At 34.2% G+C, this 57,671-nt stretch carries 54 protein-coding genes (1 of these 54 running past the window's edge); 33 read left to right on the top strand and 21 right to left on the bottom strand.

Translation table 11 applies throughout. The features are described 5' to 3' along the window. Together ACKI42_RS05630 and ACKI42_RS05625 are read left to right on the top strand one after the other, a co-directional pair. Positions 1-127 carry the 3' portion of a SulP family inorganic anion transporter gene (locus ACKI42_RS05630; protein ID WP_407403323.1) on the top strand. The gene continues 1,469 nt to the left of window position 1, outside the view, so only the last 127 of its 1,596 coding nucleotides appear in the window; its start codon lies off the left edge, out of view; it ends in the stop codon at positions 125-127. 49 nt (positions 128-176) lie between these two features. Beyond that, a complete protein-coding gene (locus ACKI42_RS05625; RefSeq protein ID WP_407403321.1) occupies positions 177-812 on the top strand; it encodes a carbonic anhydrase in 636 nt (211 codons plus the stop codon). Positions 813-865: 53 nt separating this feature from the next. On the opposite strand, the gene pth is transcribed toward ACKI42_RS05625, so the two are convergent. The 3 genes from pth to mfd all read right to left on the bottom strand — a co-directional run bounded on the left by pth (position 866) and on the right by mfd (position 5,948). Continuing rightward, a complete protein-coding gene (gene pth, locus ACKI42_RS05620) occupies positions 866-1,429 on the bottom strand; it encodes an aminoacyl-tRNA hydrolase (RefSeq protein ID WP_407403319.1) in 564 nt (187 codons plus the stop codon). An 87-nt stretch (positions 1,430-1,516) separates the two neighbouring features. Further along, positions 1,517-2,449 (bottom strand): hypothetical protein, encoded by a 933-nt coding sequence (locus ACKI42_RS05615; RefSeq protein ID WP_407403317.1) that lies wholly within the window; start codon positions 2,447-2,449, stop codon positions 1,517-1,519. Between the two features lie 136 nt (positions 2,450-2,585). Continuing rightward, on the bottom strand, positions 2,586-5,948 hold the full coding sequence (gene mfd / locus ACKI42_RS05610; protein WP_407403315.1) for a transcription-repair coupling factor: 3,363 nt from the start codon (positions 5,946-5,948) through the stop codon (positions 2,586-2,588). 246 nt (positions 5,949-6,194) lie between these two features. Between mfd and ACKI42_RS05605 the strand changes: the two genes are divergently transcribed. The 16 genes from ACKI42_RS05605 to ACKI42_RS05530 all read left to right on the top strand — a co-directional run bounded on the left by ACKI42_RS05605 (position 6,195) and on the right by ACKI42_RS05530 (position 25,879). Next, the gene (locus ACKI42_RS05605; RefSeq protein ID WP_407403313.1) at positions 6,195-6,587 is read left to right on the top strand and encodes a hypothetical protein; all 393 of its coding nucleotides are present in this window, start codon (positions 6,195-6,197) and stop codon (positions 6,585-6,587) included. 234 nt (positions 6,588-6,821) lie between these two features. Beyond that, a complete protein-coding gene (locus ACKI42_RS05600) occupies positions 6,822-7,139 on the top strand; it encodes a hypothetical protein (protein WP_407403311.1) in 318 nt (105 codons plus the stop codon). Between the two features lie 116 nt (positions 7,140-7,255). Next, positions 7,256-8,755: a GH3 auxin-responsive promoter family protein gene (locus ACKI42_RS05595; protein ID WP_407403309.1), complete on the top strand. Its 1,500-nt coding sequence runs from the start codon at positions 7,256-7,258 to the stop codon at positions 8,753-8,755. 69 nt (positions 8,756-8,824) lie between these two features. Beyond that, a complete protein-coding gene (locus tag ACKI42_RS05590) occupies positions 8,825-9,187 on the top strand; it encodes a hypothetical protein (protein ID WP_407403307.1) in 363 nt (120 codons plus the stop codon). A gap of 66 nt (positions 9,188-9,253) precedes the next feature. Further along, positions 9,254-10,489, top strand: a complete 1,236-nt coding sequence (locus tag ACKI42_RS05585) for an MFS transporter (RefSeq protein WP_407403305.1) — start codon at positions 9,254-9,256, stop codon at positions 10,487-10,489. An 86-nt stretch (positions 10,490-10,575) separates the two neighbouring features. Further along, the gene (locus ACKI42_RS05580; protein WP_407403303.1) at positions 10,576-12,651 is read left to right on the top strand and encodes a T9SS type B sorting domain-containing protein; all 2,076 of its coding nucleotides are present in this window, start codon (positions 10,576-10,578) and stop codon (positions 12,649-12,651) included. 100 nt (positions 12,652-12,751) lie between these two features. Next, positions 12,752-14,812 carry a gliding motility-associated C-terminal domain-containing protein gene (locus ACKI42_RS05575; protein ID WP_407403301.1) on the top strand — a complete coding sequence of 687 codons (2,061 nt, stop codon included), beginning with the start codon at positions 12,752-12,754 and terminating at the stop codon, positions 14,810-14,812. A gap of 140 nt (positions 14,813-14,952) precedes the next feature. Next, on the top strand, positions 14,953-16,539 hold the full coding sequence (gene dnaB, locus ACKI42_RS05570) for a replicative DNA helicase (RefSeq protein ID WP_407403299.1): 1,587 nt from the start codon (positions 14,953-14,955) through the stop codon (positions 16,537-16,539). 53 nt (positions 16,540-16,592) lie between these two features. After that, positions 16,593-17,069 carry a ribonuclease HI gene (gene rnhA / locus ACKI42_RS05565; protein ID WP_407403297.1) on the top strand — a complete coding sequence of 159 codons (477 nt, stop codon included), beginning with the start codon at positions 16,593-16,595 and terminating at the stop codon, positions 17,067-17,069. Between the two features lie 135 nt (positions 17,070-17,204). After that, entirely contained in the window at positions 17,205-17,834 is a 630-nt protein-coding gene (locus ACKI42_RS05560) for an NAD(P)H-dependent oxidoreductase (RefSeq protein ID WP_407403295.1), read from the top strand. Positions 17,835-17,863: 29 nt separating this feature from the next. Next, positions 17,864-19,435: an L-aspartate oxidase gene (gene nadB / locus ACKI42_RS05555; RefSeq protein ID WP_407403293.1), complete on the top strand. Its 1,572-nt coding sequence runs from the start codon at positions 17,864-17,866 to the stop codon at positions 19,433-19,435. 23 nt (positions 19,436-19,458) lie between these two features. Continuing rightward, complete coding sequence (nadC, locus tag ACKI42_RS05550; RefSeq protein ID WP_407403291.1) at positions 19,459-20,340, top strand: carboxylating nicotinate-nucleotide diphosphorylase; 882 nt, start codon at positions 19,459-19,461, stop codon at positions 20,338-20,340. 324 nt (positions 20,341-20,664) lie between these two features. Further along, entirely contained in the window at positions 20,665-23,280 is a 2,616-nt protein-coding gene (locus ACKI42_RS05545; protein WP_407403289.1) for a TonB-dependent receptor, read from the top strand. Between the two features lie 83 nt (positions 23,281-23,363). Next, positions 23,364-23,798, top strand: coding sequence for a hypothetical protein (locus ACKI42_RS05540; RefSeq protein WP_407403287.1), 435 nt, complete (start codon positions 23,364-23,366; stop codon positions 23,796-23,798). A gap of 43 nt (positions 23,799-23,841) precedes the next feature. Next, positions 23,842-24,834: an aspartate-semialdehyde dehydrogenase gene (locus ACKI42_RS05535; protein WP_407403285.1), complete on the top strand. Its 993-nt coding sequence runs from the start codon at positions 23,842-23,844 to the stop codon at positions 24,832-24,834. A gap of 52 nt (positions 24,835-24,886) precedes the next feature. Further along, positions 24,887-25,879 (top strand): cation diffusion facilitator family transporter, encoded by a 993-nt coding sequence (locus ACKI42_RS05530; protein ID WP_407403283.1) that lies wholly within the window; start codon positions 24,887-24,889, stop codon positions 25,877-25,879. Positions 25,880-25,885: 6 nt separating this feature from the next. Here the strand turns inward: ACKI42_RS05530 and ACKI42_RS05525 are convergent, their stop codons facing one another. Both ACKI42_RS05525 and xrtF read right to left on the bottom strand, forming a co-directional pair. After that, positions 25,886-26,314 carry an exosortase F system-associated membrane protein gene (locus tag ACKI42_RS05525; RefSeq protein ID WP_407403281.1) on the bottom strand — a complete coding sequence of 143 codons (429 nt, stop codon included), beginning with the start codon at positions 26,312-26,314 and terminating at the stop codon, positions 25,886-25,888. After that, a complete protein-coding gene (gene xrtF / locus ACKI42_RS05520) occupies positions 26,311-26,832 on the bottom strand; it encodes an exosortase family protein XrtF (protein WP_407403279.1) in 522 nt (173 codons plus the stop codon). The genes ACKI42_RS05525 and xrtF overlap by 4 nt, the downstream gene beginning before the upstream one ends. 49 nt (positions 26,833-26,881) lie before the next feature. Here xrtF and ACKI42_RS05515 point away from each other — a divergent pair, with 49 nt between their 5' ends. The 5 genes from ACKI42_RS05515 (at position 26,882) to ACKI42_RS05495 (ending at position 30,395) form a co-directional block, all read left to right on the top strand. Continuing rightward, positions 26,882-27,901: a phosphotransferase gene (locus ACKI42_RS05515; protein WP_407403277.1), complete on the top strand. Its 1,020-nt coding sequence runs from the start codon at positions 26,882-26,884 to the stop codon at positions 27,899-27,901. A 24-nt stretch (positions 27,902-27,925) separates the two neighbouring features. Next, positions 27,926-28,333 carry an ATP-binding protein gene (locus ACKI42_RS05510; RefSeq protein ID WP_407403275.1) on the top strand — a complete coding sequence of 136 codons (408 nt, stop codon included), beginning with the start codon at positions 27,926-27,928 and terminating at the stop codon, positions 28,331-28,333. Positions 28,334-28,394: 61 nt separating this feature from the next. Continuing rightward, complete coding sequence (locus ACKI42_RS05505) at positions 28,395-29,108, top strand: NDP-sugar synthase (RefSeq protein WP_407403273.1); 714 nt, start codon at positions 28,395-28,397, stop codon at positions 29,106-29,108. 6 nt (positions 29,109-29,114) lie between these two features. Then, on the top strand, positions 29,115-29,867 hold the full coding sequence (locus ACKI42_RS05500; protein ID WP_407403271.1) for a TIGR00730 family Rossman fold protein: 753 nt from the start codon (positions 29,115-29,117) through the stop codon (positions 29,865-29,867). A 57-nt stretch (positions 29,868-29,924) separates the two neighbouring features. Next, positions 29,925-30,395: a DUF6702 family protein gene (locus tag ACKI42_RS05495; protein ID WP_407403269.1), complete on the top strand. Its 471-nt coding sequence runs from the start codon at positions 29,925-29,927 to the stop codon at positions 30,393-30,395. 146 nt (positions 30,396-30,541) lie between these two features. On the opposite strand, the gene ACKI42_RS05490 is transcribed toward ACKI42_RS05495, so the two are convergent. Continuing rightward, positions 30,542-32,647, bottom strand: a complete 2,106-nt coding sequence (locus ACKI42_RS05490; RefSeq protein ID WP_407403267.1) for a DUF5689 domain-containing protein — start codon at positions 32,645-32,647, stop codon at positions 30,542-30,544. A gap of 13 nt (positions 32,648-32,660) precedes the next feature. Beyond that, a complete protein-coding gene (locus tag ACKI42_RS05485; RefSeq protein WP_407403265.1) occupies positions 32,661-35,405 on the bottom strand; it encodes a hypothetical protein in 2,745 nt (914 codons plus the stop codon). A 212-nt stretch (positions 35,406-35,617) separates the two neighbouring features. Between ACKI42_RS05485 and ACKI42_RS05480 the strand changes: the two genes are divergently transcribed. Next, positions 35,618-36,817, top strand: coding sequence for an endonuclease (locus ACKI42_RS05480; protein ID WP_407403263.1), 1,200 nt, complete (start codon positions 35,618-35,620; stop codon positions 36,815-36,817). A 58-nt stretch (positions 36,818-36,875) separates the two neighbouring features. Here ACKI42_RS05480 and ACKI42_RS05475 read toward each other — a convergent pair whose 3' ends face one another. Next, on the bottom strand, positions 36,876-37,472 hold the full coding sequence (locus tag ACKI42_RS05475; protein WP_407403261.1) for a superoxide dismutase: 597 nt from the start codon (positions 37,470-37,472) through the stop codon (positions 36,876-36,878). 221 nt (positions 37,473-37,693) lie between these two features. Beyond that, positions 37,694-39,592: a transcription termination factor Rho gene (gene rho, locus ACKI42_RS05470; protein ID WP_407403259.1), complete on the bottom strand. Its 1,899-nt coding sequence runs from the start codon at positions 39,590-39,592 to the stop codon at positions 37,694-37,696. 145 nt (positions 39,593-39,737) lie between these two features. Here rho and ACKI42_RS05465 point away from each other — a divergent pair, with 145 nt between their 5' ends. The 3 genes from ACKI42_RS05465 to ACKI42_RS05455 all read left to right on the top strand — a co-directional run bounded on the left by ACKI42_RS05465 (position 39,738) and on the right by ACKI42_RS05455 (position 43,047). Next, a complete protein-coding gene (locus ACKI42_RS05465) occupies positions 39,738-40,127 on the top strand; it encodes a DUF4293 family protein (RefSeq protein WP_407403257.1) in 390 nt (129 codons plus the stop codon). Between the two features lie 105 nt (positions 40,128-40,232). Then, on the top strand, positions 40,233-41,156 hold the full coding sequence (locus tag ACKI42_RS05460) for a M28 family peptidase (RefSeq protein WP_407403255.1): 924 nt from the start codon (positions 40,233-40,235) through the stop codon (positions 41,154-41,156). Between the two features lie 52 nt (positions 41,157-41,208). Next, on the top strand, positions 41,209-43,047 hold the full coding sequence (locus ACKI42_RS05455) for an ABC transporter ATP-binding protein (RefSeq protein ID WP_407403253.1): 1,839 nt from the start codon (positions 41,209-41,211) through the stop codon (positions 43,045-43,047). A 318-nt stretch (positions 43,048-43,365) separates the two neighbouring features. Here ACKI42_RS05455 and ACKI42_RS05450 read toward each other — a convergent pair whose 3' ends face one another. The 5 genes from ACKI42_RS05450 to rsfS form a co-directional block, all read right to left on the bottom strand. Next, positions 43,366-44,019 carry a phosphatidylserine decarboxylase family protein gene (locus ACKI42_RS05450; protein ID WP_407403251.1) on the bottom strand — a complete coding sequence of 218 codons (654 nt, stop codon included), beginning with the start codon at positions 44,017-44,019 and terminating at the stop codon, positions 43,366-43,368. 3 nt (positions 44,020-44,022) lie between these two features. After that, complete coding sequence (locus ACKI42_RS05445; RefSeq protein ID WP_407403249.1) at positions 44,023-44,895, bottom strand: phosphatidate cytidylyltransferase; 873 nt, start codon at positions 44,893-44,895, stop codon at positions 44,023-44,025. Between the two features lie 29 nt (positions 44,896-44,924). Continuing rightward, a complete protein-coding gene (locus ACKI42_RS05440; protein WP_407403247.1) occupies positions 44,925-45,506 on the bottom strand; it encodes an LUD domain-containing protein in 582 nt (193 codons plus the stop codon). A gap of 132 nt (positions 45,507-45,638) precedes the next feature. Continuing rightward, a complete protein-coding gene (ftsH, locus tag ACKI42_RS05435) occupies positions 45,639-47,627 on the bottom strand; it encodes an ATP-dependent zinc metalloprotease FtsH (RefSeq protein ID WP_407403245.1) in 1,989 nt (662 codons plus the stop codon). Positions 47,628-47,646: 19 nt separating this feature from the next. Next, a complete protein-coding gene (gene rsfS, locus ACKI42_RS05430; RefSeq protein ID WP_407403243.1) occupies positions 47,647-48,015 on the bottom strand; it encodes a ribosome silencing factor in 369 nt (122 codons plus the stop codon). An 86-nt stretch (positions 48,016-48,101) separates the two neighbouring features. Here rsfS and ACKI42_RS05425 point away from each other — a divergent pair, with 86 nt between their 5' ends. Next, complete coding sequence (locus ACKI42_RS05425) at positions 48,102-48,815, top strand: biotin--[acetyl-CoA-carboxylase] ligase (protein WP_407403241.1); 714 nt, start codon at positions 48,102-48,104, stop codon at positions 48,813-48,815. Here the strand turns inward: ACKI42_RS05425 and ACKI42_RS05420 are convergent. From ACKI42_RS05420 to ACKI42_RS05405, 4 genes are all read right to left on the bottom strand, one after another. Continuing rightward, positions 48,809-49,921: an LptF/LptG family permease gene (locus ACKI42_RS05420; RefSeq protein WP_407403239.1), complete on the bottom strand. Its 1,113-nt coding sequence runs from the start codon at positions 49,919-49,921 to the stop codon at positions 48,809-48,811. The two genes, ACKI42_RS05425 and ACKI42_RS05420, sit on opposite strands and share 7 nt — an antisense overlap. Before the next feature lie 7 nt (positions 49,922-49,928). Then, positions 49,929-51,059: a tRNA guanosine(34) transglycosylase Tgt gene (tgt, locus tag ACKI42_RS05415; protein WP_407403237.1), complete on the bottom strand. Its 1,131-nt coding sequence runs from the start codon at positions 51,057-51,059 to the stop codon at positions 49,929-49,931. A 79-nt stretch (positions 51,060-51,138) separates the two neighbouring features. Beyond that, entirely contained in the window at positions 51,139-51,507 is a 369-nt protein-coding gene (locus ACKI42_RS05410; protein ID WP_407403235.1) for a DUF4296 domain-containing protein, read from the bottom strand. Continuing rightward, positions 51,504-52,220 carry a polyprenol monophosphomannose synthase gene (locus ACKI42_RS05405; protein WP_407403233.1) on the bottom strand — a complete coding sequence of 239 codons (717 nt, stop codon included), beginning with the start codon at positions 52,218-52,220 and terminating at the stop codon, positions 51,504-51,506. Before ACKI42_RS05405 ends, ACKI42_RS05410 begins: the two co-directional genes overlap by 4 nt. Between ACKI42_RS05405 and ACKI42_RS05400 the strand changes: the two genes are divergently transcribed. The 4 genes from ACKI42_RS05400 (at position 52,201) to ACKI42_RS05385 (ending at position 56,191) form a co-directional block, all read left to right on the top strand. Beyond that, positions 52,201-52,965 carry a DUF4271 domain-containing protein gene (locus ACKI42_RS05400; RefSeq protein ID WP_407403231.1) on the top strand — a complete coding sequence of 255 codons (765 nt, stop codon included), beginning with the start codon at positions 52,201-52,203 and terminating at the stop codon, positions 52,963-52,965. The genes ACKI42_RS05405 and ACKI42_RS05400 overlap by 20 nt on opposite strands. Before the next feature lie 12 nt (positions 52,966-52,977). After that, complete coding sequence (locus ACKI42_RS05395; protein WP_407403229.1) at positions 52,978-53,718, top strand: uroporphyrinogen-III synthase; 741 nt, start codon at positions 52,978-52,980, stop codon at positions 53,716-53,718. 86 nt (positions 53,719-53,804) lie between these two features. Then, a complete protein-coding gene (locus ACKI42_RS05390; RefSeq protein WP_407403227.1) occupies positions 53,805-55,844 on the top strand; it encodes a S9 family peptidase in 2,040 nt (679 codons plus the stop codon). Positions 55,845-55,849: 5 nt separating this feature from the next. Then, complete coding sequence (locus ACKI42_RS05385) at positions 55,850-56,191, top strand: hypothetical protein (protein WP_407403225.1); 342 nt, start codon at positions 55,850-55,852, stop codon at positions 56,189-56,191. 45 nt (positions 56,192-56,236) lie between these two features. Here the strand turns inward: ACKI42_RS05385 and ACKI42_RS05380 are convergent, their stop codons facing one another. The 3 genes from ACKI42_RS05380 to ACKI42_RS05370 are packed head-to-tail and all read right to left on the bottom strand — an operon-like array spanning position 56,237 to position 56,634. Next, entirely contained in the window at positions 56,237-56,314 is a 78-nt protein-coding gene (locus ACKI42_RS05380; RefSeq protein ID WP_407403761.1) for a hypothetical protein, read from the bottom strand. Then, the gene (locus ACKI42_RS05375; protein WP_407403759.1) at positions 56,301-56,474 is read right to left on the bottom strand and encodes a DUF2314 domain-containing protein; all 174 of its coding nucleotides are present in this window, start codon (positions 56,472-56,474) and stop codon (positions 56,301-56,303) included. Before ACKI42_RS05375 ends, ACKI42_RS05380 begins: the two co-directional genes overlap by 14 nt. Next, positions 56,461-56,634: a hypothetical protein gene (locus tag ACKI42_RS05370; protein ID WP_407403223.1), complete on the bottom strand. Its 174-nt coding sequence runs from the start codon at positions 56,632-56,634 to the stop codon at positions 56,461-56,463. Before ACKI42_RS05370 ends, ACKI42_RS05375 begins: the two co-directional genes overlap by 14 nt. A gap of 736 nt (positions 56,635-57,370) precedes the next feature. Here ACKI42_RS05370 and ACKI42_RS05365 point away from each other — a divergent pair. After that, complete coding sequence (locus ACKI42_RS05365; protein WP_407403221.1) at positions 57,371-57,541, top strand: hypothetical protein; 171 nt, start codon at positions 57,371-57,373, stop codon at positions 57,539-57,541. Positions 57,542-57,671 lie beyond the last annotated feature (130 nt).

Genomic DNA, 57,671 nt, shown 5'->3' with positions numbered 1-57,671 from the left:
TTTTGCAAACATTAGAGCAAAAGAAGATGACATCAATGTACAACTACTCGGTTTCAAAACTTCATACAGAGATTACGAAGAAGATGAAGAATCTCACATCGTAGTAGCTCACAGAAGATCAATGTAAATAATTGTTAATTTTAATTTTAAAAAAAAGTTCTTTGAACAATCCATATATGAAAGCACACACTTCAGAAACACAATCTACAATTTCTCCAGCAAAAGCATTAGAATTTTTAAAAGAGGGAAATTCAAGATTTGTAAATAACTTAAAGGTTAATAGAAATCTATTAGAGCAAGTAAACGATACTAGAGCTGGGCAGTGGCCATTTGCAGTAATATTAAGCTGTATTGATAGTAGAACATCTGCAGAACTTATATTCGACCAAGGTTTAGGAGATATATTCAGCGTTAGAATTGCAGGTAACTTCGTGAATCAAGATATCTTAGGATCAATGGAATTTGGATGTAACGTAGCAGGATCCAAATTGGTTGTCGTACTTGGACACAGCAAATGTGGCGCTTTGAAAGGCGGTCTAGACGCTGATAAAATAAAAGGTTTAGGAATGAGCAATTTAAATCATTTAGTGAATCATTTCGAACCAATAATTAACGAAATCATCGAAGAAGGTGAAGATAGATCGTCTAAAAATGCAGATTTATTAGAAAGATTGAATGTTTGTAATGTTCAAAAATCTATCGAGGTGATTCGTGAAGAGAGCGAAACTCTTAGAAACCTAGAAAAAGAAGGAAAAATCAAAATAGTTGGAGCCAATTATAATGTAGATTCTGGCTTGGTAACTTGGTTATAAACCATTATTTACACTACAAAAAAGCGTCACCCTATTGAAAAGGTGACGCTTTTTTATTTTCCATTAAAGGAAGACATTGTATTGCCAATCCCAGCAAAGACAAATGATAGGCAAGATTTGGCGAATTTTTCTATTCTTTCGGGTAGTTTTTCTATTTCTTCTTCTTTCCAAGTTCCTAGTACATAATCTACTTGTCTACCTTCCGAAAACTCGGCAGAGATTCCAAATCTCAATCTGGCATAGTTAGGCGTTTGTAGCATCTCTTGTACACTTTTTAGTCCATTGTGGCCTGCATCAGAACCTTTCATTTTCATTCTTAAAGTACCAAATGGAAGCGCTAAATCATCGGTTACAATAAGTACATTTTCCAAAGGAATATTTTCTTTCTGTATCCAATATTTTACAGCGTTGCCAGAAAGATTCATATAGGTATCTGGTTTCAGTACAAATACTTTTCTCCCTTTATATTTGCCTTCTGCCATCCATCCAAAATTACTTGTGTTGAATGAAACTTCTAGAAGTCCAGCAATTTTATCTGCTACCTTAAAACCTATATTATGACGTGTATTTTCGTATTCGGCTCCTTTATTCCCAAGGCCAACGATAAGATATTTCATGTGAAATTTTTGCAAAATTAAGAGTTATAAAATAAAAATGCTCAATCCGATAAAGAATTGAGCTAAAATATTTTTAGTAATGCAAGATTACATAGGCTTGTAAATATAATTAAGACTATATCCATTCGTCATATAGGTTTGTGCATCATATCTAAAGTTTGAAGAAAATATTACAGGCACAGGCAATGAAGGCATTAGATCTGTAATTGTTTTTCTCTTCGGATTATTAGGCGATAACATCATGCTTTTACTATCATTAGCCATAGTCGATATTAAGTGAGATACTTTATATGCGAATGGTAACAAGGTATAAGGACTTATTTGGTCATCATAGTTCAGAAATTCATAACTGTATTTCATGGTAGGAGTACCATTAGATGTACCATTGATTGGACCATAGAATCTTTGTACTTTGGTCACATTATCACCCACATAAGAATATCCCGATTTAGAATATGCATTGTAAGCAAAAGTAGTTCCTGGTGTATCAACTCCAGTTTTCATTAAGATAGAATCCAATTTATTGGTTGTAGAAGTGTACTTCAAGTCGTACATAGTTTTCATTTTTGAATTGAGAACCGCTGGACCTGGTGTAGTGGATGGTGGTACAGGTGGTGTTCTTACATAAGTAGAACGATTTTCTGTAATACGCGTTAAATTACCCAAATTCCCATAAGTGAATAACTGAGTGTATGAAGTACTATCTGGGCCTAAAGTACCAGTCCCATTATAATCCAAATATCCATTGAAGGTAATTTGGCTTATCTTATCGCCACTCCACATAATGTTGGTGATCGATTTTTTAGCGGTGATTACCTGAGATAACAGCAAACCATTGTAACGGTATTCTGCTACAGTATCAGAATTGCTAACCTCCCTAAATAAAGCTCTTTTCCCGTTGAATCCAGTAGAGTCATTCAAGTCAATCAGTGGGCTTCCTTCCTCATCTAGCATATCTTTACAAGAATGAAAAGATGATAGACCTGCAGCAAGCAAAACAAAGTAGAAAAGTTGTTTCATATTTAGGTGGATTGTTTATATTTCCACAAATATAATTTTTTTTTGAATAAAAATCATATAATTATTTATATTATCACAAAACTAATAATCTATAAGCCATCAAAATAAATAAGTAAGCATTATAGACACAGCGTTTCTACAATCCCAATATAGATTTTAATAAAACATTTACCTCATCTACATTCTGCACCCCATCTTTTCTCATCATCAGCTGATTACCCTCTTTACCCATTTTTTCTTTTAGCTGTGCTTGTGATGGATTTTGAGTAAGATAGGTAATAATATGCCTGAACTGATCGGTCTGATAAAACTTATCCTGAGGATTATTTGGGAAATATCCCAAGAATACACCATTTTTCATCACAATTTTTTCAAAACCAATATCGGATGCCAACCATTTTAGGGCAACACTTTTCAAAAGGTTAATTACTTCTTGTGGCAGTACACCAAAACGATCTAAAAGTTCAGACTCAAACTTCGTTAGATCTTTTTCACTACTGATTTCTGCTAATTTTTGGTACAATAGCAATCTTTCTTCCGTGCTCGAAATATAAGAATCTGGAAGCATCAACTCTAGATCGGTGTCTATATTAACTTCTTTTACCGACTTAAATAATTTCTGACGATCTTCTTCATTTTCAAATAAATCTTCAAACTCTTTATCATCTTTTAGCTCTTCCAAGGCTTCTTGCATCATTTTTTGATACGTTTCGAATCCCATCTCATTGATGAATCCACTTTGCTCTCCTCCTAGTAAATCTCCTGCGCCTCTTATTTCCAAATCTTTCATCGCAATCTGGAAACCACTTCCAAGATCCGAAAATTGCTCTATTGCTTCCAGTCTTTTTCTAGCCTCACTAGAAATCAAATCGAAAGGTGGTGTTATAAGATAACAGAAAGCTTTACGATTGCTACGTCCCACACGACCTCTCATCTGGTGGATATCTGCCATCCCAAATCTTTGTGCATCATTGATGAATATTGTATTGGCATTGGGTACATCTACTCCACTTTCTACAATGGTTGTAGAAACCAAAACATCATATTTCCCATCCATGAAATGCAGCACATTCTGTTCTAGCTGTTTGCCATCCATTTGCCCATGCCCCGTAATTACTCTTGCATCGGGCACCAACCTTTGTATAAGCCCAGCAATATCTTTTAGGTTTTCTACTCTATTATTAATAAAATAAACTTGCCCATCACGCTGCAACTCATAAGAAATAGCATCTCTTATCGTCTCTTCATCAAAGCCTACCATCTGCGTTTCTACAGGTTGTCTATTGGGTGGTGGAGTTTTAATAACAGAAAGATCTCTCGCTGCCATCAAAGAAAACTGTAAAGTTCTCGGTATTGGTGTTGCAGTAAGAGTTAGCGTATCTACATTAGATTTTAAGGTTTTCAATTTATCTTTTACAGCTACACCGAATTTATGTTCTTCATCTATAATTAAAAGTCCTAAATCTTTAAATTTCACTTTTTCTGAAGCCAATTGGTGCGTACCAATTACAATATCCACTTTTCCCGTTTTCAGTCCTTCTATGGTTTCAGCTTTTTGTTTTGCCGTTCGGAATCTATTTAAGTAGGAAATATTTACTGGAAAGTCTTTCAAACGATCTTGGAAACTTCTGAAATGTTGAAATGCCAAAATTGTAGTCGGCACCAATATCGCAACTTGCTTCCCGTCTGTAGCCGCTTTGAAGGCTGCACGTATCGCAACTTCTGTTTTTCCAAAACCTACGTCACCACATACCAAACGATCCATCACGGTATCGGCTTCCATATCTCTCTTTACATCAATAGTGGCTTTTTCTTGGTCGGGTGTATCTTCATACAAGAAACTTGCTTCTAGCTCATTTTGCAAATAGGTATCTGGAGTGTAAGCAAAACCTTTAGCCGTTTTTCTTTCAGCGTATAATTTGATAAGGTCAAAAGCAATTTGTTTTACTTTGGCTTTTGTTTTTTGTTTTAAAGATTTCCAAGCTGGCGAACCCAATTTACTCAAGGTAATTTCTTTACCATCTGGTCCATTATATTTAGAAATCTTATGCAAAGAGTGAATACTTACATAGAGCAAATCTCCATTTTTATAAGTTAGCTTGAAGCATTCTTGTATTTTGCCATCGTTATTCACCTTTACCAATCCCATGAATTTTCCTATTCCGTGATCGATGTGGGCAATATAGTCTCCAATTTTCAGAGACATCAAATCCTTTAGTGTGATTTGTTCAGATTTGGCAAACGTATTTTTGGCTTTATATCTTTGGTATCTATCAAAAATCTGATGATCTGTGTAGACTAATATTTTATGATCGTTATCTACAAAACCTTCATGAAGTTCAGATTTAAAACTTTTAAAAATCAATCTTCTTTCAATATCTTCAAAGATAGATTCTAGCCTTTCTTTTTGTTTATCTGTAGAGAAGGAAATCCAAGTTTCGAAACCATCATTTTGTTTTTCTTCTAAATTTTCAAAAAGCAATTCAAAATTTTTATGAAAAGAAGGTTGTTGCGTCTGGTTGAGCTTCAATTCTTCACTTTCTACATTTTCTACGGCGACACTTCCAAAATCTATCGTTTTATACTTTTTATAATCAAATAAAAATTCTTGATCAGAAATAAATAATTCTTGAGGAGTTCTGTGTGCAATATCTTTATTGAGTTCTGCATATTTCTGTATTGCCTTATCATAGAAAGATTTTATGGTTTTTAGGCCTATAGATGCGTTTTTAGAAACCACAATACTATCTTTCGGAAGTAGTTCTAGCAAAGAAACTTTACTCCCCGAAACCGAAAAGTTCATGTTGGAAACCAGCTTAAAATCTTTTACTTTGTCTAGCGATAATTGCGTTTCTATATCGAAGGTCTTAATGTTTTCTACCTCATTTCCAAAGAATGTTATTCTATAAGGTTTCTCATTAGAGTAAGAAAAAACATCTACTATACCACCTCTCACTGAAAATTCTCCCGGTTCTGATACAAAATCTGTCTGCTGAAATTGGTAATGCGATAATAACTCATCTACAAAATCAAAATCCAACTGATCTCCTACTTTAATATGATGGGAAATTGCCTTGAAATCTTCTTTTTTTAATACTTTTTCAGACAAAGCACCCATATAAGCCACAATTACTTTGGGAGACTTTTCAGAATTTATTTTATTTAAAACATCAGTTCTCAATACCAAATTGGCATTCTGCGTTTTCTCTAGTTGATAAGGTTCTAGATGGGTAGCCGGAAAGTACAAAACTTTATCAGAACCCAATAGATCTTCCATCTCTGTATTTACGTACAAAGCATCTTCTTTCTCATCTACCAAAAGCAATATGCTTTTTTTGTGGGCAAGAAAAAGTTCTGCAGCAAAAATACTCACAGAAGAACCAGCATTACCCTTCACCGAGAGATGCTGATTATTTTCAAACCGAGCAAAAATCTCTTTTCCGAATTCTTTTTTTAGTAGATCTGGTAAGAAACTTTCTTTGATGGTTTTTAAATGCATATAAAAATAGGTATAAACGACAAAATCGATTTCGAGGCTTTCCCGAAATCGTTATTGAATGATAACAAAGGTAATGCTAATTTCTCAGCTCTCAAAGATTTTAATTTAACCAACAAAATCCTCATAATCATTACAGATTCTTAATTATTTATAATTTAATTTAAATATATGTTAAAAAAATTAATAATAAAATTTATAGGCACAATCTTTGCGATTACTTATTTCAATTATTAAATCAAAATTATTATGAAAAATTTAATTAAGGTATTAGGAATTTTTATGCTTGTTGTATTTTCTGCAACAGCAATAATGTCATGTAACAATGACGATGATCCGGCAGATAATGATTTCTTTGCAGGTACATACAATGGAAGCATCAAGTATTTTGATGGGGATACCACAAAAACGGTAGATAATGGTAAAGTATTTGTAACAAAAATTGCCAGCGGAACCAAATATAATTTTGCTTTCTCTGATGGAATTGCTGACCTAAATGGTGTAGAATTTCAAAAAGAAGGTGATAACGTATTGGTAAGTGTAGGATCTTCAGCAACCTCTTATATTAGAATAGACAATAATACATTGAAAATGCTTTATGTAAAAGATGGAAAAACTTGGACAGCTAATTGTACGAGATAATCACACTATTCATATTTTTTTTAAAACCTGTTTCATTATTGATGAAACAGGTTTTTTTATTATAAATTATCCTGTTCAATTCTCAATTTTAAAAACGATTTCGCTAGGGATTTTTTTAATATTTCTTTTAATTTAATTTTAATCTGTAACAAAATTGAGTTAAACTTAATAAAAAACATGATAGTTGAATACTTTTTGTATAATTTTAGTACAACAAACAACAACATATTTCTCATGAAAAAATTTCTTACTGCAATGTCTATCGTATTAGGATTAGGATTTGCAAATGCTCAACAAGCAGCACCTGCAACACAAAAGACTCAGCAGGTAACCTCTACAACAACGAAAACTTCCCCAACTCAGAAAACAACAACTACCCATACCAATACGGCAACAAAAAATGCCAAAACAGGTACAACTAACGCTACTACTACCACTCCAACAAAGGATGTGAAGATGAAAAAAGATGGTACTCCGGATAAAAGATACAGGCAAAACCAAAATTTGAAAAAAGACGGGACGCCAGACAAAAGATATAAAGCTAATAAATAGCAATTCAATTTCTATCATCGATAATTTTTGTATGCCGATGATTTTTTTCATCGGTTTTTTTATGATTCTACACCAAATGATAGAATCATGTCTTTAGTTATTTATAAATTTGAACTATGTTAAACTTTCTCAAGAAAAATATTGCGCTCATCTGGGCAAAAAAACATGTTCAGAAGGCAGAAGAATTTAAAAATAATGCAGAAAAAAACCAAGAAGAGCTATTACTTTCTATGGTAAAAAATGCTGAAAAAACGCTTTTTGGAAGACAACATCAGTTTGAAAATATAAAATCTATAGCCGATTTTCAGAAGAGCGTCCCTATTGCCGACTATGAAAATCTAAAACCTTATATAGAAAAAGTAAAACGCGGACAGCGCAATATTTTGTGGACAGAAACACCAGAATATTTCGCAAAAACTTCGGGTACAACTTCTGGTGCCAAGTATATCCCAATTTCTAAAGAAGGAATGCCATACCAAATTGCGGGTGCACAGAGCGCACTTTTTCATTATATCGCCCAAAAGGGGAATGCCAATTTTGTAAAGGGAAAAATGATATTCTTGCAAGGAAGTCCAGAGCTAGAAGAAGTTTTCGGGATAAAAACAGGGAGATTATCTGGTATTGTAGCACACCACATCCCGAAATATTTGCAAAAAAACAGATTGCCAAGTTGGGAAACTAATATGATGGAAGATTGGGAGGCAAAAGTAGATAAAATTGTAGAGGAAACAGAGAAGCAAAATATGACTCTAATATCTGGGATACCGCCTTGGTTGATTATGTATTTCGAAAAATTAATTGAAAAAAATGGAAAGAAAATAAAAGAGATTTTCCCGAATCTTCAATTGATTGTTACTGGCGGAGTAAACTATGAACCATATCGAGAAAAAATGGAAATGCTGTTGGGAGGAAAAGTAGATATTGTACAAACTTTCCCTGCTTCTGAAGGATTTTTTGCATTTCAAGATGATTATACCAAAGAAGGACTTTTGTTATTGACGAATCATGGCATTTTCTATGAATTTATTCCTTTAGAACAATATGGAAAACCCAATGCACAGCGATTGACCTTAAAAGAGGTACAACTCAATAAAGATTATGCTCTCATACTCTCTACCAATTCTGGACTTTGGGGATATTCTATAGGCGATGTTGTAAGATTTATTGATAAAAAGCCATATCGAATTTTGGTAAGTGGAAGAACCAAACATTTCACATCAGCTTTTGGGGAGCATGTAATCGGTATTGAAGTAGAAGAAGCAATGAAAGCCACATTAGAGAAGTTTCCGGCACAGATTACAGAATTTCATTTAGCTCCACAAGTTAATCCTGAGGAAGGTCTTCCCTACCATGAATGGTTTGTAGAATTTGAAAAGGAACCAGAAAATCTAGGTCATTTCAGAGAAGAACTGGACGATCAGATGAGAAAGAGAAATACATATTATGATGATTTGGTTTCTGGAAATATTCTGCAAAAACTTAAAATAAGTGTTTTACAAAAAAATGCCTTTCATGAGTACGCCAAATCTGAAGGTAAATTGGGAGGTCAAAATAAAATTCCGCGTTTGGCTAATGATACCAAAATTGCAGATCTCCTGAAAGTTTACAAAAAATAATCACTTTTTGTAGATTCTGAAAACATATATTCAAAAAATAGTATAAATTTGGGAAAATAAAAAATAATAATGAGAGCATCTGTACTTTTAAAATCATCTTTGTTAACTTCTTTATTTGTATTGTCGTCATGTGCTACCACAAAATATAGTGAAGATATTTCTAAAAATAACTATTCTAACCTTGAAGCAGGAAGAATGTACACGGTAACCATGAGAGATGGTTCTAAAAGTCAAAAAATGCTTTTCCGTAATATTGATGGCGACAATCTGATTGGTACAGCTGGTAAAAAAGATAGTGCAGAGGTTATCATCCCAAAATCTAATGTAGTTTCTGTAAAAGATAGATCTCGTGCAAGAGTAGCTGGAGGCGCTGTAGTAATAGGCGCAGCAGCTGTAGCAGCTATTGTAATAAGCTCGTCTAGAGCCGACTAATATTATCAATAAAAAAAATACAACTAACAAATAGCCCCGAATTATATTTAGGGCTATTTTTGTGGAATGATTTCTCTATCTCCACTTAAGACTTTACAAAATAAAGAATTCCGAAATCTACTTACTGGTAGATTTTTTATCGTATTGGCATTTAGAATGTTGGCTACACTTCTTGGTTGGTGGGTCTATCAACTGACTAAGGATCCATTCTCCATTGGACTTATTGGGCTTTCAGAGGTTATTCCTGCAGTTTCTTGCGCCTTATACGCAGGACACGTAATTGATACCAACGAGAAAAAGAGACTACTACTTATTTGTAATTATGCGTATGTTTTCTTGATTGGGCTTTTGCTTATCCCCGCATTTTACAATATAGAATTGCATTTTTCTGGGCATCAGATTACCTATTTTATCTATGCTGTCATATTTTTCACGGGTATTGCCAGAGCTTTTATTGGACCTATTGTCCCTTCTATGATCCCAAAAATTGTGGATAAGATAAATCTCCCTAGTGCGATTACACTCAACCAAGCTACATTTCTTACTTCATCTGTTTGTGGTCATGCTATAGGTGGATTTCTGATTGGCTTTTTCGGTGTAAAATATACTTTACTAGTTATCATCTCTTTGATTGTAATTGCTTCCATATTTTTTTGGCAACTGAATGAACAGCATTCTCAGAATAAAAAGGAAAATATGAAAATTATGGAAAGCATGAAGGAAGGCGTTGACTATATCTTAAAAACTAAAGAGATATTAGGAGCCTTGTGTCTAGATATGTTTGCCGTACTTTTTGGAGGTGCCGTTGCACTAATTCCTGTTTTTGCCACGGATATTTTAAAATCTGGAGCTGAAGGTTTTGGATTGCTAAATGCAGCATCAGACATAGGATCTATGATTATTATTGCAACCTTAGCCATGGTACCATTAAGGAAAAACCAAGGCAAAATATTATTGGTTGCTGTGGCAGGATTTGGACTCTGTATTATTGGTTTCGGATTGTCACAATATTATTGGTTATCATTTTTCTTTTTAGTTTTAAGTGGAATGTTGGATGGGATTTCTGTAGTAATAAGAGGAACTATTGTACAACTGAAAACGCCTGATCATATCAGAGGAAGAGTGCTAAGTGTAAATTCTATTTTTATTATGTCTAGTAACGAGATGGGGCAATTCGAAAGTGGTCTGATGGCAAAAATGCTAGGCGTAGTAAGGTCTGTAGTGATTGGAGGTAGTATTACTGTACTTATAGCACTATTGGTTGGTAGTAATAACAAGAAATTGAGGAATATGCAATATTAATTAAAAATCGTTATATTATTTAAATATAATCTTAAATTTTATCGCAAGGTTAATATTATTTTTTCATACTTTTATAAAAAAAAAATATGAAAAAATATTTACTGGTTTTCATACTTTGTCTATCACAAATATTCCTTGCACAATCTAGTTCCGATTGCGGTGCTACAACCGTTCAGGTGTGTGGTAATTCGCCTATATCATTTACCCCTACAGGACCTGGAGATACTTTAGAAACACTAGGTGGATGTCTTAGCGGAGAACATTTTTCTGTATGGTACACCTTTAATATCGCAACTTCTGGTACATTGACTTTTAACATCAATCCCAATGACTTAAGTGATGATTATGATTGGGCAGTGTATGGACCTAATAAAACATGTGCTAACCTAGGATCCCCAATTCGTTGTAACTATTCTGCAGCAGATGGCCCTACAGGACTGAATATGACCTCAACCCTTACATCAGCTACTGCAACCCAAAGTCCGTTTTGTTCTTATATGAATGTAGTTGCAGGAGAAACATACTATCTAATTGTAGATAACTTCTCCTCTTCCGCTAACGGATTTGTACTGACTTGGGGTGGAACAGCACAATTGGTCTCACCTTTTAATTCAGCTTATCAACCTAATCCATTTATTGCTCCAGGTGATCCAGGCCCAACGCCTACTTCACCTAGAGAAGTTATAGTTTGTTCGGATCCAGCAGTCTTTGATTTCAGTACGCTATCTGCTGGTATTATCAACAACAACCCAAATTTCATTGTAAATTATCATTATAATCCTAACGATGCTATTAATGGCAATAATCCTATTAATACACCTATTCCGGTAAATACTACGGACACTTATTATTATGCAATCATGTATAATGATCCCGCAGCACCATCGGGAGCAATCAATAGGTGCAGAATACCTGGTACATTCAAATTTGTGCAACATGCACTCACGGTAAATAACGCCACTCTTACTGCGTGTAATAATAATGATATAGGGACAGCTGTATTCAATCTATCTGATGCCATCGTAACCGCAAATACGAATGTTGTATACAAATACTTCCCAACAATGAATGATGCAATTGCTGGAACTAACGAAATTACAAACCCTTTTCAATACACCTCAGCTGGTGGAACAGTATACGTAAAAGTAACTTCCCAATATGGATGTGTAGATATTGCTGAGATCAAACTTACATTCTACGCTCCTATTGTTGTGACAGATGCCATATTAAGATCTTGTTTTATAGACACAAATCCTTCCACAGGATTATTTGATCTTACTACCGCTAATGTTACTTTGCAAGGAGGTACTACAAAACAATATTTCCCTTCTGAGGCTGATGCTGTAAATAATACCAACGAAATACAAAGTCCTGCAAACCATATTGCTCCTACAGGCGTTGCCTTTGTGAGAGTAAATGATGCAAATGGATGCTTCAATGTAGCTAAAGTCAATTTGTATGTAATACCTCCAATATATAGTACAGTATTGGAAGATAAAATAATATGTATAGAAAACACAACCACACTAGACGCAGGTCCTGGATTTGATGGATATTTGTGGAGCACAGGTGCTACAACACAATCTGTATTTAATATTGGTGTGGGAACGTATTGGGTGCAGCTGAAAAGTGGAAATTGTACCTCTATGCAAAAAGTGACAGTTTATCCATCTGAGCAACCCGTGATCACATATATTGATGTCACTACAAGTACTATTACTGTAAATGTAGTAGGTGGTACACCTTCTTACAAATATTCTTTGGATGATATTGTATGGCAAGATTCTAATGTGTTTAATAATCTTACAAGAGGAGATTACACAGTATATGTAAAAGATGCTTACAATTGTATACCAATCCAGATTGGTATTGCAATCCCTAACTTGGTGAATGTTATTACTCCAAACGGAGATGGCATCAATGATGTAATTAATTATTCATCTTTCGCTAACAGTCACAATTTGATAATGGACATATTTGATCGTTATGGAACCAAGATTCATAGAGCAGACAAATCTAATGGTTATACCTGGGATGGAACGATAGCAGGCAAAAAGGTAGCCACTGGAAATTATTGGTATTCTGTAACTTGGAATGAAAATAATAAAAACAAGACATCCATGAAATATTCTGGATGGATTATGGTTAAAAACAGAGAATAAAGGATCTAAGTTTCAAAAGAAAATCGCTTTATGAAGCGATTTTCTTTATTTTACAATAAATTGTATAATTTTAATTAAATTTGAAGAAAAGTTACCCAATATGAAAAAAATATTACTTTTTTTTACGATAATTTTAGTTCAACTATTTTATTCTCAGTCAGATTGTATATCTGCAGTGCCTGTCTGTGGTAATTCAAGCTTTTCTTATAATTCTGTAAGTAGCGGATCTGAAGCTGAAGATTTAATGGGGTGTCTTTCAAGTGATGAGCACAATTCGGTATGGTATACTTTTACCATTGCAACTTCAGGAACTCTTACCTTTGTCATTAATCCAAATGATTATGCAGATGATTACGATTTTGGGGTATATGGACCCAACCAAACTTGTGGAGCCTTATCTCCACCTATTAGATGTAATTATTCAGGGGTGGATGGGCCAACAGGTTTAGACCTAACACTTACAGGTAACGCCACTAGTGGAACAATGAGTGCTTATTTAGATGTGTTAGCTGGTGAAACCTATTATTTGGTGATTGATAACTTTTTGAGCTCAGGAAACGGATTTTCTCTAAATTGGGGTGGTACTGCTACTCTTACCTCGGCTTTTAACGATCCAGCATTAACGCCATTTCCATTTGTAACTCCTGGTGTTCCTGCAGCAAATCCTTCAGATCCAAAAGAAATACTAAAATGTGCATTACCAACGCAATTTAATTTCACTACACTCTCTGCAGGAATTCTAAATAACAATCCCAACTTTGTAGTTACTTATCATAATACTAATAATGATGCCATTACAGGCAATAATCCACTTACCACAACGACGATTGACGGGACTACAACCTATTATTACAGATTACGTTATCAGGATCCAAATAATGCTACAAACCCTATTAATGGTTGTTTCGAGTTGGGTGAATTTAAATTTAAACAAGGAAATATTGTCGCTTTAGATGATGACCTTACAGAATGTAATAATAATGGTGCAGGTACAGCAACTTACAACCTTACTTCAGCAATAGTATTTGCAGATCCATTGGCTACTAAAAAATACTATCCAACCCTTGCTGATCTTAATGCCAACACTAATCAAATAATGAATCCCACAGCATACGTTTCCGCTGAGAAAACAGTTTACGTTTTGGTAACTTCTGTGGAAGGTTGTACAGATGTTGGAGAAATCTTATTGAAATTTTATCCAAACATTCAAGCTACACCTGCAGCATTAGAATCTTGTTATATAGAATCTGCTGTTACTACAGCTTCTTTTGATCTTACTTCTGCTAATGTGACATCAAATACTGGAATTACAAAAAAATTCTACACCTCTTTAGCTAATGCACAAGCTGGAACCAATGAAATTCTTAATCCTACTGCATATATCACTCCCTCTACCGAAGTATACGTAAGAATCACGAGTGTAGCCAATTGTTATGTGATTACAAAAATTAGCCTTAAAGTTTTGCCACCTGCAAAATCTGGTATTTTAAAAGATAAAACTATTTGTATAGAAGATAGAACTACATTAGATGCAGGTCCTGGATTTGATGGATATGAATGGAGTACTGGTGCTACCACGCAATCTATACAAGGAGTTGGTGTAGGAACTTATTGGGTGATATTAAAAACAGGCAAATGTTTTACAAAACAAGAAGTGAAAGTGCATGCCAACCAACAATTTGTAATTTCCAATATCGATATTAGCAATAATACCATTACCGTAAACGTAAATAGTGGCACGGCTCCTTATCAATATTCGCTAGATGGCATTACGTGGCAAGAATCTAATATATTTTCTAATTTACCAAGAGGTGAAGTGAAAGTGTTTGTAAAAGACAAATTCGATTGTGACCCAATGATGGTAGAAATAACAGTCCCAAATCTCATCAATGCAATAACTCCAAATGGAGACAACATCAATGATGAAATAGATTATTCTGCATTAGCTTACAAAAAAAATCTTGTATTCTCAGTTTACAATAGATACGGAAACAAAGTGCATGAAGCTGATAAACAAAGAAATTATAAATGGGATGGAACCTCTGGCGGTAAAAAACTGAATACTGGTACATATTGGTACACCATCACTTGGATTGAAGACAATAAAGAAAATACGCCTACCAAATATACCGGTTGGATTCTTCTTAAAAATATTGAATAAATATTTTCTAAATACAAATTTCTAAAATCACTTCAGCAATGAAGTGATTTTTTTTACTTTTCAAGTGTAGTCTATAAATCAAAATATTAAGAACTCAATCCAAATTATTTTTCTTAAAAAAAACTATCTTTGCATTCACTATGGCTCAAAAAGAAACTTTATCATCTCTTACTCAAGGAAACTTTGCTAAGGAATTATCTATTGCAGACGGCAAAATGCCTCCCAACGCATTAGATTTTGAACGATTAGTAATTGGTACTTTTTTAATAGACAAAAAAGGACTCGATGAATCTATTGACCTTCTTACGCCAGAAGTTTTCTATGATCCTAGACACCAAGTGATCTTCGAAACTATTTTAAAATTATACGAAGGTAACTTCCCCGTGGATCTGATGACCGTTATACAAGAGCTTAGAAAAGGAGACCGCCTGAATACTGCAGGTGGTGATAGCTACATCATAGAATTGACAATGGGAGTGAGTTCTTCTGCACATATAGAATACCACGTAAGGGTAATTTTAGAAAAATATATTTTAAGAAGCTTAATCAATGTTTCTGCAAATGTTATAGATAACTCTTATAAAGAATCTACAGATGTTTTTGAACTTTTGGACAAAGCCGAACAATCTTTTTTTGAAATCACCAACGGAACCATTAAAAAAGGATTCGACACCGCAAATTCTTTGGTAAAACAGGCTATTGACACCATAAAATCTCTTAAGGATAAAGAAGGAATATCTGGAGTTCCCTCTGGTTTTTCTGGCATTGACAAAGAAACTGGTGGGTGGCAAAATTCGGATCTTATTATTATCGCAGCACGTCCTGCTATGGGTAAAACCGCATTTCTTCTCTCTATGGCTAGAAATATTGCAGTAGGACACAAAATCCCTATGGCATTATTCTCTCTGGAGATGGCTTCTGTACAATTAATTACAAGGATGATTGCGTCCGAAACAGGTATATCATCAGAAAAATTAAGAAAAGGACAAATGAGCGATGAAGAGTGGCAAAGACTATTCTCCAACGTATCCGAACTAGAAAACGCACCACTTTTTATAGATGAAACTCCATCTCTATCAATATTCGATTTCCGTGCAAAATGCCGAAGATTGGTGATGCAACATGGTGTAAAAATCATCATGGTGGATTACCTTCAGTTAATGACTGCGAGTAGTGGCGGTAAAGGAGCTGGAAATCGTGAACAAGAAATTGCCATGATCTCTAGATCCTTGAAGGCTATTGCCAAAGAACTGAATGTTCCTGTAATTGCCCTATCACAGCTTTCTAGAAGTGTGGAAACTCGACCAGGGAAAAGACCTCAACTTTCTGACCTTAGGGAATCTGGAGCTATTGAGCAGGATGCCGATATTGTATCTTTTATCTTCAGACCAGAATATTACAAAATTGCCGTTTGGGATAATGATGAAGAAGGACAAGAGACTTCTACAGAAAACCAAGCAGAGCTTATTATCGCAAAACATAGAAATGGTGCTACGGCAGACGTAAGAATGTCGTTCATGAAGAATATTGCAAAATTTGGCGATCTGGATGTATTTGGAAGTGGATACGGATACCCTTCTGGTAATGCGCAACCACAAGATCAAAGTGGGTTTGATAAAATAAAGACTACTATCCAACCAGGTGCTGCTTTCGATCTTCCAGAAAAATCTAAACTATCCGGATCTTCGATGAATGATCTTGATGATGAAGAAGATTTTCCATTTTAAATAAATAAAAAAGTGTTTTCTTTTTTGATAATTAAATTCATTTTACAATCCACTTGAGAATAGAAATATATACCGATGGTGCATGCAGTGGAAACCCTGGTAAAGGTGGATACGGAATATTGATGCGCGTTCCTGAAAAAAATTACGAAAAAAGATTTTCTAAAGGTTTCAGAAAAACCACCAACAATCGCATGGAACTTTTGGCGGTAATTACGGCGCTAGAGAAACTGAAATCCACAGAAAACGACATCCATGTATTTACCGATAGCAAATATGTGTCCGATTCTATCAATAAAAATTGGATTGCGGGATGGATTAAAAGAGGCTGGAAAAATGTAAAAAATCCTGATCTGTGGAAAAGATTCGTGATGCTATACAATCAGCACAATCCTACGATGTATTGGGTAAAGGGACATGCTGGGCATTTCGAAAATGAAATTTGCGATCAACTTGCGGTAGCAGGCGCCAACTCTGAAATTTTGGAGGTAGATACTTATTTTGAATCATTAGAAAACCAAGGTTTATTCTAGATTCATTCTCCCTTTTTCCGATTGCAATTATTTTCATCGATAATTTTAAAGAAAAACCTTAGCAATTCGGTATTATTCCTACTAATATTTGCTTTAATACTCTTATTATTCATATTCAATTCCTAAATTTGTTTTATGAATCATTTGGAAGCACTTAGCAGAAGATATTCTGTGAAAAAATTTAATCCCGAGAAAATTGTTCCTCAAGAAAAACTACTTCGTATTTTGGAAGCTGGTAAACTTACGGCTAGTTCTCTAGGGTTACAACCTTATGAGATAATTATTGTGGAAAGCCAAGAGATGAAAGAAAAACTTATCCCTGCTTTCTACAATCCTTCCCAAATTTCTACTTGCTCTCACCTTATTGTAATAGTTTCTAAAAAGAAGATAGACGAGCGTTATATTCAAGGTTATTTTTCTCATATTTCTGAGGTAAGAGAGGTGCCAATGGATGATCTTGCACTTTTCAAGAATAGCATTAGCCATCATATCGAACAAAAAAATGAAGACGAAGTTTTCAACTGGGCAGAAAAGCAATCTTATATTGTACTTGCCAATCTGATGTATGCGGCTGCTATAGAGGAAATAGATACTTGCCCTATGGAAGGCTTTAGACAAGATAAAATAGATGAAATTCTAGGTATCGATTTAGAAAAAGAAAAAGTGACTGTTACATTGGCTTTGGGATATAGATCTGAGGATGATGACTTTCAACATTTAAAAAAAATAAGAAAACCCAACGATAAATTGTTTAAATTTATATAAGTAGCCAACAATTACCCTAAAGTAAGTTTATGATAAAAGCGGATGTATTAGTAATTGGTTCCGGAATTTCGGGATTATCTTATGCCATTAAGGTTTCCGAACAATTACCGAATGCCAAAATAATCATCGTTACAAAATCTGATGAAGACGAGAGCAACACCAAGTATGCACAAGGTGGTTTGGCTGTGGTTACAGATTTTAAGAATGATAATTTCGAAAAACATATAGAAGACACCATGCGAGCTGGCGATGGCGAAAACCAACGCGATGTAGTAGAAATGGTAGTAAGGGAGGCTCCGATAAGATTCAACGAAATTGTAGAATGGGGCGCGCAATTCGATATGAAAAACGGCGAATTTGCCTTAGGAAGAGAAGGTGGCCATACAGAAAATCGTATTGTTCATCATAAAGATATTACAGGTTTTGAAATCGAAAGAGCACTTTTACAAACCGTAAAAAACAGCCCTAATATTGAGATCCTAGATCATCATTATGTGATTGATATCATTACGCAACATCACGTACCAGGAAAAGAACTGAATGAAGGCGACATCCATTGTTATGGCGCGTATATTTTGGACGAAAGGTCTAAACTCATAAAAAAAATTACTTCAAAAATTACATTAGTGGCTACAGGAGGCGCAGGACATGTTTATAAAAACACTACCAATCCAACCATCGCAACAGGTGACGGAATTGCTTTCGTAGCTCGTGCAAAAGGAAAAGTGACTAATATGCAATATTATCAGTTTCACCCTACTGCAATGTACAGCAAGCTAGACGGAATGTTGTTTTTAATATCCGAAGCGGTACGTGGTGATGGTGCAAAACTGAGAACCAAAAGAGGTGAAAAATTCATGCATAAGTATGATGAACGCGAAGAATTGGCTTCTAGAGATATTGTAGCAAGAGCCATTGATAGCGAAATGAAAATTACTGGTGATGAATACGCAGGATTGGATTGTCGAGAAATGGACCAAGAAAAATTCTTAGAACATTTTCCAAATATTTATAAAAAATGCAAGAGTGAAGGAATTGATCCATTTACACGATTGATACCTATTGTTCCTGCATGTCATTATCTGATGGGAGGAATTGAAGTAGATAAAGACGGACAATCTTCAATCAACAATCTTTTTGCGGTGGGCGAATGTACCAATTCTGGCTTACATGGTGCCAATAGATTGGCTTCGAATTCTCTTCTAGAAGGTTTGGTTTTCGGACATAATGCAGCCATAAAGACAATGCAGCTTCTTAGAGAAAACAACTTCAATGTAGAAGATCTAAAGGCTGTCCCAGAATGGAATGAAGATGGCATGAAAATCATAGAAGAAATGGTAATCGTCTCCTATCTGAGAAAACAACTTCAAGAAATGATGAGTGACCTTGTAGGTATTGTAAGAAGTAATAGCCGACTGAAAATGGCATTACAAAAGCACCAAGAAATTGCTGCGGCTGTAGATGAAACCTACCGCTACTCTATTATTTCACCACAACTTTCAGAACTTAGAAATTTGACTACTGTTGCCCACCTTATCATCACACAATCTATTGAGATGACCCAAAACAAAGGCGCATTTTACAACAAAGATTTAGCATAAAGCATTATAATTACACAATCAACATGAAAAGACCCAACTACGCGACTGATAAAGTGATCAAACAATTTATAAAAAATGCTTTGGAAGAAGACATCCAAGACGGTGATCACTCTACTCTTTCTACCATACCCAAAAATCTGCAGCAAAGTGCTAAGCTATTGGTAAAACAAGATTGTATTTTGGCAGGTGTAGAACTAGCCGAAATGATTTTTAAAACTTTTGATAAAAACTTAAAAGTAGAAATTTTCATTAAAGATGGAAAAACAGCCAACATTGGAGATGTAGCACTTACTGTAACAGGTAGCGCAAGATCTATCCTTACTACTGAAAGATTGGTACTCAACTGTATGCAAAGAATGAGTGGGATTGCCACCCTTACTCACGAATGGGATTCTAGATTGATTGGTTCTAAAACTAAACTTTTAGATACAAGAAAGACAACGCCTAACTTCAGAGTTTGTGAAAAATGGGCAGTTGCCATTGGTGGTGGCACCAACCACAGATACGGGTTGTATGATATGATTATGCTAAAAGACAATCATATAGATTATAACGGAAGTATTACCAATGCGGTAAGAATGGCTAAAGAATACATCAAAACAACCAAAAAGAAACTTAAAATTGAAGTCGAAACTAGAAATCTAGCAGAGGTAAAAGAAGCTATTGCAGCCAATGTAGATAGGATTATGCTGGACAATATGGATGTTGAAATGATGAGAAAAGCAGTTCAATTGATCAATGGCAGTTGCGAAAGTGAAGCTTCTGGTGGAATTACCAGAGATCAACTAAAAGAAATTGCTACTACGGGCGTAACATATATTTCTGCTGGAGCGCTGACGCATTCGGCTGAAAATATAGATCTTAGCCTGAAGGCGGTAAAACAATTAGAACTATTTAACGAGTAAAATTTATAAATTTTTTGTGTATCAGTGAGGAATTGAAACTGTATTTTTTACTATAATTAAGGTTATTTATTTTAAAAAATTTATAATCGAATACGAAATATACGCTAATTTTATTATTATGCAATTCATAAAAACATCTTATTATCCTTAAAAAATAGATAATATGACATTTTTCACATGAAAATTCAGAAATAATCTAATGTACTCATAATAAATTATTTACAGCTTATTGAGATTGATTAAAAATTAACATTAAGTTAATAATAGTTAAAATAAATTTACCGATTTTTGCACAAAAATTAAATCTAACTATTACTTACGATTATGAAATTAATCAACAAATCGATGCTGACAGTGATTGTATCACTTTCTACTGCTAGTATTTATTATGCTCAACAAACTCAGGACACCTTGAAATCAACAAGGTCTAAAGATATTGAAGAGGTAATATTACAAGGTGTAACAGATATCGCTAAAGATAGAAAAACACCTGTAGCTGCATCAACGATTAAAGCTGCTCAAATTATTGAAAGATTAGGAAACCAAGAATTACCAGAAATCTTGAATACAACTCCATCAGTATATGCTACTAAAAGTGGTGGTGGATTTGGAGATGGAGGTATCACAATGCGTGGTTTCGAATCTAGAAATATTGCTGTAATGGTAAACGGTATGCCAGTGAATGATATGGAAGGAGGCTCAGTTTATTTCTCAAACTGGTCTGGTCTTTCTGATGTTACTAGTACACTACAAGTACAGAGAGGTTTGGGTTCTTCTAAATTGGCAATCGCATCTGTTGGAGGTACGATGAACTTCATAACAAGAACTGCTGATATGAAAAAAGGAGGTGTAGTAAGATTAGGAGTTGGTAACAACGACTATTTAAAGACATCTTTTGCTTATAACACAGGAAAATCTAACGATGGTTGGTCTTCTTCAATTTTAATGAGTAGACAAGCTGGTTCTACTTATATTGAGAACACAGACTTCGAAGCTTATGCATATTATTTTGCATTAGGTTTTGAACCAAATAAAAAACACAATTTTCAATTTACTTTAACTTCTGCTCCACAATGGCACGATCAAAGAAGTTATGCAAGTACAATTAATGATTATATCAAATATAATCCAGATAACGACGGTACTCCAAACAGATCTTACAACTCAGATTTCGGATATTATACAAATAGCGAGGGTAAAAGAGTAGCTCTATCAAATAGAGGTAACTACTACGCTAAGCCTGTAATGATGTTGAACTGGGATTGGACGATGTCTGAAAAATCTAAATTATCTACAGTAATCTATGCTTCTAATGGTAGAGGTGGTGGTACTGGTGATTTAGGAAGAGTGGGTGGTAAAGGGATCAACAACTTTACAAGAGATGCTGGTGGACATTACGACTATGATGCAATCTTTGCTGCCAATGCAGCTGTAAATCTTAACAATCCAGCTACAGCTTCAAACTCTACGTTGGTACAGAGATCTTCTATCAACTCTCACAACTGGTATGGTATTATCGCAAACTTCCAGCATAAAATAAATGATAATTGGAATTTCTCAATAGGAACTGATGATAGATATTATTATGGTTACCACTACCAAGTTATCAATAATCTATATGGTGCTTCGGGATATAAAGATAATAAAAATGTAAATTTAGCTCCTAGAGTCGTTTCTAGAGCTTTCAATTATAAAAACTTATCTTGGAACCCATTCGGTGGTAAAACTGCAGATTTAGAAGACCAAGTAGGTTACAGTAACGATGGAGAAGTATTATGGTACTCTGGTTTCGGACAAATCGAGTATTCTAAAAATAATCTTTCTGCATTTGTACAAGGATCAATCTCTAATCAATCATACCAAAGAATTGATAACTTTGTGAAAAATGATGGATCTACTATTCAACAAGGACAAAATGTGAATACTAAAACTGGTTTCAAAGACCTTTTTGGATACAATGTTAAAGGGGGATTAAACTATAATATCAACGATAACCATAATGTATTTGGTAATATAGGATACTATAGTAAACAACCATTTATGAATTCTGTTTACCCATCTAACCAACAAGTTCTTAATCCAACTCTTACCAACGAGAAAATTTTCTCTGCTGAATTAGGATATGGTTTTAGATCTGCAAAATTCAATGCAAACGTTAACGTTTACAGAACTGAATGGAAAGACAGATGGATGAGAAAATCTCAAGATTTTGATGTTTTAGATCCAACAACGAATATTAGCTCTATAGTAGCAGGATATGCTGAAATTAACGGAATCACCCAGGTACACATGGGGGTTGAGGTAGATGCAAGCTACAAAGCAACTAATTGGTTAGAATTCCAAGGTATGTTATCTTACGGAGACTATAAGTATGAAGGAAATGCTACAGGAGTTACGTTTGATAATAACAATAACCCGATTAATGTTGTAGGAGGAACTAATAGTACTACACTTTATTTAGATGGTGTAAAAGTAGGAGGATCAGGATCTAACTCTATCCCTCAATTTACTGCTTCATTAGGAGCTACACTAAGACCAGTAAAAGATTTATCAATCTATGGTACTTGGAGATATACAGGAGAATTATATTCATCTATTGATCCTACAACTTTCTCTAAAATCGAAAATCAAGAAAGAGGTACTTTACAATTACCAGATTTCAATGTATTTGATTTAGGTATCTCTTATAAAATTAGATTGAACAATCCTTCAAACTATTTCACAATAGGGGCAAATGTATACAACTTGTTTGATACTACCTATATTGCTGATGGTGCCACAAATATCTTCAGTGATGACAAAATTACAACTAATGGTGATCCAGACAAAGGTAAATCTTACTATGAAGCGGGAAGAATGTATGAAGGTGTTGCTACTGCTAACAGAGTTTATTTCGGATTCGGAAGAACTTGGTCAGCTAACTTATCTTTCAATTTCTAAGAATAATAATTCTTATAATGATATTAATCCCGACTCTACGTCGGGATTTTTTTTATCTTTGCAATTAACTTAAAATTATCAGTATGGATTTCAATTTTATGCTTCAAGCACACCGTGGTTTCGCTTATTTAATATTGCTTGCAATTGCAATTTTCGTAGTTGCATTAGTAGTAACCATGTTTGGATATTCAGGAAAAATTTCAAAATTATTGCGAAAATCTACTCTTTTCACCATGATTTTCTTTCATACCCAAGCTGTTATTGGTTTGGTAATGTTATTTTTCTTCTCACCAGGATTCAAAGCAGCTACGGCAGCAGGAACATTAATGAAAGATTCTGTTTCTCGTAATGCTTATGTAGAACATCCTTTTGCAATGATTGTGGCGGCTGTATTGTTAACTATTTTAAATAAAAAATTTAAAACAAACGACAAGTTACAAATGAGCTGGGTAATTATGGCTGTAGTAGCTTTAGCATTAGTACTTTGGGCTTTCCAATGGCATAGGCTTTTTGCTTAAATGAATAACGAATATATATACAAATAAACCCTTTTTTAATACAATGAAAGTAGCTGTGGTAGGATCCACCGGAATGGTGGGGCAAGTGATGCTGAAAGTTTTGGATGAAAGAAATTTCCCAATAACAGAATTAATTTTGGTAGCTTCTGAGAAGTCTATCGGGAAAAAGATAAAGTATAAACAGGTAGACTATACTATTGTAAGTATGGAAGACGCCATTGCAGCCAAACCCGAAATCGCTATTTTCTCTGCTGGAGGAAGTATTTCTTTAGAATATGCACCCAAATTTGCAGAAGTAGGAACTACAGTTATTGATAATTCTTCAGCTTGGAGAATGCATCCAGACAAAAAATTGGTGGTACCAGAAATCAATGCGCAAGTATTGACTAAAGAAGATAAAATTATTGCTAACCCAAATTGTTCTACAATTCAATTGGTAATGGTATTAGGTCCACTTAATCAGAAATACGATCTAAAAAGAGTTGTCATCTCTACTTATCAATCTGTTACAGGTACTGGTAAAGCAGCAGTAGATCAGCTAAACGGTGAGGTAGTAGGTAATGATGATGTGGCAAAGGTATATCCTTACCAAATTTTCAAGAATGCGCTTCCTCATTGTGATGTATTTTCTGATGACGATTATACCAAAGAAGAAATTAAACTAATGAAAGAACCAAAAAAGATTTTGGGTGATGATACATTTAGTTTAACGGCAACTGCGGTAAGAGTTCCTGTACAAGGAGGACACTCTGAAAGCGTAAATATCGAATTTGAAAATGAATTTGATTTGGATGAAGTAAGAAAAATACTCTCTGAAACTCCTGGCGTTGTGGTGATGGATAATGTTGCTAATAACGAATATCCAATGCCATTCTACTCTGAAGGTAAAGATGAGGTTTTTGTAGGACGTATCCGCCGAGACCGATCTCAACCCAATACGCTGAATCTTTGGATAGTAGCAGACAATCTCCGAAAGGGCGCTGCTACAAACGCAGTACAGATCGCAGAATACTTAGTAGAAAATAAATTAGTATAAACTAACAAAAAAGAAAAGAGTCTCCAAAAGAGATTCTTTTTTTTATCAAAGTATGGATACAAAAAACATCGTAAAAGAGAATATCTCGTTTCAAAAATGGATTGCTATTTTTGGAATGTTGCTCTTTATGGCTAAAATTGTCGCTTGGAAACTTACAGATTCAGATGCTGTATTTTCTGATGCGATGGAAAGTATTGTGAATGTTATTAGTGCATTTATGGGATTATATTCATTGTATTTAGCTTCCAAACCTAAAGACGAAGACCATCCTTACGGGCATGGCAAAGTAGAATTCGTAACATCGGGCATAGAAGGAGCGCTTATCGCAATTGCGGGGATTATGATTATCTATGAGGGAATTAATAGTTTGATTATAGGAAAAATATTGAAATCTTTAGATTGGGGGATTGCCATCATTGCAGCAACGGCTATCATCAACTATATTTTAGGATATATTTCAATAAAAAAAGGTAAAAAAGTAAACTCAGTAGTCCTTATATCCTCGGGGAAACATCTTCAATCTGATACTATTACTACGTTAGGCGTAGTGATCAGTTTAGTAATTGTATATTTAACCCACATATTCTGGCTAGATTCGGTCATAGCGCTCCTATTTGGGCTATACATTATATTTGTTGGATACAAAATTATCAGAAAAGCACTTAGCGGAATAATGGATGAACAAGATCCTCAAATTCTAGACAATATTATACGCGTATTAGAAAATAATAGAAAAATAGAGTGGATAGATGTGCATAATATGAAAGTACAACAGTTTGGAGCGTCGCTGCACATTGATGCCCATATCACTCTGCCATGGTATTACAGCCTAAGAGATGCCCACAACGAAATGGAAAATATGATTCTATTACTAGCAAAAAACACAAAAAGAACGATCGAATTCAATTTTCATATGGACGATTGCAAACCAATATCCTGCGAAGTTTGCCAAATATCAGATTGTAAAGTAAGAGAAAGAACCTTTGTAAAAAGGGTTGTATGGACGGCCGAAAACGTGACACATATCAAAAAACACAGTTTATAAAACTACCTACTCTATCATTTTCTTTCGGTAGTAGAAAATCGGAACAATAAGTAGCAATATCAAAGGTTGTATTACAAATCTTCTCATATAAAAAGAAAAAAGGTAGCCAATTTCAAAATTATTATCGATGCAAAATAGATAGATAGGAAATGTAATTGCGAATACAATAAAAATCAATAACGCTCCTTGTTGTGTCCATTGTTTATTTTTAAAGATAAAATGAATGATAACACAAGAGAATATGAGATTCAAAACAAACCTAGATAGATGCCCAAATATGAGTTTTGTCCATTCTACTTGTGGTAGCTTCATATTTTCGTTTGAATCATGAAAATAGGCTAGTAGAGGATCATAGAATAGCTTATCTTCTAGTATTCTTACACTCATCAGCCCTGCGATTCCCAGAATCACCATTATCCAAGAAATTATTTTCATTTTTTCAGGGCAAAAAATTTAATCCAAACCAACCATAATATCACCACAGTACCGTAGATAATTGCAGGAAAAAAATAGTCGTGGGACATCTTACTATATTTAGGATAATCTCTTGTCACTAAATTAAGGCCAGCAATTCTAATCACATTAATAATATAAAGAATTATAAATCCAATAATTCCGAATAGGAAAGTTTTTGCTCCTTTATAAAAAGCAAAAATAAAAGCAAAAAACAAGATAATCACAGAGATTGCATTGCAACCTTCCACCATTCTTGTCACATACTCATTCTTTACAATAAAATAAACCTGCTCATTATTCACATCGTCAAACAATGAAGTAGAAAATCCCAAATGATTCTGAATGAACATAACTTGGTCGGCAACAAGTCTAGAAAAAGGGTCCAAACCTTGCGCTCTAAAGCTATTCAGATAAAACTGATAACCAAGCAGCAACACCAAATAGATGATGATAAATCGTAATAAAATGATTAAAATAGGTTTAAAATCCTTTAGCATTCTACAAAGATAAAAATTAGGGTGTAATTTAGTATATTTGTCGACTATTATGATATCCGAAAACGCAAAAATATTTTTCGAATCCTATTTTGGTGAAAAATCAACCCAATTTACCACCTTGGCTCAGAGCGGATCTGCAAGAGTGAATTTTTTGGCTCAAAACAAAAAAGGAGATTTCATCGTTACCTACAATGAAAATGTTTCGGAAAACGAGTGTTTTTTTTATTTTTCTAACGTTTTTTCTAGTTTACATCTAAATACGCCTACTCTATTTCAGATTTCTAATGATAGAAAAACGTATATCCAAGAAAACGTAGGAAATGCTACTTTTTCTGAAATAATAAGCGAAGAAGGCGCATCTAATCGAGTAAAATTGCTTGCGAAACAAGCTTTGCAAAAACTTTTTATCCTACAAACTGCTACAAAAGATAAAATAGATTTCACCCAAACTTTCGAGTACGAAAAATATGATGAACTACCTGTAATGCACGATTTGTATTATTTCAAAAATTTTGTGGTAGACGTTTTAGAACTAGAATATCACAAGTCTACTCTACTCAAAGAATTTAAAAAAATAGTGGCATTAGTAGAAAATACTGCACCACAAGGATTGATGATTCGCGATTTCCAAGCAAGAAATATCATGGTGAATAATCATGACGAAGTTTCCTTTATAGATTATCAATCTTCGATGCAAGGACCTTTGATGTATGATGTGATTTCGTTTTTATATCAAGCCAAAGCCAATTTTAGCACAAATTTCAGAGCTGAAATGCTAGATTTTTATATTCAGCAATTTGATGATGAAAAAACCAAAACAGATCTTAGAAATTCTATACAACCTATACAATTAATGAGATTTTTACAAGTTTTGGGTGCTTACGGTTTCCGTGGATTGATCCAGAAAAAACAACATTTCATCGCAAGTATAGGCAAAGGCATAGAAAACATCATACAGTTTTCTACATCTTGGGGGTCTATGAACCAATATCCAGAGCTGAATAAGGTAATTTCGCAACTGAATACTACAAAAACTAAGGAGAAAATTTCTGCTTTAGTTTCTCAATAATAATTTAATTTTAAATAACTAATCATGTTACATATAGACATCCACAGTTTTTCTTACAAAAAAGGAGGCATCCCAAAAGATCATTCTGGTAATGGCGGAGGCTTCGCATTCGATTGTAGAGGAATTTTGAACCCTGGGAGGATTGAAGAATACAAAATACAGACAGGTAATGATGTTGGCGTGCAAGATTATTTGGAGACTAAAACCGAAATGCCAAAATTTTTGAACTTGGTGAAAGATTTGGTGTCCATTAATATCAACGATTATTTAAACAGAGGATTTGACAATCTACAAATCAACTTTGGATGTACTGGCGGACAACACAGATCGGTATATTGTGCAATAAAAATTGCAGAATTTATCAAAGAAAAATTTCCAGAAGGAACAGAAGTAAGCATTCATCACGATGAGCAACCTCAACTCAACAAATAATCAGCTCTTTCCACATTTTGGAATTTAGGTTTATTTTAAAATAATTCATTCTTATTACATAATGAAAGCATTACTCTTTGCAGCGGGAAAAGGCACTCGCCTAAAACCTTTTACAGATCATCATCCAAAAGCTTTGGCAAAAGTAAACGGAGTTCCACTATTAGAAAGAAATATCAAATATTTGAAGGGATTTGGGATTACCGACTTTGTGATTAATATTCACCATTTTGGTAGTCAAATTTCGGATTTTTTGAAAACGAACAATAATTTCAATTGTAATATAGAGTTTTCTGATGAAGCTTCTGAACTCTTAGAAACTGGTGGTGGTTTGATTTTTGCTAAAAGATTCTTAGATCATGGTGAGGACTTCCTTATTATGAATGCCGACATACTTACTAAAATCAATATCACAGATTTTGTAGCGTATCACAAAAACATCAATGACTTTGCTACTTTAGCAGTTTCGGATAGAGACAGCTCTAGAAAATTGCTTTTTAATGATGATATGGTTTTGCGCGGTTGGATGAATGTGCAAACAGGTGAACAAAGATTAGCAAAGTTTAATAAAGCCTTTAAACCCTACGCATTTAGTGGAGTGCATTGCATCAACCCTGAAATTTTTAATAAAATAAAAAGAACAGGAAAATTTTCTATTATGGAAGAATATTTGGATCTAATGAACACAGAAAAAATTCATGGGTTCTTGCACGAAAGTATTTTGGTAGATGTAGGAAGACCCGAATCTGTAATAGAAGCAGAAAAACACTTTAAATAAAATACAATGAAAATTGAAGAAAGATCTCATGAAGGGAACGTAAATCCTGAATACAGTTTAGAAGAAAGAAAATTACACAATAGTTTCAAGCAAAAAACATGGGACCAAATTGTAACAAAGGACAGCTGGATGGTTTTCAAGATCATGGCAGAATTTGTCGATGGCTACGAAAGAATGTCTAAAATTGGCCCTTGTGTTACCATTTTTGGATCTGCAAGACTAAAACCGGATACCAAGTACTATGATATGGCAGTAGAGATTGCCGAAAAAATTACAAAAATTGGTTTCGGCATTATCACTGGAGGCGGCCCTGGTATTATGGAGGCAGGTAATAAAGGGGCACATAATGCCAACGGAACTTCTATTGGATTGAATATTGAATTGCCCTTTGAGCAGCATTTCAACCCTTATATCAGCAAAATGCTTTCGATGAACTATGATTATTTCTTCGTAAGAAAAGTGATGTTTGTGAAGTATTCTCAAGGTTTTGTGGTGATGCCTGGCGGTTTTGGAACATTAGATGAGCTTACAGAGGCACTTACCTTAATACAAACTAATAAAATTGGGAAGTTCCCAATTGTTCTTGTTGGTACCGAATTTTGGAGCGGACTTTTGGGTTGGTTCAAAGATACTTTACTCAAAGAAGGGATGATTGCCAAAGAGGATCTAGACCTTTACAGAGTGGTAGATTCCGCAGACGAAGCAGTGGAACACATTAATGCATTTTACAAAAAATACGCAGTGAACGTTAATTTTTAATTGGCATTATATTTGAGACTTACATATAACAGAATGATTGCAAATTTATTTAATAAAATGAAAATAAAATTATACATATCGGGCATCTTTACCCTATTAGTTCTCATGAGTTTCATAAGTGCCGATTTTTACTCCTCTATGACGAAAGTAGATTATATTGATGGTAGCAAGACTTTGAAATTTACTACTAAGATAAATACAGATCATATTGCGGATGCTATAAAGATTAATAAAAGTACTGCTGGCTTTGAAGCAGAAGTAAAAAAATACGTGAATAATAATTTTGATGTATATGTAAATAATTCTCCCAAAACACTCACTTTTACAGGAAGCCAAGTAAGTGGAGAAACTGTTTGGGTATACTTTGAAGCTGGTGGCGTAGCAGACATAAGTAGCTTAAAGATAAAGAATACTATTTTACTGGGCGCATTTCCTAAACAGATCAACCTAGTGAATATTGCCTATAAAGGCAAACAAAAGACCATGAACTTCCAAAGAGGAAAAGAGGTAAATGAAGTTTCTTTTTAAGTTAAAATAAATAAAATAGAAAATCCGTTGCGTTGTCTACGGATTTTTTTTGCTTAAAAAACATCATTTAAATTCGTTTAAAAACAAAAAGCAAAGCGAACAATAATGCTCGCTTCACCCAATAATCACCTGTGTTTTATCAATTGTTATTGTCCTTTTATTTTGAAATCGTCAACTTCCCAAGTCGCTGCCGAAAATGAAGTTGAGGTATATCTAAATCCTATTCTTACATTTTTACCTAAGAAAGAATTCAAACTCACATTACCAGATCCTACCCAGTCTCCAAAAGCCAAATTATTGCTATCTAGTGTGGCTGGTAAGATAACCCAAACAGTAGTAGAAGGATCTCCTGTATATTGCTCTGTAGCGTAAACCTGCAAAGAATTTCCTGCATATCTTACATCTGATGTAAAACTCACCGCTGCTTGCGTTTTCCCTACCAAACTCACAGATTTTGAAATCAGCCAATCTTCATTGGTGCTATTTCCAGTGGCAAAACCATTCATGGTTGCGTAATAATTTGTTCCATTTCCAACATTAGAAGTTTGCCAAATTGGAGCTCCAACAACATTATAAGTAGTCCAATCTGAACTAAAACCAGTAGCACCAAAACCATCTTCATACAAGGTTGGTAACGATATATAAGTAGAGCCATCACATCTTGTAGCATCTAGATCAGCACCCAAAAGGTCTCTTATCCAAATTTGATAATTACCATTATATAATGTAAGTATCCCATAGATATCACCCTTTCCAGTCTCAATTGTAGTACTTGCAAAATCCGCAAAACTACTTGTACGAAGTGTAAGAGTATTTCCTACACAATCTTCCAAGGTTCTATTGGAAACATTAGATGCAGAGTATACTTTTTCTAAATCTGAATTGATAAACTGTAAATCTTTAATTTTTACAAACTTACCTACATCCGCCATACCAAGTTGTTTGATGGTTTTCTCCGTTGGGATCGGTGAAGAAATAAGAGTATTGGCATCAAAGAAATATTGGTAAATATCAACTTCGGGTATTCTTCCCACTTCTCCATTGAAAGGCATACCCAATTGTACTTCGCCCGAAATAGAACCCACATATAAATTCTTTAATTTGATATAAATATCTTTTCCTACAACAAAACGAGCATCACTATAAAGATCTAATTTATCAATATTTATTCTAATTCCTCCACTTGCATCTTCCACATATAGATATTTGTAAAAATTCCCAGATTTATCATTTGCGGTTACTTTACCTTTTATATAGAAATCTCCAGTAATAGGTACTAGCGTACCAGTAGTCAATTGTTTTACCTCAGCAATTGTCTTTTGAGTTAAGTCCACATTACTAAACTTACAAGGATCACTCGTAAGACCATCCAAACGTGGAAATTTAATCATCTCTAGATCGGTTAGTTTATTAATGAACATTTGGTAAGTAGAATTATACTTACTATAGATTCCTACAAATTTACCATTACCCGAAGGTAATTTTTCTTTGGCAAATGCAGCATATCCACTATTCCTTACCACTCTAGCCGTTGTGGTACTTGCATCTCTTATTTGCTTGTCTACACTGGTGCCACTAGGAGCAAATTGGGTACACAGAACTTTGCGGTCAAACTCCGCATTATTAATCTGAATAAGACAACCAATATATTGGTCATTAGCTGACACCATTTGTGCTGCTGTCATTATTTTAGGGACTATTATACCCTTTATGGTGCAAGATCTGAATAAGTGGTTAGAAATATTTTTCTCTTTAATTCTAGAAACTGATGTGGCTGAAGATTCTGTACCTGTTTTTTCTCCCAATTGTACAACGCCCCCATATGCTCCCACAGCAAGCCCATTTAGCTTAATATAAATTTTAGATCCTTGAGGAAATTGAGTATAAGTACTCACCGCATCTACGCTAATGGTAAACCCATGAGTAGGATTTTCTAAAGCATCTTGTATGTAAATTGTTTTATAAATATTGCCAGATTCATCTGTGGAAGTAACATACCCTTCTGTATAAAGATCGTCACTCCCATCATTAGGTGTAGCATCCAAAGGAAATACAAAAGGAGCATGCGTAGGATTATTGAGCGTGTATTTTTCTTTAAGCTGTTTTAAAGTGACCGTAGTTTTAAAATCTGAAACACAATTATAAGATCCCAAATCGGGTTCGTTATAGGTATCATCATGTACACACCCTGCCAAGATCAGTAGAATTACCGAAAGAAAAATATATCGTAGGAAAAGGTTATTATTTTTCATCTGAATTTTGTTTTTAGAATCTTAAATAAAGATTGGTGAAGAAAGTAGTTCCGCGATCATACCAAAGTTTGGGAGCAAAATAGGGGTTGGCACGCTGAGAATCTGCCAAAGCATCAGCAAAATTTACGTTTCTACCTTGCTCGAAACCACCTGTAACATAGTTTCTATTGTTCAAAATATTATTTACAGATATGCTTAGCCCCATGCGATACTTGCCCAATAGAAAAGATTTTCCCGCATTGGCATTAAGCATAAACTGATTATCAAACTTCTTTTGAGCCGTAATTTGTTGTATTAATTCGGGTGTTACATTGGGATAGGGATCGTTGGTAGAGGGATTAGTATACATATAAGGAGTCTTATTGAGTGCCGAAAAATCCAAATACTGATCCATCAGATAATTGGCAGAAGCTCCTATCCACCAATATTTAGGCGAATTGTATTTTAAACCAAAAGAAAATGCTTTTTGCGGCGTGCCTGCTACTTTATAATCTTTGATGTTGGCTTTTCCCCAAGTATCATTGGAAGATCGAAATCCATTAATGTCATCAAACGTAGATACTTCAGGATTATGGGTATACTTATATTCTCCTACACTTACTACACCAAGGGCATTCAGCGTTGGCAATATTTTTACATCAATTCCTAGTTCTATTCCTAGGTAAGATTTATTAACGCCACTCATGGCTTCATTTACTAATGTACTGAGTGAACTTGTAGAGCCAGGGCTATCTACATCCGCGTAGTATCTAGATATTTCTGTAGCATTTTGTATCGTTGTGTAATATCCCGAAAGTCTTAGTTTAAGAATCTGACCTCTCAATATATAACTAATATCGTTAGAATTAATTATTTGATTTTTAACACCTGGCGTGGTGAAATCTGCAGTCCTTGGATTGATAAAAATTTCGTTGAATGTAGGCGCCAAACTAAAAAATGCGCCATTATAAACTATGAAATTCTTACCATTTATTTTATAGGTAATTTTTCCTTTTATACCAGCATCCAAGGCATCGTATACGGCACTTTTGCCTTTGGAATGATCTTTAAAAATAGCGATACCACTTCTATACGCTCCATCTCTTTGAGATTCTGAATAAGAACTGAATAAGGATGCGACGATGTTCCATCTTTTAAAATCAATTTCAGAAGAAACATGGAGGCTATACGAAGATTTGTTTAGCTGATAAGAATATTGTGTTCGATCTCCTACCCTTGCTTCTACATTGTCATCATCCACATTGTAACGTACATCATTATTAAAGGCGTTGAGATTATAGGCGAAATTGGCTCCCAGTAGATCTTTAATTCTTCTAAAATTGTCTGATTGGAAATTTTGGTAATTCACATTAATGTTCAATTTCCAATTTTCGGCTATACGAGTATCAAAATGCGAAGCAAAATTGAATGTTTTATCTTTATTCACATCTTCTACAATACTGTATATCGCGCCACGCGGATTACCAGACATATCTATAAGATTATTACGATTTGCATTATACAGAGATTGCCAATCTATCTGAGCATTTTCCCGAAATTCGTCTTCTGTTGCCAAACCATAACTTGGCAATTTTCTATAATAAGTGGGATTGGGATCTTCCGCATGAAACCAATCTAGCCTACTTCTAGCATCACTTCCTATTTGGTAGGATAACGTATTTATCCAATTAGAATTTTTACCTAGCTTCAAATAATCCGTTAGCATAAACATGGGCTCAAACACATTTCTTATTCTCGCATTTCGTTTTTCTCCATCTTGCCATCCCCAATAAGAGTTGTAATTTTTCCCCATGATATCGTACACCTCTTGGGTATTCGGAGAATTAGAGGCTCTGTAGGTAGGCGAGCCAAACCCTGTAAAATTAAGAGAATGCTTGTCACTAAATTTCTTTTCGATAGAACCAAAATATCCATAAGAATCTTGGTAAACACCATCAATTATTGCACGATCTCCCCATCTTCTATTTGCCGAAAAAGTAAAAGCCCAACCTTTTTTAGACAATCCAGTAGAATAGGTAGCCATCACTCGGTGGAAATAACTTCTATTACTAAAAGAATAGGCGATAGAAGTTTGTTTTCTATAGCCAGAAGCTTTGGTATTGTAGTAAGCTACACCACCAAGATTTCCAAATGTATATTCTGAAGGTGTAATATTATCTACATATTCGTAAGGATAACGCGTCACATCATTCAGTCCGCCCCAATTGCTAAAATCTATTTTTCCATCATCATTTTTAGACATCAAAACTCCATTGAATGATACATCTTCAAACCGATTATCAACTCCTCTTGCCCGAAACCAATAAGCACCAAGATCGAATGCTGAAACATTTTGAAAAATATCTTTTCCGGAACTAAGCAAACCAATTGTAGGCTGCATAGAAGACCCTCCATCTTCTGTATCGTTAGCCGAATCGTCTACTACCACAACACCAGCGTCAGATTGTAAAGCAGAAGGAAGTAAAACAACTCCTAAATCCTTTCTTTTTTCTTTGTTTAAAATATCAAACTCAAGAATCTTGGATTCTAAATTGGGTTTTGAAATAATAATCCTATAATGACCAGATTTAAGATCTACAAACTGAAAATATCCTATTTTGTCTGTTTCTACCTCATCTATCTGATCTAGAATTACGGTAGCTTTTTCTAATGGTTTACCATCTTGTCCCCTTACATAGGCATATACAGTAGTTTGTGCATAGTAATAAGAAGCTGGTAGCAAAGTGAACAATGCGATTAAGGGAATTTTTTTCATCATCGTTAGTGGTTTGTTTAAAATTATTTAACACAACACAAACAAATGTAATATTATTTTCATTAATTTTGAAAAATAACAACACGAATTATATTAAAATATCTTAACAAATTAAAATATCTATAATCGATAAGGCTTTTAACTGTAAAATTCAAAATTGAATTATAGACTTTATAAATCATATTTGTTTTAATAATAATTAAAAACACTTTTATATGAAAAAATATTCGATTTTAGTTTTTATGCTCCTTTTCGCAATCACTTTTGGACAACAAAAACAAGTAAAAAGAGCAACCATTGCATTCTTGAACGTAGAAAATCTTTGGGACACAATAGCCTCGGCAGACTATATAGATGGTACTTTACCCTTTAGTAATCCCAAATTTCACAGAAGTGTCCCCTTGGATTCTTTGAAATTTTTGGAAACTACAGAAAATTACAAAGGCGAATGGAAAGATGAATTATTAGTAGGTAAAAAGGTGATAAAAAGGCAAATATTATCCGATGATTTCACACCAAAAAGTCCGAAACTATGGGGAACGAAATTTTATAATCAAAAATTAGCCAACGAGGCTAAAGTGATTTCGGAATTGGGAAGACAATATACCAATGATAATCCTGTGGTTTGTGGTCTTATAGAAGTAGAAAATAGACAAGTGATAGAGGATCTAATAAGGCAACCTGCTCTCGCAAAAAGTGATTATGGCATTGTTCATACCAATTCTTATGATGCTAGAGGGATTGATATTGCTCTCATATACCAAAAAAACAGATTTGTGGTAGAAGATTTTTACACCAAAGAAATCAAAATATTTAATGAAGAAGGTAGAAGACAGCATACGAGAGATCTATTGGTAACTTTAGGCTATTTGGATGGCGAAAAGATCGCAATTTTCATGAATCACTGGCCTTCTAGAACTGCTGGAGAAGCATTATCTAGACAGAAAAGAAATGCCGCAGCAGATGTTTTAAAAAAAGAAATGGATTTATTATCTGAGGAAAACCCCAATATAAAAATGATTGCCATGGGAGATTTTAATGATGATCCTGTAAGCCCAAGTTTGAAAAAATATTTGGGCGCTGTGGGAGACCCGAAAGAATTATCAGAATCCTCTCCTTATTATAATTTAATGTATAAACTCTATAAAGCAGGCGTTGCATCGTTAGCTTATCGAGATGCGCCCAATTTGTTTGATCAAATTATTATCTCCAAAAATCTTTACAATGAGGAAAAGGTAACTTCAAGCTATTCATTATTTAAAGCTGAAATTTACGCACCATCATATCTCATCAACGAAGAAGGCCAATACAAAGGATACCCTTTCCGTTCTTGGGATGGAAATCGCTTTACGGGTGGATATAGTGACCATTTTCCAGCCGTATCCGTATACCAAAGAGAGTTTAAGGGGAAATAAAAGCACAAAAAAAAGGTTCAGAATTATCTGAACCTTTTGTATGATGATAAGAAAAAGATTATTTATTAAATAATTCTTCTACTTTATCCCAGTTTACTACAGAGAAGAAAGCTGATACATAGTCAGGTCTTCTGTTTTGATAGTTTAGGTAATAAGCATGCTCCCACACATCTAATCCTAAAACTGGAGTTCCTTTTACATCTGCAACAGGCATTAAAGGGTTGTCTTGATTTGGTGTAGAAGAAACAGATACAGATCCGTCAGCATTTTTTACTAACCAAGCCCATCCAGAACCAAACCTAGTTTTAGCTGCTTCAGAGAAATCATTTTTGAATTTTTCTAGTCCACCATAAGCTTCGATAGCCACTTTTACGTTTCCTACAGGCTCATTGCTTCCCCCTGGAGTAAGGATATTCCAAAACAAAGAGTGATTGAAGTGTCCACCTCCGTTATTTCTTACCGCTGGCTTATCAGTACCTGTTTGGCAAACTTCTTCAATAGTTTTACCTTCCAGTTCTGTTCCTGCAATAGCTTTATTTAAATTATCTACATACGCTTGGTGGTGCTTAGTATAATGGATTTCCATTGTTTTTGCATCAATTGTAGGCTCCAAAGCCTCGTAAGCGTATCCTAATGTTGGTAGTTCGAATGACATACTTTTAATATTTAATGTTAATATGTAAATTTAACCAATATTTAAACTAAATTCAAGATTTACTTACTTATTTAATAAATCTTTAACACAGATTATTTCTGATTATCCAATAGACTCTTTAAAAGCTCGCTTATACCAAGCTCAAGGTTATTTTTATTAATATATAAAAAAAGCACAGAATTATAAAAATCTGCGCTTCAATTAACAATATAAACTTTAATTTATCTATTCATAGACATTAAAAATTCTTCATTATTGAGAGTTCCTCTCATATTTTTGCTTACAAAATCCATTGCTTCTACAGGATTCATTTCAGAAAGATATTTTCTTAAAATCCACATTCTTTGAGAAGTAACTTCATCTAATAATAAATCGTCTTTACGCGTGCTAGAGGATACAAGATCAATCGCAGGATAGATTCTTCTGTTGGCAATTTTTCTATCCAATTGAAGTTCCATATTTCCAGTTCCTTTGAATTCCTCAAAAATTACTTCGTCCATTTTAGAACCGGTATCGATAAGTGCAGTTGCAATAATGGTAAGAGATCCTCCTCCTTCTATATTTCTTGCTGCCCCAAAAAATCTCTTTGGTTTGTGTAATGCGTTGGCGTCTACACCTCCAGAAAGAACTTTTCCTGACGCGGGCGTTACTGTGTTATATGCTCTTGCTAATCTAGTGATAGAATCTAAAAGAATCACCACGTCATGCCCACACTCTACCATTCTTTGTGCTTTTGCAAGAACAAGATTGGCCACTTTCACATGTTTGTCTGCAGCCTCATCAAAGGTAGATGCAATCACTTCTGCATTTACACTTCTTTCCATATCAGTAACTTCCTCTGGGCGCTCATCGATAAGAAGTACAATCATATATACTTCTGGATGGTTGGCTGCAATGGTATTAGCGATATCCTTTAGCAACATTGTTTTACCCGTCTTTGGCTGCGCTACAATCATAGCACGCTGTCCTTTTCCAATTGGGGTAAATAAATCTACGATTCTAGTAGACATCGTAGAATTATTTCCAGAAAGATTGAATTTCTCTTCTGGGAATAATGGTGTCAGATACTCGAAAGAAACTCTATCTTTTATAAAAGCTAAATCTCTACCATTTACCTCTGTTGGTTTCTGTAGGGAGAAATATTTTTCACCTTCCTTTGGTAAACGCACGATACCTTTTACAGTATCACCAGTTTTTAATCCAAAATTTCTAATCTGTGCAGTAGAAACATACACATCATCAGGTGAAGAAATATAAGAGAAATCAGATGATCTAAGGAAACCATAGTTATCTGGTAAAATCTCTAATACACCTTCTATACTCACCAATCCATCAAAGTTGAATTCTTTACGAGAATCCTGTTCTTCATGCCTATCGTTATTCCTGTTTTGGTTAGGATTCTGATTGGAGTTGTTGTGTTGGTTTTGGTTGGGATTAGAATTCTGGTTAGGATTCTGATTCGGATTGTTGTTATTGTTATTCTGATTCCTAGGCTGAGAATTTCCGTTATTTTGGTTTGGGTTATTCTGGTTTTGCCCTTTTTGATTAGGATTCGGGTTTGGATTTTGTTGACCTTGTTGAGGTCTCTTGGGTCTATCTTCTTTTACAGGTACAGACTGAGATTCTGGAGTTTCTGAAGTTTCCTGTTTTTCAGTGGCAGTAGTAGATTCTTGTGCCTGTGCATTAGGAGCTACTCTAGTTCTTTTTTGCTTAGAATTTTTGGAAGGATTTGCAGGATTTGATGTAGATTTTACTTCTTGAGTTTCCTCTGGCGCAGGTTTTACTTCCGCTATTGGTTCTGGAGACACTTCTTCAGATACTACAGGTGCGATTTCTGTTGGCACTTCTGCCGTTGCTTTTGGTTTTGTTATTTTTTTGGGAGCTGTTTTTTTAGGAGCCGTTTTCGCTACTTTTTCAGCAGGTATTTCTTCAGTTTCTGTAGTTGTTTCTGTAGTATTGAAATAATCCTTTGAAACTTTAGGGTTAGAAGCCTGAAAATCAAGAATAGCGAAAATTTTGTCATTTTCTGTGCTTGTTCTTGCAACCTTAACGCCCAAATCTTTTAAGATTTTAGTCAATTCCGATACGGATTTTGACCTTAACGTTTCTATGTTAAACATATATAAAGTAAAAATGTAATTAGTTGTGAGTAAGAAAAGTAAGTCCGGTGACTTAAGTTTTCAAGTACATTGTATAATGCAAATCTACACTTATTTTTGAATTGTGCAAAATTTATGTTATTTTTGCTCTTGAATTTAAAATTCTATGTTACAAAGAATACAAACCATCTGGATTTTACTGTCAATTTTATCGGCAGTTTTCCTATTTATCACAGGCCAAGACGCAAAAATGTTCGGAGATTTACCGATTATTGATGCTTTATCTATCATTCTCGTATTGATAGGTGCTTTGAGTTTATTTGGATATAAAAACAGAAATAGACAAATTTTGCTGAATAAAGTAAGCATCATTATAAACGCTTTGTTGATAGGATTATTGATTTACTGGTTGCAAATCTTACCCGGAGGAATAGATTTTCCTGAGAAGGGTATTGAGCCAATTTTTCCAGCTATCGCGATAGTAACTTTGCTTATTGCAAACATCTATCTAAAAAAGGATGAAAGACTCGTAAAATCTGTAGACAGAATTCGATAACCTCACAATGATTTTTTGAGTAAGAACAGTTTCCTATGGGAGCTGTTTTTTTTTATTTATATTTACGGATTATTACTCATTTATACTTTAATAAAAATAATATCCATGAAAAAACTCACTTATCTTGTATTATCTTTATTCTCTACTTATGCTTTTGCTCAGGAGACCACAAAAGATCGTTTGTACTCTATCATTTCTACCCTAGCTTCTGATGAGATGAAAGGAAGAGAAATTGGTACACTAGAAAATGATAATGCAGCTAAATATATTGCTAAACTTTTCGAGGAAAACAAACTCGACTATTGCACCGGAAATTCTTATCTCGTTCCATTTAATTATAAAGGAAAAACGGTATACAATGTTTGTGGTATAAAAAAAGGTAAATCTGAGAAAACATTGGGATTCTCTGGACATTTTGATCATATTGGAACTAAAGCAGGCGGCGAAGACACCGTTTTTAATGGCGCAGACGACAATGCCAGCGGAATCTCTACTTTAGTGGGCATTTCAGATTATTTCAAAAATAAAAATCCTGAGTTTTCCTTAGTTTTTATGGCATTTAATGGTGAAGAAAAAGGACTTTTGGGTTCTCAGGCAATTGCAGATGATCCAAAATTAGATAACGTATTTGGGAATCTTACGGCATTATTCAATTTTGAAATGCTTGCTACTCCATCAGAATTTGGCAAAAATGCGGTATATATCACTGGTGACGAATATTCTGACATGAAAGATTTGTTTAATAAACAAACTGTAAACGACCTAAAAATTCATCCAGATCCTTATGCGTCAGAACAATTGTTCTATAGATCTGACAATGTAAGTTTTGTAAAGAAAAAAATTATTGCACATTCTATTTCTACTGTAGATATGAGCGCTGTACAACATTATCACCAACTGAATGACGACGTAAATGTGGTAGATTTTACTAATCTGAGCGAGATAGTGACCAATTTTGCAAAAACCATTGAAAAACTTACTCCAAAAAATTTCGATCCTAAATATACTGAGGAAGTAAATTTCAACTAAAAAGGTACGATTCCGTATTATTTTAATTAATTTTGCTATCCAATTTTATTGAATGAATGAGTATATAAAAATCCTAAAATTTGCGAAGCCGCACCAAAAATACATTTACGGAAGTTTGTTCTTCAATATTATGTACTCGGTCTTCCAAATCGCATCTTTAGGTACTATTCTTCCTGTTTTAGGAATGTTATTTGGAACTATTAAGCCAGAAAAATATAAATCTGCTCCTACTTATTCTGGAGAACTGACAGACGCTTTCGGTTATCTTAAAGAATATTCTAATTATTATGTACAAAATCTAGTAGAGCAACACGGGACCCTAAATGTTTTGGCTTGGCTTTGTATCATCACTGCATTTACATTTTTACTGAGAAACCTCTTTAGATATTTGGGTTCTTTTTTATTAATCAACTATCGTGTTGGTGTTACCAAAGATCTTCGTGGTGCCATGTACCGCAAGATTTTATCTCTTCCTGTATCTTTTTTTACAGAGAGAAGAAAGGGCGATCTAATGTCGCGTATGTCTAATGATGTAGGCGAAGTAGAAGGAAATATCCTGGGAAGTCTATCAGAGCTTATCAACGCTCCATTTATGCTTATTAGTACGCTAATTACCTTATATTGGCTAAGCCCTGAAATGACGCTCTTTTCATTACTTGTTTTGCCTGTGATGGGTACAATGATTGCTTTGATTGGTAAAAGTCTAAAAAAAGATTCTCATGAAGCACAAAATGAAATGGGAACGCTGTTTTCTATTGTTGATGAAACTTTAAAATCTACAAAGGTCATCAAAATATTCAATGCAGAAAAAATAATGGATAACCGCTTTATGCAATCCATGCAAAGATGGATTTCTAGTTCTATCAACTTAGGTAGAAAAAAAGAACTTGCCTCTCCTATGAGTGAGTTTTTAGGATCTATTACATTCCTTATCATCGCTTGGTACGGAGGAAAACAAATTATCGTAGAAAAAAGTATTTCTCCTGAAGACTTTTTAGTTTTTCTAGGGATGTTCTTCCAAATTTTGCCTCCTGCTAAAAGTTTGTCTACTTCAATATCCAATGTACAAAAGGGAGAAGCTTCTCTAAAGAGAGTTTTGGAAATTTTGGATGCCGATGTAAAGATAGAAGACGTTGCAGAACCTGTTGCTATAGACACATTGAATAATCAAATTGAGTTTAAAAACATTGGTTTTTATTACGATAAAGACAACGTGATCCTAAAGAATTTCAATTTGGTGATTCCGAAAGGAAAAACAGTAGCATTGGTAGGACAAAGTGGTAGTGGTAAAACAACTATTGCCAATCTTTTGGCTCGTTTTTATGATGTTTCCGAAGGTGATATTCTTATTGATGATACCAACATTAAGCATTTAAAACTAGACCAATACAGAAAACTATTAGGGATGGTAACTCAAGAATCTGTGTTATTCAACGATACGGTGTTTAATAATATCTTGATGGGGAAACCTGATGCTACAAAAGAAGAAGTTATAGCAGCTGCTAAGATTGCTAATGCAGACTCCTTTATCTCTCAATTACCAGATGGATACGATTCTAACATTGGTGACGATGGAGGAAAGTTATCTGGTGGACAGAAACAGAGAGTGTCTATTGCAAGAGCCGTCCTAAAGAATCCTCCTATTATGATTTTGGATGAAGCCACTTCTGCTTTGGATACAGAATCTGAGAAATTTGTACAAGATGCACTTGAAAAAATGATGGAAAACAGAACTTCATTAGTGATTGCCCACAGACTTTCTACGATACAAAAAGCAGATTGGATTGTGGTCATGGAAAAAGGACTCATTGTAGAACAAGGAAGCCATCAAGAACTAATTGCGAAAAAAGGAACTTACCACAAGTTGGTAGAATTGCAAAATTTCGATTAATATTGATTTGATTAAATCTCAATATATAAAAAGTACTTCTCTTTGAAGTACTTTTTTTTATGCCTTCATTTAATTTAAATGATGAATTCGAACGAAGTTTTGAACTCATTTTAAGCATGCTCAAAAGTCCCTAATTATGCGCTGTACCAAGTCTTCAATATCTTTTAAGTAAAACTTCTATACGTTTTCTCTAAATCCTCTAAAGGTTTTGGATAAATCGTCACTACGTTTGAGAAGGTTGATATTAATTTAAGTTTAAACCAAAAAAAAGACTGCTTCAAAATGAAACAGCCTTATATTTTATTTAAATAGTAAATCCTATTTTTTTAGTTTTGCAATTACATCAATACCGCCTTTGGTAATATCACCGATCTTGCATACAATCTCTGTGTCTAAAGGTAAAAATACGTCCATTCTAGACCCGAATTTTATAAAACCAAACTCATGTCCAGCTTTTGCAGCATCGCCCTCATTACAATAGAAAACAATTCTTCTCGCAACATATCCCGCAATCTGCCTGAATACTACTTTATGATTAGTCTTAGTTTCTACAGCTACCGTTGTTCTTTCGTTTTCTGTAGAAGATTTTTCGTGCCAAGCTACCAAATATTTTCCTGGGTGATATTTCTTGTAAATTACATTACCAGAAACTGGATATCTACAAATATGAACATTAAGCGGTGACATAAAGATAGACACTTGTATCGCTTTCCCTTTTATAAATTCGGTTTCGTCTACCTCTTTTATCATCACTACTTTCCCATCTACGGGAGCAATCACATTCTCTACATGATCTAAGATGTTACGTTCTGGAACTCTAAAGAACCAAAAAACCAATCCGTAGATTACGAGTATTGGCATAATAACCAAAAGCGAATACATCTCTAAAAAGTAGATAGATACTGTGGCAATAATCGCGAAAAGTATAGTAGCAACCGTGATGGTTCCTTTGGACTCCTTATGTAATTTCATGAGTTATATAAATTTTTCTAAAATAAAGTACAAATATACGACAGGAACGCAGATTAAAAAACTATCTAGTCTATCTAATACTCCACCGTGTCCAGGGATAATGTTTCCACTATCCTTCACGCCAAAGGTTCTTTTCAATTGACTTTCTACCAAATCTCCTAATGGAGCAAAAGCGGCAATAAGAAAACCTACTACCATCCAATTGCATCTAAGCTGTGGTTGATATTGCTCTACGAAATAAGATAATACCAAGGTAAGAACTACACCACCAGCATATCCTTCCCAAGTTTTCTTAGGCGAAATTTTTGGAGCCATCTTATGTTTTCCGAAAAATTTACCTACCAAATAGGCAAAGGTATCACTGCTCCAAATCAACACAAATAAGAAGATAACTTCTAGCGAAAATGTATTTTCAATGGAAGAATATTTCGGTAACCCTAATGCGAAAGAGAAGGGCAATGCTACATAGATTACGGTGAAAATTAGCTTTCCACTATCGATATATAATTCGGAAGTAAATTTAAACAAGGTAATGACAGCTATTAAAACTAGGGCTAGCGCAAGTACTTCTGATAATCTAAAATCGAAATAAAATCCGTGTCCGAAATACCTTTTAGAGAACATATAGAATACGAAAAGCACCAAGGGAAAAACAATCCACTTTTCGTAGCTATTGCTAAACTTCATTATTTTGATGCATTCCCAAGTTCCTACTATCAATAGAAAAGAGATCAAACCATAATAAAGATAATGTTGCTGGATGAGGCCAGGAGAAATAAGATCAATCAACTGAGAGCCAAAAGGCGTGGTACAAAGAAATATAACTGCGATATACACAATCCCCGAGAGGGTTCTCTGAATAATATTTTTGTCCAAAATGGTAGAGTTAAGTTTTTAGATTTTAATTAATCTTCTAACAATAGCAAGAATAATTTTGTACTATTATTGGCTGCCACGTCCAATTTTGAATGGTTTCCACTAATAGAAGTAAGGTTTTTGATATTTCCTGTACGTTTTATTTTACCCATTGCATCATTTAGATTATTTACAATTTGGGAAATATTGGCGATAATAATAATTTTGGTAGGTAATCTTGAAGAGTGGTAATGCAGGATATTATTGTGAGATAACATAATTCTACCATCATAAGCAATAAGATATTCGCAAGAGATAAATGCAGTATCATTTTGAGTTGCAAGATCTGAAGTATAAGGAATCTTCACCACATCAAGAAAACTCTGCAAATCTTTATCACAGCAAAATACAGAGTGAGATTCTTCAATTTTCAAAATCTGATTCAATGTATGCAGGGCTTCTGCTTCATCTGCACAATAATTGAAAAATCCTCCAGAATGAGTAAACAATTGTGCAAATTTGTAATCTAGATCGGCATTTTTCAGCGAATCTCCTAGTTTCTCAAGACTTTGTTGCTCGTCGTCCTCAGGCTGATTGGTAAGTTTGCTTACAATTCTTTTAAATAAACTCAACGTATGATATTTTTTGTCAACTTACTACAAAAATAGAAAATTAAATTAGAACTTGTATAATAATCCCCATATAAAATTAAAAAACCCAATGAATTTTTCATCATTGGGTTTTGAGAACTGTGTCTAATTTTTTTAAATTTGAGTTGAACTCTCAGGAGCCTGAGTTTCAATACGCTCTTCTTTTTCTTGCAAATTAATGGTATTGGTTACAGGTCTCTCCGTTAGTTCAGGATCCCATGCTCTTTTACCAAATATTTCCTCAAGATCCTCTCTGAAGATAACTTCTTTTTCTAGAAGTTTATTCGCCAAAGCATTCAATTTATCTTTGTTATCTGTAAGAATTTGTATTGCTCTATCATACTGATTTTCTATAATAGATTTTATCTCTGCATCTATTTTAGAAGCCGTAGATTCAGAATAAGGTTTACCAAAGTTGTACTCAGACTGTCCAGAACTATCATAGTAAGATATATTTCCAATATTAGGACTTAATCCGTATACGGTAACCATCGCTTGTGCTCTCTTGGTTACGGTTTCTAAATCTGATAATGCTCCTGTAGAAATATTATTAAATATTACTTGCTCTGCTGCTCTACCACCCAATGTGGCACACATCTCATCTAGCATCTGTTCTGTAGTTGTAAGTTGTCTTTCTTCTGGTAAGTACCATGCTGCACCTAAAGAACGACCTCTTGGTACAATAGTTACTTTCAGCAGGGGAGACGCATGCTCTACCAACCAGCTAATTGTCGCGTGACCAGCTTCGTGGAAGGCTACTCTTTTCTTCTCAGAAGGTTTAATTGCCATATTCTTCTTTTCAAGACCACCAATGATTCTATCTACAGCGTCCAAGAAATCTTGTTTTGTCACAAATTCGTGAGCATTTCTTGCTGCTATAAGCGCTGCTTCATTACAAACATTGGCAATATCTGCCCCACTAAACCCTGGAGTTTGTTTTGCTAAGAAATCTCTATCTACAGTATCATCTGTCTTAATTTTCAATAAATGAACATCAAAAATTTCTTTTCTCTCGTGAAGCTCCGGCAAATCTACATAAACAGAACGATCAAAACGTCCTGCTCTCATCAAAGCTTTATCTAAGATATCTGCTCTGTTGGTAGCCGCCATTACAATCACGTTTACATCCGTACCAAAACCATCCATTTCAGTTAGCAATTGGTTCAAGGTATTTTCTCTTTCATCATTACCACCAGAGAAATTATTTTTACCTCTTGCTCTACCAATAGCATCAATCTCATCAATGAAGATAATAGCTGGTGATTTTGCTCTTGCTTGTGCAAACAAATCTCTTACTCTAGAAGCACCAACTCCCACAAACATCTCTACAAAATCTGATCCTGAGAGTGAGAAGAATGGAACTTTAGCTTCTCCTGCCACTGCTTTCGCTAGCAAAGTTTTACCTGTTCCTGGAGGGCCTACTAATAATACACCTTTAGGGATTTTACCTCCCAATTTGGTGTATTTTTCTGAATTTTTCAAGAAATCTACTACTTCTTGTACTTCCTCTTTTGCACCTTCTAATCCTGCAACATCTTTGAATGTTACCTGTATTTTATCTTTTTCATCAAACAATTTAGCTTTAGATTTCCCAATGGAAAAAATTTGTCCACCAGGTCCGCCTCCGCCTCCGCCCATCTTTCTGAAAAGAACGAAGTAAAATAATCCTAAAATTACAATCCATACCAATGCTTGGAGAAGAACGCTCACTAGTGGACTTTCTCCTTCAGCATAATCCTTAGATGTTTGAATAGCAGAATTTGTAGTTTTAATATTCTCAAATTTCTCTAAGAAAAGCTGTAGATCTCCATATTTAAGGGTATAATCTGCCTTAGCGTTCATCCCCAAACTAGAGAAAGGATTATCTACCTTTTTTTCCTTGCTTACTATTGCAGCTTTTGCGTTTTGTGTTAAAAATACTTCAGCCTTTTGAGCTTGTTTATCTATTAATACATTCTGAATTTTCCCCGCCTGCATTTCTCTGAAGAAAGCATCTTCATCAATAGATTTCGCATTGTTATCTCCTAAAAAATTTGAGACGAAAAATAACAAAAGGGCTATTATTGCAATCGGAAAAAACCAGTTAAATCCTTTATTATTCATTTATAACTTTTAAAAATTTTTAAATTTCATTTTCTATTTTTGTGATGTTAGCATCTCCCCAAAGTTCTTCGATATCGTAATATTCACGAGTTTCTTTTTGGAAAATATGTACCACCACTGTCACGTAATCTACTAATACCCAAGTAGAGTTTTCTGTACCTTCTACATGCCAAGGTCTGTCTTGGAGTTCGTTTCTTACCTTTTTTTCTACACTTCCTGCTAATGCAGATACATGTGTGTTTGAATTACCACTACAAATTATAAATGTTTCTGCTACGGAGTTTTCGATGTTCGATAGATCAAAAATCATGATGTCTTCACCTTTTACATCTTGTATGCCTTCTACAATTTTATCTATTAGCGCTTGCTTTTCTACTGTTTTGTTCATTAAAATATACTATAATCTGCAAATTTATTGTTTTTCTTTTACTTTAGCCTTATTTTTAGGGCTTTAATCTCTTAAAGTTTTCATAAATGAGCCAAATCTTCTACCAAAAAGACTGTTCCTCTACTAATGACGAAATATCTCAAGTTTTACTTTATCCTAATTTAAATTATATTGGTCTTTACACATTCAATCAAAAAAAAGGAAGAGGACAATACGGAAATTCTTGGATTTCTGCACCGGAAGAGAACCTTGCATATACTTTGGCTATAAAGGCTGAAAACATTATACTTACCGATATTTTGTTCAATTACTATACCGCAATCCTTACGAGAGAGTTTTTAGCCAAAATGACAGCATCTGAAGTAGAAATTAAATGGCCAAATGATCTTATTATTAAAAAAAAGAAAGTAGCAGGAATTTTAATTGAAAAGAAGAGAATCGAAGGTAATGGATATTATATTGTGGGAATTGGCATCAATATCCTACAAAAAAAATTTGAAGGTATTAACAATGCGGGCTCATTATATACACAAACTGAGAAAATTTTTGATCTTCATCTATTTGCTCAAGAATTGCATGATTTTTTAATTCAAAATTATCCTAAGGATTGTTCAGCAGAAGAAATTCTTGAAAAATTTAACAAAAATCTATTTAGAAAAGATAGCATATCTGTTTTTGAAATGATCAATGAACGACAAAATGGCATTATAAAAAATGCTGATTCTGATGGTAAATTGTGGGTAGAATTGGAATCTGGGTTGCAATCGTTTAATCTAAAGCAAATTAAACTACTCTATTGATTGGCTCTCCTGATATAAAGAATTAAGGTAAGCGGAAAGAAAATAATATTGGGTAACCACATGGCTAATGCTGGCGACAGACTTTTGTTTTCCGAAACCACCTTCATCGCCTCGAATGAAAATACAAATACAAAGGCTAGTGATATCCCAATAGCCAAATTTGCGCCTAAACCACCTCGTCTTTTTTGTGAAGATAAGGATAGTGCCAAAAAGGTAAGCAGAATAATAGATACAGGCATAGAAGTACGCTGATGCAACTCATTAAGATAGGTATTGAGGTTGCTGTTTCCCTTCTCTTTTTCTCTTTTTATAAATTGAATTAGCTCTGGGGTATTTTTATTTTGACCTAAAAGTTCGTTTGGAAACAATTCTTCAGGTGCTTGTCCGAAGCTTTTCCTCATTTCAACCCCTTTCCCTAGTTTTTGTGTATCATCTTTATGGATGGTTTTTTCTAGGTAAGTATTGAGTACAAATTGTTTTTTTGCAGCATCCCAATATGCATCAGAAGCTTTCAATTCGTAGATCATTCTACGATTTTTATCAAACTTTTTGTAGATAAAACCATAACCCTTGTACTCTTTTTTGTTCCAAGAATTAAAGAATATATATTCAGTTTTGGTAATTTGTGCTGATACTGCAGCCGTACCTAACACTTTCTCTTTATTGGTAGCACTCATCGTGTAGGCTTCCAATTTGTTTTTCTTGATATTCGCCCAAGGCAGTACAAAATGATTGACACCCAAAGATATGACAGAAAGGAGAAGTGAGGTAAGCAAATAGGGCTTCGCAAATCTGTGAAAACTAGCTCCACTACTAATAATGGCTACAATCTCGGTATTATTAGCCAGACGTGATGTGAAATAAATCACAGATATAAAGACTAAAATAGCCAAAAAAGTTACCACAAGGTTGATAATCCAAAATGGATAAAAGTGTATCAAAAAATACGTCAGATTTAGTTTGGCATCTACTGCCGTTGCGGTTTCTATACGAGGTATTTTCTGCTGAACATCTATCACCAAAACAACTGTAGACAGTAATATCAGCATGAAACCAAAGGTTCCAAGGTAATTTCTAACGATATATCTGTCTACAATTTTTAGCATAATAAGATTACATTCTTTGTCTTAGGATCGGTACTATAGAGTCTTTCCACTCGTAGAAATCTCCTGCGATAATGTGTTCTCTAGCCACTCTTACCAATTCTAGATAAAATGCCAAGTTATGGATAGAGGCAATTTGTTTACCCAAATATTCTTTAGAAACAAACAAATGACGCACATACGCTTTAGAATATTCTTGGTCTACAAAGCTTGTTCCGAACTCATCTAAAGGTGAAAAATCCTGTTTCCATTTTTCATTTTTAAGGTTCATGACACCTTGCCATGTAAAGATCATTCCGTTTCTGGCATTTCTTGTTGGCATCACACAATCCATCATATCTATACCAAGACCGATAGATTCAAGGATATTCCATGGTGTACCTACACCCATTAGATAACGAGGTTTTTCTTTTGGTAAGATATCCGTTACCTCATCTGTGATTCTGTACAGTTCATCTTCTGGTTCTCCCACAGAAAGTCCGCCAATAGCATTACCTTCTGCTCCAGCTTCTGAGATTACTTCTGCCGAAATTTTTCTCAAATCTGAAAATGTAGAACCCTGTACAATAGGGAAAAATCTTTGCTTGTACCCATAAAGTTCTGGGTTGGCAGCATTCCAATCTATACATCTTTTTAGCCAACGGTGCGTCATCTTCATAGATGATTTTACTTGGTTATAAGTGGCTGGATAGGCTACACACTCGTCAAAAGCCATGAAAATGTCTGCTCCAATTTTTCTTTGGATTTCCATTGATTTTTCTGGAGTAAAAAGATGGTAACTTCCGTCGATATGCGACTTAAATTTTACGCCTTCTTCCGACATTTTTCTACTTTTTGAAAGTGAAAATACTTGGAAACCGCCAGAATCTGTAAGAATTGGGCCATTCCAATTCATGAATTTATGCAAACCGCCCGCATTCTCCATCACTTCCATTCCAGGACGCAAGTAAAGATGGTAGGTATTTCCTAGTATAATTTGGGCTTTTATATCGTCTTTAAGTTCTCTTTGGTGCACTGTTTTTACACTTGCTACAGTTCCTACAGGCATGAAAATAGGAGTTTGTATCATCCCATGATCCGTCATCATTTCGCCAGCGCGCGCTTTACCTTTTGAGGTTTTTATTATATTAAAAAATTTCATTTGTATAATTATTACTTACTGCATTTGTAGAATTTACACTTTAGATATTTGTTTTTTCATTTAATCAAAAAAAAACATATTACTTTACTAAAGCAGGCAGAGAGTTAGATTTTCCTAATTTATCTTTTACAAATTGTTTTGCTTTTGGATCTTTCTCTAGAAGAATATCCTGAGCCTTATCTACAATTTTGTTCATTTTCTTTGTCATTACATAATATTTGTAGCTTTCTACAAAATCTTGTGCATTCACTTGGTGTTCCTTAAGAATAAACCGCGTACCACTCTCTAGATTTTTGTTGGTATAGGTAAATGATATTTGGTCATTAATAGCCAAATCTGCCATTATTTCTGCCATTGTAGTAGTATCCAGCAGGTTTTTGGGCTTGTCAATATATTCACTACAAGAAAATAGTAATAATAGAGCAAAAAGGCTTACTAGTCTTCTCATAATTTATTGATTAGCGATTTCCATTTTAAATTTAAAACGCCAAACACCGCTTCATGGATGATACCTCCATTCATTTTGCTTTCTCCCAATATCCTATTGGTAAATATAATAGGAACTTCAACTATTTTGAATCCTTTTTTGAAGGCTCTAAATTTCATTTCTATCTGAAAACCATACCCTTTCAATTTTACATCGCCAAGACCAATTTGCTCTAATGTTTTTTTTGAAAAACAGACGAAGCCCGCCGTTGTATCATGTATGGGTATACCCAAAATAAACCTTACATATTTTGATGCAAAATAAGACAATAGCACTCTACCCATTGGCCAGTTGACTACGTTTACCCCTTTTGAATATCGCGATCCTACTGCCATATCTGCATGGAGGCACGCTTCATAAAGTTTGGGCAAATCTTGGGGATTGTGAGAAAAATCAGCATCCATCTCAAAAATATAGTCATATTTATTTTGTAGCGCCCATTGGAAACCATGCAAATAGGCTTTTCCTAGTCCATCCTTTACCTTTCTTACAGATAAATGCAGATTGTGAGGATACATATTTTGCATTTTTCTTACAATATCCGCCGTTTTGTCAGGTGAAGAGTCATCTACTACCAAAACATGATAATCATCTGGCAGCGCAAAAACCTCAGAAATTATTTTTTCAATATTTTCCTTTTCGTTGTATGTGGGGATGATGACGAGTTTTTTCATTTCAATTTGCAAATATAGTTTATTTAAGCTTTTTATTTTAAAGAAAATAATCTATAATTTTGCAAAAAACAAACCTTTGCCACTATCACAACCCTTTACCAATCAAATAAGAATACCCGAAAACAATGATTGGGTAGTTTTCATCCTTATTGGATGTTTGTTTCTCTATATATTCATGTTTAATATTATAGAAAGAGGAGCTACAATTTTCGATTTTTTGGCTCAAAAATATTATGACTCGAGTAATAATTTGGCAAGTTGGATCATTACTTCTTGCGTTGTAACGCTGAGTTGGGCAACATTAATATCACAATATGTACCCATAATTCCGAAATATGTGGCAGATTTGCAGATTTTTGGATACCAGTTGAACAAATTTGGGCTCTCGTTATCTGTTATTATGTTATTTTATTTATTTAAAACAGGATTGGGATATATTTTTTTTCAAAGTACGGGTGACAGCAAAAAATGGAGTCTTTTTTACTTCACAGCCACGAAATTTTACTTCATTTTGTCTTTAATTTTGATTATTTTGTGTATTACCCACTATTATTTCCCTATAGATAGAAATAAAGTATTTTTGGTGTATTTATATTTTTTCTCATTTGTTAGTTTATTCAAAGTTTTTTTCTATTCGTTTCACAGAAACAATCTATTACCACAAAAATGGTATTATAAATTTTTGTATATTTGCACCCTCCAATTAGCGCCTTTAATGGCGCTTTGGAAGTTATTATTTTTTTAATAAAAATACACGATGAGAATAAAGTCTATATTGGTTTCTCAACCAGCACCAAGTGAGTCTTCACCGTATCTGGAAATGGCAAAAAAGGAAAAAATAAAGATTGATTTCCGACCTTTTATCCATGTTGAAGGGGTAGACAACAAAGAATTAAGAACACAGAAAATTGATTTGACGCAGTATACTGGGATTATTTTTACCAGTAAAAATGCGATAGATCATTATTTCAGACTTGCTGAAGAACTGAGATACTCAGTACCCGATACGATGAGGTACATCTGTCAGTCTGAAGCAATTGCCAACTATCTACAAAAACATATTGTTTATAGAAAAAGGAAGATAAGTTTTGGAGAGAAAAACTTTGCAGATTTGCTTCCTCTATTTAAAAAATTTCCAACGGAAAAATATTTACTTCCTTCTTCGGATGTACAGAGTCCAGACACAATTAGGATTCTAGATTCCGCCAATATAGATTGGACTAGAGCCATTATGTATAGAACAGTATGTAGCGATCTCACAGATATCAATATCAAAGATTATGATATGTTGGTGTTTTTCAGTCCACAAGGTATAAAATCTTTAAAGCAAAACTTTTTAGATTTCAAACAGGAAGATACTAAAATTGCGGTTTTCGGTCCTACCACTCTTAATGCGGCTGAAGAGGCTAAGCTTACTGTAGATGTGATGGCACCTACTAAGGAAACTCCATCTATGACAATGGCATTAGAAAAATACATAAAAAGCTTACACAAATAGCTTTAGATAGTTTATCACTTACAGCCATCTTTCGATATAATGAAAGATGGCTTTTTTTAATTAAATTTGAAGAAAGAAATATTGCAATGAAAGCGCCTCAAGCTAAAAAAATAGAAAAAAGATTAGAAATCCATGGAGATACCAGGATTGATAATTACTTTTGGATGAACGAGAAAGAAAACCCAGAAGTTATAAAATATCTTGAAGAAGAAAATGCCTACGAAGAGACTATGATGCAAGATACCCTTGCCTTACAAGAAGAACTTTTCGAGGAAATGAAAGCTCGATATAAAAAAGATGACGAGTCTTTACCCTATTTTTTCAATGAGTATTGGTACATTGTAAGGTATGAGGAAGCTAAAGAATATCCTATTTTCTGCAGAAAACACCTTTCTATGGACAATGATGATGAGATCATCTTGGATGTAAATATGCTTGCTGAAGGAGAAGATTTCTTTGAGGTTGCCAATGTTGCGGTAAGCCCGAATAATGAACTTGCTTCATTTTCATCAGATAATGTAGGACGAAGAATTTATAATCTGAATTTTAAAAACCTACAAACTGGAGAAATCCTTCCGGACATCATCAAAAATACAACAGGAAAAGCAGTTTGGGCAAATGATAATAAACATGTTTTCTACATAAGAAAAGATAAAAGTCTACGTGCTTACAAAGTTTATAGACACGAGTTGGGAACAGATTCTTCAAAAGACGTTTTGGTTTTTCATGAAAAGGATGATACTTTTGATGTAAATGTTTTTAAAACTAAATCTCAAGAATATATTTTCTTTGCAAGTTCTAGTACCATTTCAGATGAACATTATTTCATCCCTTCCAACGATGTTTTTGCAGAATGGAAGGTGATTCAGCCAAGAATAGATGATCTAGAATATTCTGTAGAACACTATAAAGACGAATTTTACATCATTACCAATGCAGATGACGCCTTCAATTTTAAACTCGTAAAAACAAAAATAGACCAATGCAGTATGGAACATTGGGTAGACGTAATTCCGCATCGTGCTGAAGTTTTATTGGAAGGTTTTGAGATTTTTAATAATTATTTGGTTTTAGAAGAAAGAGAAAGTGGTTTATTACAAATAAAAATCATCGAAGAAGATACCAAAGAATCTTATTATTTACCTTTTTCAGATCCTACTTATACTACTTATATTGGTACCAATCTAGAATTTGACACAGAAGTATTGCATTATGGATATACTTCTCTTACAAAGCCAAATTCAACTTTTGAGTATAATATGAAAACCAAAACTACTACTCTTGTAAAACAGCAAGAAGTATTGGGAGGACTATTTTTGCCGGAAAATTATATCTCAGAAAGAATTTGGGCAGACTCTCGTGATGGTGAAACTAAAATTCCAATTTCATTGGTTTATCACAAAAACACCAAAAAAACTGCAGATACTCCTCTCCTATTATATGGATATGGAAGCTATGGGCACACTGTAGACGCTAGTTTTTCTAATGTGAGACTTTCTATATTGGATAGAGGATTTATTTACGCAATTGCACACATACGTGGCGGCGAATATTTAGGTAGAGAATGGTATGAAGATGGTAAAATGCTGTCTAAGAAAAATACTTTCTTTGATTTTATAGATGCTGGAAAATATCTGATAAAAGAAAATTACACTTCCTCTAGACATCTCTATGCAATGGGTGGAAGCGCAGGTGGATTGCTTATAGGAGCCGTGATTAATTATGAACCTCAATTATTCCATGGTGTGGTAGCACAAGTGCCTTTCGTGGATGTTGTAACAACGATGCTGGATGAAACAATCCCACTAACTACAGGAGAATATGACGAATGGGGAAACCCAAATGATAAAGAATATTATCATTATATGAAAGAATATTCGCCCTACGATAATATAGAAGCGAAAGAATATCCTAATATCCTAATCACAACTGGTTTTCATGATTCTCAGGTGCAATATTGGGAACCTGCAAAATGGACTGCAAAACTAAGAGAATTGAAAACGGATAACAATCTCCTGCTTTTCAAAACAGATATGAGTTCTGGACATGGAGGCGCAAGTGGAAGATTCGAATCCTTGAAGGAAGATGCCCAAGAATATGCATTTTTGCTTAAATTAGAAAAATAAGAAGTATGATAAACGAAGCCGAATATTGGAAAAAAATAGAACAGTTTTTTATAGATAATTTCGATACCGAAAAAAATCCCCCGATAGAAACTCTACTTTTCCTTATAGGATTACAAGAATTAGGTAGCGGACAACAAAAATATACAAAAGATGACAAACTCAATCTACTACACATTGCAGTTTGTAGGTTGCTTGAGCCTTTTGGATACTACAAATTTACTCATTATGAAGATGGTTGGCCACAGTTTGAAAAATTGGAAGAACTTCCAGAATTAAGACCCAACGAACAGTCTATTTTGATGAAAAAAGCGATTATTCAGTATTTCCAAGACGAAGAACTCATCTAAAAAATTTAAAGCTTGAAGACTTAGGGTTTTCAAGCTTTTTTTATACTATTCAAATTGATATCCAGATTCTCTATCAAAGTTTTCTCTCTCTTTATCAGACATTCTATCTCTAAAAACACGTATTGTGTATCCGCCTATCAGTAGGTTTTCCTTTGAAATACATCCAATCTTCAACTTCGTCTAACTTGAATTCTACAATTTCATCATATTTCACCAGTTTTGTATACATTGGATTTGAATTTACAATACCCGCAAGTACATCCTTTTTCTTAACAATAAACAACGGTAGAAATCCACAAATATTTATCTCCAATATCGCTAGCAAACGCTATTTTTACTCTAAAATTTTTGTATTCTGCATTATTTTGCAATTGAGAAATGTTGTGTCTTGCCTTCACCATCGCTTCATTCATCCCAACATCTACCGAACTTACCTCAACCACTGAGTTCCCTAATTTCCTATCTGCTTCCTTCTTTTAGCGGCAGTAGTTTGCGCTGAGTAAAATACAACAAGAAGTAAAGCGATAACGGAAAATAGTTTGTTTTTCATTGTAAATAAAATTTGATGATTGGTGGAGTGTAATTTGGAAATTTTTCTACTTTTAATTAATTTTTATAAGATTCCTTATAATCACCCGACCGTTGGTAAATACGAATGCTATCCGTTTCTAAAGGTTTTCCGTTTAATAAAATTTCAATAGAATTATTATCTGGTGCAATTTTCACTTGCATATCTATTTTATCAACACCAACATAACCGCCACTTGTAATTACCCATCCAGGGGCAATACCTACATTAGATGATGTACCTGCTATACTTTTCCCTTTATAGAAATACTCTACAAAAGAACCTGTTGCACAATAATATAATGGTGCTTACATTCCCGCATTCCAATCAAATTTATCTTTTGGTTGGCAGCTTGTTGTGATAAAAATGAGTAATATAAAAGATATAATCTTCATTATTATTTTTCCTTGTAATACTGAAAGTTTTCTGGTAAAGAAATAGTGGATGTACTAATTTAGTGTCCAGTTGAAGTTAAGCATAAAACCTTAATTTTAAGATATGAAACAAGAGCGAAAAATTTATGATTCAGCTTTTAAGACAAAAGCCGTTAACTAAGTAAAGATAGAACTAACATTTCAGAATTAGCGAGAGAATTAGGTATTAAAGCCACGTTGCTTTATAAATGGAAGAAAGAATTTGAAGAGTTTGGAACAGGAAGCTTTCCTGGTAATGGGAAAATGAAGCTGACTTTTGAGCAGGAGAAAATTCGTGAATTGGAGACAAAAGTCAAAGATGCAGAACTTGAAAGAGACATCTTAAAAAAAGCAATCTGCATTTTTTAGTTCATTTTTGATTATTTTTCTTTTAATGTATTCATGAATGCCAGAGCATTTCCAAGAGCGGTCGATGAAATATCAGTTTATTAAAACACATGAATATTTATTTCCGATTGAAAAAATGTGTAAGGTTCTA

Source organism: Chryseobacterium sp., from assembly GCF_045629545.1.
GTDB lineage: Bacteria > Bacteroidota > Bacteroidia > Flavobacteriales > Weeksellaceae > Chryseobacterium.
This window is presented reverse-complemented; position numbering and strand designations above follow the sequence as displayed.

What these genes read in the sequence shown, in the direction of transcription:
- ACKI42_RS05395 (WP_407403229.1), top strand. Translation starts at nt 52,978, where the DNA reads ATGAGAATAAAGTCTATATTGGTTTCTCAACCAGCACCAAGTGAGTCT.
- ACKI42_RS05500 (WP_407403271.1), top strand. Translation starts at nt 29,115, where the DNA reads ATGAAAATTGAAGAAAGATCTCATGAAGGGAACGTAAATCCTGAATAC.
- ACKI42_RS05625 (WP_407403321.1), top strand. Translation starts at nt 177, where the DNA reads ATGAAAGCACACACTTCAGAAACACAATCTACAATTTCTCCAGCAAAA.
- ACKI42_RS05600 (WP_407403311.1), top strand. Translation starts at nt 6,822, where the DNA reads ATGAAAAAATTTCTTACTGCAATGTCTATCGTATTAGGATTAGGATTT.
- ACKI42_RS05615 (WP_407403317.1), bottom strand. Translation starts at nt 2,449, where the DNA reads ATGAAACAACTTTTCTACTTTGTTTTGCTTGCTGCAGGTCTATCATCT.
- ACKI42_RS05410 (WP_407403235.1), bottom strand. Translation starts at nt 51,507, where the DNA reads ATGAGAAGACTAGTAAGCCTTTTTGCTCTATTATTACTATTTTCTTGT.
- ACKI42_RS05515 (WP_407403277.1), top strand. Translation starts at nt 26,882, where the DNA reads ATGATATCCGAAAACGCAAAAATATTTTTCGAATCCTATTTTGGTGAA.
- ftsH (WP_407403245.1), bottom strand. Translation starts at nt 47,627, where the DNA reads ATGAATAATAAAGGATTTAACTGGTTTTTTCCGATTGCAATAATAGCC.
- mfd (WP_407403315.1), bottom strand. Translation starts at nt 5,948, where the DNA reads ATGCATTTAAAAACCATCAAAGAAAGTTTCTTACCAGATCTACTAAAA.
- ACKI42_RS05455 (WP_407403253.1), top strand. Translation starts at nt 41,209, where the DNA reads ATGAATGAGTATATAAAAATCCTAAAATTTGCGAAGCCGCACCAAAAA.
- ACKI42_RS05535 (WP_407403285.1), top strand. Translation starts at nt 23,842, where the DNA reads ATGAAAGTAGCTGTGGTAGGATCCACCGGAATGGTGGGGCAAGTGATG.
- ACKI42_RS05560 (WP_407403295.1), top strand. Translation starts at nt 17,205, where the DNA reads ATGAATCATTTGGAAGCACTTAGCAGAAGATATTCTGTGAAAAAATTT.
- ACKI42_RS05460 (WP_407403255.1), top strand. Translation starts at nt 40,233, where the DNA reads ATGAAAAAACTCACTTATCTTGTATTATCTTTATTCTCTACTTATGCT.
- ACKI42_RS05400 (WP_407403231.1), top strand. Translation starts at nt 52,201, where the DNA reads ATGATGACGAGTTTTTTCATTTCAATTTGCAAATATAGTTTATTTAAG.
- rho (WP_407403259.1), bottom strand. Translation starts at nt 39,592, where the DNA reads ATGTTTAACATAGAAACGTTAAGGTCAAAATCCGTATCGGAATTGACT.
- ACKI42_RS05595 (WP_407403309.1), top strand. Translation starts at nt 7,256, where the DNA reads ATGTTAAACTTTCTCAAGAAAAATATTGCGCTCATCTGGGCAAAAAAA.
- ACKI42_RS05580 (WP_407403303.1), top strand. Translation starts at nt 10,576, where the DNA reads ATGAAAAAATATTTACTGGTTTTCATACTTTGTCTATCACAAATATTC.
- ACKI42_RS05530 (WP_407403283.1), top strand. Translation starts at nt 24,887, where the DNA reads ATGGATACAAAAAACATCGTAAAAGAGAATATCTCGTTTCAAAAATGG.
- ACKI42_RS05450 (WP_407403251.1), bottom strand. Translation starts at nt 44,019, where the DNA reads ATGAAATTACATAAGGAGTCCAAAGGAACCATCACGGTTGCTACTATA.
- ACKI42_RS05480 (WP_407403263.1), top strand. Translation starts at nt 35,618, where the DNA reads ATGAAAAAATATTCGATTTTAGTTTTTATGCTCCTTTTCGCAATCACT.
- ACKI42_RS05390 (WP_407403227.1), top strand. Translation starts at nt 53,805, where the DNA reads ATGAAAGCGCCTCAAGCTAAAAAAATAGAAAAAAGATTAGAAATCCAT.
- ACKI42_RS05475 (WP_407403261.1), bottom strand. Translation starts at nt 37,472, where the DNA reads ATGTCATTCGAACTACCAACATTAGGATACGCTTACGAGGCTTTGGAG.
- ACKI42_RS05575 (WP_407403301.1), top strand. Translation starts at nt 12,752, where the DNA reads ATGAAAAAAATATTACTTTTTTTTACGATAATTTTAGTTCAACTATTT.
- ACKI42_RS05585 (WP_407403305.1), top strand. Translation starts at nt 9,254, where the DNA reads ATGATTTCTCTATCTCCACTTAAGACTTTACAAAATAAAGAATTCCGA.
- ACKI42_RS05540 (WP_407403287.1), top strand. Translation starts at nt 23,364, where the DNA reads ATGGATTTCAATTTTATGCTTCAAGCACACCGTGGTTTCGCTTATTTA.
- ACKI42_RS05525 (WP_407403281.1), bottom strand. Translation starts at nt 26,314, where the DNA reads ATGAAAATAATTTCTTGGATAATGGTGATTCTGGGAATCGCAGGGCTG.
- ACKI42_RS05510 (WP_407403275.1), top strand. Translation starts at nt 27,926, where the DNA reads ATGTTACATATAGACATCCACAGTTTTTCTTACAAAAAAGGAGGCATC.
- ACKI42_RS05495 (WP_407403269.1), top strand. Translation starts at nt 29,925, where the DNA reads ATGAAAATAAAATTATACATATCGGGCATCTTTACCCTATTAGTTCTC.
- ACKI42_RS05605 (WP_407403313.1), top strand. Translation starts at nt 6,195, where the DNA reads ATGAAAAATTTAATTAAGGTATTAGGAATTTTTATGCTTGTTGTATTT.
- ACKI42_RS05545 (WP_407403289.1), top strand. Translation starts at nt 20,665, where the DNA reads ATGAAATTAATCAACAAATCGATGCTGACAGTGATTGTATCACTTTCT.
- ACKI42_RS05485 (WP_407403265.1), bottom strand. Translation starts at nt 35,405, where the DNA reads ATGATGAAAAAAATTCCCTTAATCGCATTGTTCACTTTGCTACCAGCT.
- ACKI42_RS05505 (WP_407403273.1), top strand. Translation starts at nt 28,395, where the DNA reads ATGAAAGCATTACTCTTTGCAGCGGGAAAAGGCACTCGCCTAAAACCT.
- rsfS (WP_407403243.1), bottom strand. Translation starts at nt 48,015, where the DNA reads ATGAACAAAACAGTAGAAAAGCAAGCGCTAATAGATAAAATTGTAGAA.
- ACKI42_RS05465 (WP_407403257.1), top strand. Translation starts at nt 39,738, where the DNA reads ATGTTACAAAGAATACAAACCATCTGGATTTTACTGTCAATTTTATCG.
- ACKI42_RS05590 (WP_407403307.1), top strand. Translation starts at nt 8,825, where the DNA reads ATGAGAGCATCTGTACTTTTAAAATCATCTTTGTTAACTTCTTTATTT.
- dnaB (WP_407403299.1), top strand. Translation starts at nt 14,953, where the DNA reads ATGGCTCAAAAAGAAACTTTATCATCTCTTACTCAAGGAAACTTTGCT.
- ACKI42_RS05420 (WP_407403239.1), bottom strand. Translation starts at nt 49,921, where the DNA reads ATGCTAAAAATTGTAGACAGATATATCGTTAGAAATTACCTTGGAACC.
- ACKI42_RS05405 (WP_407403233.1), bottom strand. Translation starts at nt 52,220, where the DNA reads ATGAAAAAACTCGTCATCATCCCCACATACAACGAAAAGGAAAATATT.
- ACKI42_RS05425 (WP_407403241.1), top strand. Translation starts at nt 48,102, where the DNA reads ATGAGCCAAATCTTCTACCAAAAAGACTGTTCCTCTACTAATGACGAA.
- nadB (WP_407403293.1), top strand. Translation starts at nt 17,864, where the DNA reads ATGATAAAAGCGGATGTATTAGTAATTGGTTCCGGAATTTCGGGATTA.
- pth (WP_407403319.1), bottom strand. Translation starts at nt 1,429, where the DNA reads ATGAAATATCTTATCGTTGGCCTTGGGAATAAAGGAGCCGAATACGAA.
- nadC (WP_407403291.1), top strand. Translation starts at nt 19,459, where the DNA reads ATGAAAAGACCCAACTACGCGACTGATAAAGTGATCAAACAATTTATA.
- ACKI42_RS05385 (WP_407403225.1), top strand. Translation starts at nt 55,850, where the DNA reads ATGATAAACGAAGCCGAATATTGGAAAAAAATAGAACAGTTTTTTATA.
- ACKI42_RS05490 (WP_407403267.1), bottom strand. Translation starts at nt 32,647, where the DNA reads ATGAAAAATAATAACCTTTTCCTACGATATATTTTTCTTTCGGTAATT.
- xrtF (WP_407403279.1), bottom strand. Translation starts at nt 26,832, where the DNA reads ATGCTAAAGGATTTTAAACCTATTTTAATCATTTTATTACGATTTATC.
- tgt (WP_407403237.1), bottom strand. Translation starts at nt 51,059, where the DNA reads ATGAAATTTTTTAATATAATAAAAACCTCAAAAGGTAAAGCGCGCGCT.